This window comes from Candidatus Berkiella aquae (assembly GCF_001431295.2).
In the GTDB taxonomy this organism is placed as follows: domain Bacteria; phylum Pseudomonadota; class Gammaproteobacteria; order Berkiellales; family Berkiellaceae; genus Berkiella; species Berkiella aquae.
On record NZ_LKAJ02000002.1, the window covers coordinates 1 to 57,671 of the forward strand.

Below are 57,671 nucleotides of genomic sequence, written 5' to 3' on the forward strand. Positions count from 1 at the left end.
ATGATAAAGTGGCAAGGTTTTTTTGAAAAACCCTCTCAATTTTCTCCATTCGAGCATATATTACATGAAGAGTTGCCTTACGATGCCTATGATGAGGAACATCAGCTTTTTTATAACAAGGATACCATCAGTTTCTGTATTGAAAGTAATCCATTAACAGGAGCTAATGAAGAAGTACTTAAGTTGATTAACAATCTTTTGGTGACGGGATTTCCGGAAGGTTGTATTTTGCAGGTACATTTGTTTGCATCGCCTAAAATAGGGCCTATTTTAGATAAATGGAACCAATCTCGTCTCAATAGTAATCCTATATTTGAGTATTTGACTAAAGCCCGAATTGGGCATTTAACACAATCTGCATACAAAAGTTTGTTAACCGATGAGTCGGTATTATTGAGAGATTTCAGATTGTATTTTTCAGTGATATTTGACAAAGGGGATACCGAAAAATCTTTAAGAGAGATCCTCATCGTGCGCGAACAGCTGCTAAGCGCACTCAGAACCTTAGGTGTGCCTTACAAGATTGTGCAAGTGGAAGAATTTATTGCGTTGATGCGAGAATGGATTGCCCCAAATGATAAAATAGATGTTGAGAAAGTCATTTGGAATCCAAATGACACACTTAATGCTCAAATCAGCGGCCAACCTAAACCCATTGATATCAGATCAAATTTCTTACAAATTGGAGAGGAATTTGAGATCCGACCCTTAGTGGTCGAGCAATACCCACAACAATGGCCCTTGTGGGGAATGCAAAGCTTAATAGGCGATTTATTCCATATCAATCAAAGCTTATGCAGCCCATTTTACTTTTCATTTTCGTTATATTTTCCATCTCAAACAAGGCAAAGAGATAGGGCAACACTCAAAAGTACTCGATGGCGCAGGCTTCATGAAAGTCCAATTCGCCGGTTTTTGCCGATCACAGGGTATGTTACCCAGGAATGGGAAAATGTAAACCGAAAGGTTGCATTGGGAGAGAAATTCATTTGGGTGATGCATTCCTTGGTTTTATATTGCAAACGTGGGGAGGGTGAGCGTGCAGTCCATGCGGCTGAAAATCTATTTTCTCTAAATGGCTGGAAATTAAAACCAACACTCTATACGACTTTGCCTGTTTGGCTAGCAAGTCTTCCGATGAGCTTAAACAAAGAATGGCTTGAAGCTATGCATGGTCTTGGTTTCGCTAAAACGATGTTACATTCTTCTGCATCACAATTATTACCCATTATTGCTGAATCTAAAGGAACCCCTGATCCTAGACTTCTTCTTGTAGGCAGGAGGGGACAGCTATTTGGTTGGGATCCCTTTCATAATGAGAAAGCAGGAGGAAATTTTAATATCTGCGTCGTAGGTAAGCCAGGAAGTGGTAAATCAGTTGTGATGCAAGAGTTACAACTCTCTATTTTAGCAAGCGGTGGCCGGGTGTGGGTAATTGATATTGGGCGCTCAGCACAGAAAACATGCGAACTGGTTGGGGGGCAGTTAATTGATTTTGCCCCTAATTCCCAAATATGCATCAACCCCTTTAGCGATCTTGAATCGTTAACGGAAGATGATTTAAAAATGCTGAAACCCTTGATTACCAATATGGCTCTTAAAAAGCGTGATGCCACTGATATTGAGGATAGCTTCATCGAAGAGGCAATCACATCTGTCTGGAATGATTACGGCTCTAATACGACGATTACCCTTATAGCCCATTGGCTTGAAAGCCAAAGCGAAGATCTAGTGGCTAAGGAATTGGGTCGCATGCTTTACCCCTATACCTCACAAGGAATGTATGGCCGCTTATGGAATGGTAAAAATACTATCAACTTTGATAACCCCTATGTGTTGCTTGAGCTAGACAATCTTGAAAGTACTAAAGATTTGCAGACAGTCGTTTTATTGGCTTATTTGCATCGAGTCAGCAATGCCCTATTTTTGGGCGATAGAAACCAACGCAAGATGTGTGTCATGGATGAAGTCTGGGCGTTACTCAATGGTTGTCGAGTTACGGAGTTTATTCAAGCTTTTGCACGTCGAGCTCGCAAGCATAATGGCAGCATTATGTTGGGCACCCAAGACATTAGCGATTTTTTCAGCAGTCAAGCGGGGGAGATCTCATTTAGGATCTCAGACTGGCTGATTATGTTGCAACAAAAAGGTGAGTCTATCGATAGGTTTATCGAAAAGGGGCAGAAAAAGGTCGATGCTTACCAAGAAAAATTGATGAAGTCTTTAAGAACGGTAAACGGTCGTTATTCAGAAATGATGATCTGTGGTGATAATTGGTATGCAGTTGGTAGGTTATTTTTAGATCCTTTCTCGCAAATACTGTATTCCTCTAAAGCGCAAGAATATCAAGCCGTCCATGACTTGCGTGAAAAAGGTTATTCGTTACCAGAGGCTATTGCATTGGTCGCTAAAGAGGTGCAGCGTGGAAAAGGCAACTAAGTTAATTTGTCTTTTGTTTTTGCAATGTTTGGTTACCGTTAGCATTCTTTCTTTGTATCACTTTAAAAATATTCCGCCCACAAATGAAATCATTGTTATTGATTTTAAAAAGGTAATGAAAGAAGGATTGTCACAGATAGCTGAGCAAGAATTAAACGAAGAAGGTCAAAAACAGGCATTGAATCAATTTTCGATAAAGTTTCGCAAGGCATTGCAGTCTTTATCTAGTGACTCTGGTAAAACAATATTCATTAAAGAAGTGGTTCTAGAAGGTGCAAGGGATGAGACCGATAACGTGCTGGCTGAACTATTTAGAAACTCGGCAAATGAATAACATAGTAAAGTTTATGTCTAAATCTAAGTTTTTAATAGTATGTTTAATAGTAGGAGTTATTCTTCCTTTTAGGTTTACCATTACTGATTCAGTCACACCCAGAATATTTTATCTGTCATATTCTGGAGTTACAAAAAAGGGCGATTATATTCTCTTTAAAAGAAAGCACGACAATATAAGTAAATTCTCCTGGATTAAAGAAAGCATTAAACAAGTGACAGGGGTATCCGGAGATACGGTTGAAGAGCGAAAGGGTGAATATTTTATCAATGGTCAATCAATGGGCATGGCAAAGCCGTTTAATGGCAAAGGGCAACTATTAGTTAAGGGCGCAACGGGTGTTATTCCAAAAGGTTATCTTTATGTGCATGGAACGGGAAAGAATTCTTTGGATTCTCGATATGAAGCGATGGGTTGGATCCATGAAAACAGTGTTATTGCTCGTGCTATCCCTATTTGGTAGTCAATGTGTAATGGCTAAAGTCTTGGGTGTGCATGGTAAGACCTATCCTATTGGGGAGCAAGATCTGGTACAGGTGATTGAGGGTAAGCTGAGCACAATGCAAAAAAATGGAAAAATTAGTGAATTAGAGAAAACAGTAAAAGCGCGGGCTCAAGCCGCTACTGAAAGACCTGTGCCGGTGGCAGGTGTTTCTAAAACGGTTTCAGAGCGAAAGTTTTTCTTTAATCCTTCAATTACTGTTGCAGAGAATTTATATGACCACCAAGGCCAATTAATACATCAAAAGGGGAGTATTTTGAATCCATTAGATCAAGTAAGCCTGACAAAACCCATTTTGATGATTGATGGTGATGACAGCAGCCAAATTGAATGGGCGCTTCTTCAAGAAAAAACCATTGGTACGGCCACTTTGATTTTAATAAAGGGGCCTATTATGGCCCTAAGAAAGAAGCTTGATCGCGAAATATTCTTTGATCAACAGGGTCTTATCTGTAATCGTTTTTTGATTAAACAAGTTCCTGCAAGAATTCAGCAACAAGGGAAGCAGCTTTTGATTGAAGAGTTGCAGGTTACTATATGAAAGCTTTTATTGGATTGCTGCTCATTATTTGGCAAAGCGTCGCAGTTGCTGGAAATTTATGCCAGGGAAAATTTTTGAATCCTATCACTGATGTATGCTGGAAATGCTTTTTCCCAATTGAGCTTGGACAACTAACATTGGTTGATGCCTCACCCAAAGCTGTGCCAGAAGTTTCTAAAAAGGATTTACCTAACGCTATTTGTGCTTGTCCTGGCTTACCCCCCAAGGTAGGCATTTCATTTAGCTTTTGGGAGCCTTTGCGATTAGTAGAAGTGGCTAGGCAGCCCTTTTGCTTTTCAAGTCTAGGCGGCCTTCAGATTGCTTCTGGTTTATCGGGACAGGGTGGGGCGGTTGATGCAACTGAGTCCGGTGAGAATACCAGCTTTTACCATGTTCATTATTACGTTTACCCGCTTTTATATTGGTTAGAGATCCTTGAGGAGTCATCAGGCTGTGTTTCTAAAGAATCTTTCGACTTAGCTTATTTATCAGAAGTTGACCCTACCTGGAACGACGATGAATTATCAGCCATTTTGAACCCTGAAGTTTTGCTTTATGCCAATCCAATAGCCCAGATTGCTTGTGCTGCAGATTGTGCAAAATCATCTACCGGTTTGGGATTTGACGCTTTGTATTGGTGTAGTGGTTGCCAAGGTAGTGTTTTCCCATTAACTGGTCATGTAGGAGCTCACGTGAATGGTGTTCAAGCAAGTCTGCTCTTGACTAGTCGAGTACTTTTTAGAATGCATAGAACGGGAGCCCTTCGAGGAAGCATGGGTCAAAAAGCTCTTTGTCATACTTTCTATCAGCCAATTTGGCGCAAGGCTCAATATCGTACTCAGATGGTTTATCCCATCCCCGGTATGAGTAAAGAGCCTTTTCCTTGTAATCCCGTGGGTAGGAGCTCTGTACCATGGGAAGCTGGTCGAGAATTTCCTGTTAAAGGAGAAAATTTCACATACCTTATTTGGCGAAAAAGGAGTTGCTGCCTTGGTTAACAAGAAAATGTTGTTTTTATTACTTTTTGGCGTTCAGTCGTTAGGATTTTGTGCCAATCCTTCTCAAGTATGTACGGCTCATTCCGAGTGCACCAATGAAGAAAGTGTTGAAGAAGTTGAGAAAAAATCAGATCTTTTCATATTCGTTTCCTTGGAAATGCCAAAAGATTCGCTTTTACAATGGTCAGAGCAAGCTAACAAAGCAGGTGGAGTTTTAGTATTGCGCGGATTGAAAAATAATTCATTGCCGCAAACTTTAGCCCTTACTAACAACTTGTGGGGAGCTAAAGCCAGAAATGTCATAATTGATCCCAACGCTTTTGAGCGATTCGCTATCAAATCTGTTCCTGCTGTGCTCATAACCAATCAAGCGCTTCAACCTTGCACCAAAGAAGCTTGTCCAATTCCCGCTCATGACGTGATTTATGGTGATGTTGGGTTGGGTTACTCCTTAAACAAGATCAAGGAGCAGGGGGAGATGAACAACCTAACTCAAAATTACCTAAAACGGTTAAATAGATGAAATGGATTGTGTTCATGATAGCTAATTTACTTGCGACAACATCATTTTGTGCAGAGAAGCAACACGATCCATGGATAGATTCCTTTCAACAGGCTACTCAAGATCCTTTGTTTATGGCCAATCTGGGACAAGAAGAAATCGTAGTTGAGCTCATGCAACAAGAAGATCCTAATAATTCACTTTTTGGGCAAGCAAGGGCACAAGGATTAGTGACTAAAGCATCTGAACGACTTAATGGAGAAGCTGCAAATCAGTATTTAGATCAGGTTGGTACTTCAAATGGTCAAATAAATCAAGAGAAAAGAAGGTTAGATGCAGGTACGGAAGTAAATTTGAGTCACAGCATTGGCGAAATGTTGAAAGATGGTTTTCTGAATGGCCAAAAGATAACACTGAATCCGAATGAACCCATTTTGCTACATGCAAAAAGGCTGCAAAACGGTTTAGACGCTAATGAAGGGGAAGGTGTTCTACCCGTTGATAATTACACTTATGAAGAGTATGTTTGCCACGAAAATGTACACAATTTCACTGAAAAAGTAAAAGAAAGCTTGCAAATTGAGTTTGAGGAAGCTTATGAAAGAAAGCAGGATATATCCCTGTATGCTGCTGCCCATAATGAATTTTCGGTTACTATAACGACAAATTTACTAAGCGGAGAAATCACATCTACTGGAAATGGTCAAAATGCTCTTCATCCTGCTTCAAGAGTTGAAAAACCGCTAGGGAAGATTGCCCAAGGTTCAATTGTCGAGTTTAAAAGAAGAATTCCTTATGAATTTTGGAATGGTCAAACAGAATCGGTGCAAGTGAGTTTAGGCACTGAGCCGTCTCAAAGCAACGGGTATCAATATTCTTTTGGTTTAACCCAAACAAATTGTAACAAAAAGAACAAAGCACTGTGTCACCAATATCGGGGTATGTACCATAATTGGGAGGCCACTATTTTTATGGCTCCTATAATCACCGGGGAGCAGTGGGTTGGCTCTGAAAAGTTGCAGCCCTTTATAAATAAAGGTCTATGTAAACAAATAGAAAGTCGTTGCCTTGGCATGCCAGAAAGTCGTTCCTTTGGAAAAGGGGCGCTGGCTTTGTCTGTAAAAAGGGATTGTTGGGAAAGGGAAACAACGTATCAGTGTGTATTGGGTGGGCAACATCAATACGGCTGCGAACAATACCGAACTAGGGGATGTGAACAAACGGATGCGGTTTGCAAAGAGACTAAAAATAATATTTGTACATTGTATGAGCAACGTTATCGCTGCCCAATCAGCAATAAGTCCGTATTGATAGATGCCAAAATTGATCTTGAAGAGCTTAGCAAGGATGGCTATCAGCTTAGCTTTGAAAAAAATAATGACTTTGGAGAGGCGCTGAGTGCCTTAAGCTTAGCTACTAATTTTGCTAAAGAACAAGTGACGGAGGATGGGCTACAAGGTGCATTCTTTGGTGGCCAAGCGGGCGAATGCGAAATCCTACCCAAACAGTGTTGCGCTCAAAAAGGGGTAATTAAGAAGCTGTTTGGGTGTTCAGAAGAAGAAGAGGCGCTGGCCCCTAAAGTGCAAAATGGTGCCTGCCATTTGATTGAGGAAACCAAAAAAGGGATCTTCCATCAAAAAAAGCGGCACTATTGCTGTTTTAACACAAAGCTTGCAAGAGTGGTTCAAGTTGGAGCTAGGGCGCAATTGGGTATTGATTTTGGCAATGGTGAAGCCCCTAATTGTAGGGCTTTATCTGTCGCGGAAATTCAAAGGGTAGATTGGAGCGGGGTTGATTTTAGCGAAATTGCTCAAGATTTTGCTAAAAAAGCGCAACAAACAAAAATAACCGATGCATTCAAGTTGCAGTCTTTAAATTCAGTAAAATCTAATCATGAAGTTGCGACAAAAGGGCTTATGATTGGGATCAATTCAAAAATTGATGAAGTTAAAAAGCAAGCTCCAAATGCAAATGATTACTATCAAGAGCAACTGCAAGGTAAGCGGCATGGCTAAAGCAACCTTAAAAATAATGCTTATCTTGCTGACCTTCTATTCCACTTACATTGAAGCCTCTTGGCGGGATGATCATGAGCGAGGTTGGCACTGGTATGAAAGAGATGAGGAAGAAAATGAGAAAAAAATAGAAGAAATCCATATAAATTCTACACCTGTAATGTCTTATGCCGATAAACTTAAAAAATACCGTGAAGATGGGGAAGAATTAAGGGCAAAAGCGGTAATGGAAAGAACTCCAGAAAGTGTAAGGGCTTTAATGACTTGGGAAAAATCAATGTGGAATAATGCTGAGGCCTTTGGTTCGATGTGGCAAGCCGTATTGAGAGAGAATCCTGAATTTGATTACTCTGTTACACATCCAACCTCACAATACTCCAGACATTTATATTTAGATGAGCAAAAGAAAAAGGTTAAGCTTGCGATTGATGCTTTAAAGAAAAAATATGGTTTGGTGTTTTTTTTCAAGGAAAACTGCGCTTATTGCCATGCAATGGCACCAATCGTTGCTTCTATGGCTTCTCGCCATGGTTTTATCTTGCATGGCATTAGCCTAGATGGAAGTAAACTAAGCGAGATACCTGTTTCCTCGACAGATAATGGTTTAAGTCAGCGTTTTAATGTGACTATGGTTCCAGCCATCTATGCTGTGGATCCTAAATCAGGAGAGTATTTCCCTATTGCAACTGGCGCTATTAGTGAACAAGAGATTGAGGAAAGGATTTTTCAAATATCTGAATACCAATCAAGTTTAGGTGAACAAGGTAAAAGACATGCGCCATAAACTTATCCAGTTTTTTTTATTAATCGTAAGTCCTGCCTTGATGGCCGAAGATATTTCCAGTCACATGAATCAATTTGTTCAATCAGGGGGGGTATCAGTTAATGTCACCGAAGCCTCTGCATTTAAAGGGCAAGCAGCAGGTGGTTATACTTTAGGCTCAGTGAGCTTAAGACATCCAACACGCAGTTACACTCCTATCATGGCTCAAGCCCCTGGCATGCGCATGGGGTGCGGTGGTATTGACCTATTTACTGGTTCTTTTTCTTATATTAGCTCTGACGAATTGAAAAGAGCCTTCAGAAATATTGGTACTTCAATGGGAACTTATGGCGTGATGATTGCCTTGGAAAGTGCTTGTCCAATGTGTAAAAAGCAAGTAGATCAATTGCATAGAATGGCCAATGAAATTAATCGGTTTAATATTAACTCTTGTGAAACTGCCGCTGGTATCGTAGGGGGCTTATGGCCAAGAACCGAGACAGCGCAGCGCCATGTCTGTACTACGGCGGGTGGGCCAGGGGGACTTTTTAACGATTTTGCAGCAGCCAAGCAAAAATGTGGTTCAGGAGGCGAATCGCAACGAGTTTTTGATGAGATCAGGCAAGCTAGTCAGAAAAAGAATAATAATCAATCATTATCTGAGCGTGAACGTAAGCTAGCTTCATTTGAAGATATGCTTTTGGATAAAGGTAACTTGGCTTGGATGATTTTAACTAAGACAGGTTTTACGAAGGAACATGGGCAACCATTGACTGAAATGGTCATGTCTTTGTCAGGAAGTTTAATTTTAGATAATTCAAATGATACGAATGTATGGCGTTTATTGCCCTCTAAGGCGGGAGATGAAGCTCTCTTAAATACATTGCTGTATGGGGAAATTAAGAGTGCTAATAAATTGGATGGAAAAGCAGCAGCTCAATCATTGGATGCAAAGGTTTATCATTGCGACACTTCTGAATTGTATGGTTGTTTAAACCCAAATTTAGTTAATTTTAGGATTAATCACCCTCAATCTTGGGTGGGGCGCATTCAAGAAACACTTAGATCGATTCAAGACAAAGCAAGGTTGGATCAAGAATTAACAGCTCAAGAAAAAGATTTAATAAGTAGCGCAAAATTCCCTTTATTTCGTGCAATTAATGTTCAAAGCGCCTATTCTTTTGCTAGGGATGTTGTTAATTTAAGTGATTATGCTGAAATCTTGGCGCTTGATATTCTAGAAGAGTATTTAGAAGATTTATTAGATGTCGTAAAATTTGGGAGCCATCGTATTCAAGCCGATGCTGAAACACTGAAGGAATTTCAGGCGGGAATTGCAGAAGCTAGGGGTATGATCCGTTACTTTCGATCCAATAATCAAAAGAAAATTACTCAGGCACATGATATGGTTCGTAGGGTACAGTTTTTAGAGCAACAACTCGTTGGTGAATTCGACGCAGATATGTTAAGAACCATAGATTATACTTCAGGAAGGAGGTAAATTATGTCAACAGTTATTCATCCTGTTTTTTTCAGTTCATTGCGGATTATCCGAATGGCATCCTGGATGTTGTTCTTGCCATTCCCACTTATGTTATTCATTTTAACAAGCGCTCCTGCAGGAAATAAATTTTCTTCTGTATTTATTATTCTCAGCGCAATCTTTATTTTTATTGGTGTGATCTGGTATGTCCTATCAAAGAGAATTTATAAGGCCTCTTCTTTTGAGCTCGGAGAGGATTCAGTGGGAGAGCGTGAACAGTTCTTGGGAAACTATTTTAAAGAGATTAAATACCATGATATTAAGGAAATAGCTATAGGACAAGGCCCCTTTCAACAAAAGTACGGTCTTGGGAATATCTTTATCCGTTCTTATGCCAGCTCACCGGGAGCAAACGTTAATACAGGTATTACGCTCTTTGATATTAAGGATGCTAAAGAGATTTATGAGACCATTCAAAGGAAAAGAGCAAAAAGTTAATGCAAACTCTTGAGATCATTACTCATGGTAATGGTGCTGTTTTAGTTGATATCTTTAATGCTATTGCCAGGATCCGAAACGGTGATTTCATTAATGGTGCCTTTATTGTAATGATGACTTCGGGTTATGCACTATCTTTAATACAAAATATTGCTGTATTGAATACCCGTGATATAGCTAAATGGACTATTGCTTGGGTATTGATATTTGGTGCGGTTTATCAACCAACCACAACTGTGGTGATTACAGACAGGACGGTAGGTGGTCAAGTTCCTGTTAGTAATGTTCCCTTAGGACTGGCTGCGTTTGCAAGTATTACAAGTCAAATGGGCACCAATTTAGCAACGCTTTTTGAAGATCAACTCAATATTCCAAATGGGGTTACCCGCTATACCCATTCCGGGACGTTAATGTCCTCAAAGCTGGCTCTTGCTGCGAGTGAAATCCACATTGTAACACCTCATCTTGAGCGTAGTTTTAGAAACTTTGCCTTTCAATGCATCATGTACGATGTGCGTATTTGCGCTAAATATACTATGGATGACTTGCTATACCATAATGATATTTGGCCATTAATTAAAGATAATACTTCAGTATTAAGGATGTTTGAGTACTATGGGAAAAATGGAGATAGAGATGTTTTTACTTGCCGAGAAGGGGCGGTCAAGCTAGAGCAAGAATTAAACCAGGAAGCTTCTCGTAATGAAAGAATATTAGCATGGCGGTTTCTAGGTAGTAAGAAAGATACAAATACTGCTTTAGATGCAAGCCAGGGAGTAGGGCGTTTAAATAGATTAATCAAAGATTATTTACCAGCAAGCCATGAGCTTTTAGTACACATGTCTGGGCAATCAACTGAAATATTAAAAAAGCACATGGTGATGAATGCTGTTAGAGAATCAGCTATTAAAAATGCTCAGATGCTAGATGTTGGGGCAGGCGCTCAAGGTTATGCTATTGCGCGAGCCAAGCTACAGCAACAAAATACTTTTCAGCTATTAGGTGCCATGGCTGGTACTGGGGTGCAATATTTAATGGGGCTATTCGAGGCTTTATTTTATGGCAGTTTTTTACTTATCATTTTGATAGCTATAATGCCTGGGTGCCAAAGAGTCTTGTTAAGCTATTTAACCTCTCTTGTATGGATCCAATCCTGGCCAACCATATATACCATTATCAACTTTTTTATGACTGCCAATACTGTGGCGGCTAGTAACGCCGCTGCTAGCTTTATCGGGGCAGATGGCACTGAAGGTATCGGTTGGAACCTATTTACCTCTCCTGCGATAATACAAGCCAATTTAGACCAAGCGGCTTTAGCAGGCTTCTATTCCTTAAGTGTTCCTTTTATTGCGATTGCTATTGTAAAAGGTACAGGGTCGTTTGTGCACTTAGCAGGGCACCTAAGTTCTATTAGCCAAGGTGCTGCTAGTCAAGCAGGGGAGGAGCTTACTACCGGTAACTATGGCTTAGAAAACGTTCAATACCTCAATACTTCAGCATACAATATGAATGCAAATCATTGGGATTCAGCGCCAAGTTATCGAGCCAGAAATGCCAATTACGAGATGGATTCAGGATCTCAAATGCGTATCTCTGGTGATGGCACAACAACGTTAGATCAATCCCAGGGGATGTCACAACTTGTATCTAATTTGCATCTTGGACAAAGCTTCTCTCAAAGAAAGAGTGAAGTGCTTCAAGCTGTAGAAAGTACATACCAACAAGCTGGTATGTCATATGTAGATAGTATTGGCTCAACATTATCTTCTGCTGCACAGGCGATCAATGCCGGCGGGATAAGCACTTCAGATGGATCTCATTTCAGCCAATCAGAGCAAGCGGGCCACATGAAATCTATTCAAAAATTCGATCAATTGTCTGACAGACTTGCAACGCAAATGGGTTGGTCCAAAGATGATGCTATGAATGCCATGGTTAGTGGTACAGCCACTTTCGGGAAATCCGGCATTATAAAACTACCTAAAGCCTTAGCAGAAACAATTTTAGGTGTTGGCGTGGAAGCAAGAGTGGGAGGATCCCTCAACCACACAAGATCGGACAAGGAAACCAGAGACAAAGTCATGGACTTTATCCAATCAGAAAATGCAACAGACACAATAGACCAAGCCATTCGAGCTACTAAAGAGCTTCATTTTAATCAAGGAAGCGATAAGCAAGATAGGTATTCTCAGGAATTTGGCGCTAACTTATCGAAGATGAAGCACAATGAAAAGCAATTTCAAGTGGCTACCCAGAAATTACATAACATGCAAAACTCTGATGAATTCAGTGAGGCCAATAGTGCCAACATTGATCATAATCTAAATCAAGGTTTTGTAACGTGGGCAAAAGAAAAATTGGACCAAGACGGTGTTGAATTGGGGATCCATGGCGTTGATCAGATGTTAAAAACCCCTGATGAAGCACAGCGCTATGCAGCAAGCTACTTGGATGAACGTATTCAAGGATTAAGAGATAAATTTGATGCTGGGAATAATGAATCTATTGGAGAACGGTATCAGAAAGCATCTCATAACTTATCGAAGAAACCCAAAATTGAAGAACATGACCTTCATAACAAGAATAAAGTGTTAAGTCAGGCTAAAACACAGGGTCTTAATATCCCATCTAACATGAATTTGAATGACACACCTATGTCGGCTTTCGATACTATGAACTCTCACAATAAAGCCTCCATGACTGATGAAAAGGAGCATATACAAAAAGGCGGGAATGATATTGCGAAGAAAGTTCGCAATAAAGTTAAACTTGATACTAAAAAAGACAAAGAAAAGGCATAAATGCCCTCTAAATTTTTCTTATAATTAACTTGAATCTAAATTGCATAATCGAAATACTGAACGGAGTTAGGCTATATGGAGATGGGGAAACCCATGTTATCTCATGCAAGATTACGTGCCTGTTTCGTTAGGGAAAAGCTGGAAAAATAAATTCTTAGGATATCACCTAAAATACTTTCAAAGTAAAATGATTCTTCATGAAAAGAATATATTTGCTATCTGCAAAAATCCCTCTACATCTATTTTAAAACGCCTGAATACTGATTCATTTTGGGAAGACTTAAAATCACTATCACCCAAAAAAGAGGTCGTTGAGAAATATCATGATATCTGGAAGAAAGTAAAACCGTTAGCCCACTTAAACGCACGAAATTTATTATCTTTACTTCAAGATCAAGTGCTTCCTTTAGAAAGAACTTACCAACAAGCACTCAAGTCTTTTGAAGATGAGCGAATTAGCGTGGATGCTAGTGATTATTTACCTTCCCATTGGTTTTATCCGCAATTGAATCAAAATATTTCAAAAATAAGAGAAAATCAGACACGACTGGCTAGCTTAAAAGCAATTATTTACGAAGGGTTATTATGGCGCTCTCAAGCTCATTCATTACTAAAGGCCCCTCGAAATGTTGATGACATTGTAGGCGCAGTATGCATGAGTATTAACAGCCTTGATTTGCTCAAGTCTCCTTTTGAAATCAAAACACCGTATTCATCTACTTTAGATGACGATAAAAGATTAACTATTTATGATTACTTAGAAAAATCAACTCTCAATAAGGATAATTTACATACAACAGTTCTTGGCCCAATACCAAAACAAGGCTATACGGCCTTTAAATCAAATGAAAAAGTTCAGAATGACCTTAAGCAAATAAAGAAAATTCATAAAAAAACATTTAATAACTTAATTAACGATGGCCCAGAAGAATCTTTTTTCCCTCCATGGTTTAATCAAATGATACCCCGCTCTGTTAAAAAAGCATGGAAAAACGCAATTTTGGCAACCAAAGACATGTTTTCGGATTTAGGGTTATTATCCCCATTATTAAAGTTATGGAATTACCGATATATTGCCTTTTTAGCGTTAACCTTACTCAGTTATCACTTTTTAATTTTGGCAATACAGCCGGTTGCTTCTGTGTTGTTAGGTCCCACAATTTTTGGTTTGCTGGATAGCTCATTATTTTATTCATTTGCTTTAGCACCTCTATGGGCACTTGGATGGAATTTACTCAATACTTTCAAGCAAATTGTTATTAATTATTTTGTTAGTTGGAAAAAAGAAGAGATTTATGAATCTTTAGATACTCTAGTTTTAACACAAGAATTTATGGCTAATCATCTTAGTCAGGTTATTATTGATATTCCTCATTTCGATATAAAAGAATTAACCCAACAAGCTAATTTTCATTTTAACCAACTAGCCCGCATGAAGAAAAAATTGGATCGTTTTTATTTCGGCGAAAAATTCTTGTGTAGAGGGAATGTTAGTAAAAATATTGAGTTAATATTAGAAAAAATACAAGATCAAAAGAAACAGCTACAGTTGCATTTGAAACAAGTCACCAATCATATTGCATTACGGATTGGTGATGATATTGAGCAGCTTGAAAAATCAGCATCAAAGCATGAACTTATCCAAATCATTCCCCTCAAGCAGTTAGAAAATTTAAAGAATTTTGTTACTACCTTTGGTGATGAACTGTCTATAAACAAATTCGAGCAAAATGCCAACCCAATATATAAATGGATGAACAAAATTGAACGTTGTAGCATGGCCCAAAAGCCGGCAGATGATCCATTTGCGCAACCTTGGGGCAGTCGTGTTGTCAGAAAGGACAATTTAAGAGGTTGGGAAATTATCTTAAAAGGATACATTTCAAAAGGCCCTAAGCAAGATGCTGCCTTACAAATAAACAAATTACTTGATGGAAAAATTCATCCTTCAATGCCTCAATTGCAAGAATTGGTAAGAGAACTTGGAATAGGGGACAAGGCAGGTCTATTTTTATCAAAAGTCCAAGATCACATCTTTAAAACTCTCGATTCAGTTAATCCTCAAAATTCCAGGCTAGTATCTAAGCAACATCAGGATCTCATTTGTAGTTGGTACCAGCAACACAAAGAGGAGATACAACAAGCTGAGAGGACCGTAAAGCAACTTTTTAGCACTAAACAGGATGATCACCTAGTCGCAGCATTGAACAAGCTAGGGGACGTAGGATTATGCAACATTTATAGATTGTTGGATGGAGCAGACATTCATAGTTACCTATCTAACAATAATGAAGACGTTAATCATAGAAAAAACCTAGCCCGTCAATATTTCGAGAACTATAAGGGTGAAACTAGTCGCGCTATTCGATTTTTACGATTTATTTCCCATAACAATAGAAAAGAACTATTGCCTGAATTAGCCAAAAAAAGAGTGACTTGGCTTTTAGAGCATCTAGGACAAGGTGTAAGCCCCTCAAAACCTTTTGATGAAACTGACACTGAATTATTTCACAATTATCGCTTAATCCAAACCTCTGAAAAATTTAATTTTACCTCATTTGTCATGAAATCGAAGCAATTTAATAACCCATGGGATCAAAATGTAGAGTCCTTTCTCGATTCTTGCCGACGAAATGGTTTTGATTCAGGGAAACTTGCTAATAGTTATAAAAAAAGAAACCTGCGAGTAAAACCTTTTATCCTGCATCAACATGAACACATCAAAAATAATGCAATTTCCTGTAAGTTAGAAGCGGATAAACTTTCTTCAACATCATTTAATTTTCAGAAGGGTGGGATTGATGTTAAATGTTAAAGATTTATGCACGAGAATTGATCGAACTCTTTTAGATGTCATCGCAGAAAATCCACTTGCTGCCACATTGATGCTTGGTAATTTATATCATGCTATGGATCAAGCAACAGAAGAAAACTCTGCTCTTTTACATGCAACTTTATTGGGCGCAAAGAAAAAGTTAACATCAAACCATATCCAAGTATTGTGGAGCACAGCCAATACTATACCATATGCCAAACTTATAGTCATGGATAGCGCTCAGGTAGAAATTCTCCGCGGACTTAAGCACGAGATAATTGTGGATTTTGACTTTTTCAAACACGTTGATGCTGCGTCAATAGTAAAACTTGGGCAACAAATTGAATTTTATCGAGACTCACTTGTGGCACTGGTTCGTAAACATCTTTATGACAAGAAGTTATCTGATCCATTCTCAAAATCATCTTTTAGCTATAAACTTTTAACAAAGGGTAGCACGGAGCAAAATTCACGCTATTTTGCGCAATATGTTAAGGATTGCTCTTCTCTTCCCTTAGACAACTTAGTGCTATTAGGGACCCAATATCACGAAATCGCGACTTTAATTATGATGGATCTCCAAGCTTGTAAAGAGCGCTTTGAAATTAGTAGTCGGTTTGCACATATACATCCGAAGCTTCGCAAGGAGATAAGTAAGAATTGGAAGGATTACTTAGACACGTTTCCCCTAAACTCACACGAAGAAAAATTCATCACTACAAAATTACCAGAACTAAAGAAGCAATTCGCTGAATTTAAGGATGTTAATGCTGACAGCAGAGTAAAAAGAAATTATCAAATTGAAGAAAAACCCGAAGAAAATTGGGGATTTTTCAAATCATGTTGTTATCAAGGTTTCAAACTTGGTGTTATTATAGCTACCCCCGTCACACCCATTACGGCGCCATTTTTTATAGGTTATAGCGCATATTGTCTTTACGATATTACGAGACCCAAAAATTTAGAGGGGACTAATGCCCCTTCTCAGCCTTCCTCTCAACAACATTCTGTGAGAAAAAAAGCAGCAAGATGGTAAATAATTTAATTTCAGTTAGCTTATTTTCTATCAACTCGGGAACTATTTTATTAACTTTTATATTTTGGCCCGAGACCAGTTAAAAGCCAATTTCGCTCTAGATTTAGTAGATTGGCATATTTTTCAATTACTCGGAGTGCCATACCTCGCATCCCAGATTCATGAAGGGCATATGTAGATACTTTTAACTCCTTCTTGTCAGAAAAGATTTTGGCCGAAGCAAAACCTGCTTCAATCCTAGCCTCTTTAAGACGTTCTCGGATTATTTGTTCCAGTGATTTTGATTTATTGCTGATTCCCATCACTTCGATCCTCGCAGTGTTAATTAAAGGGTTTCTAGACCGTAATTACCTATAAGTTGGCGAATTATACATAAAATTAGCTTCACAACAACAAAACAACTCGATGTTTTGCAGAATTATAAGACTTAGATTCCATCTCAAATCAAGATGCCTGGCTTTTTCAGGGCATTTGACAATGCAAATTGTGAAGCTACCTGAATTTTATGCAGAACTGAATAAGGTTTAAATTGAATAGGTATCATATTGTTTGAAATAATGAAAATTATCAATTCGCGCTAATTGCGCATCAATAGTAGGTTTTTATGAGAACATTAGCCAATATTGAAAGTAGCTCCGTTTCTGGGGGAATTTGGTGCACTTATGATGGCAACGAGTGTTCGGGATGTGCTAATCTTATTGAGATAAGTGGAAATGATTGTTCCGTAATAACAGGGCAATTAAGCGGCCATACTGGTCATTTTGATACCGGTGGAGTCGTGATGGGCCTAGCTGCAGGATGGGTTAGTTTTGTCGTTTCATATGCTGCAGTCGCTGCTTTTGGTCTTGGGACTATAGCTACGGGTGGAATTGGCTTAGCTCTAGGAGCTGCTGTAGGTATTGGTTATGCAGCAAGTCATTGATAAGAAGGTGATGGTTTATGGATAATAAAAATCAAAGCAGATGGGTTATATCTTTTCTGTCCATTTTAATTGGATCTTTTATTTTTATCATTGCTATTCCTTTATTTTTTGGTTTCCCCATCAATTACCTTCCCATACTTATTGCTATTGGCGGTATTGTTATCGCGGTTTTATATAGAAAGTTTGTCAAAAAAGATTAAATATATTATTCACCAAGTAGACCTTCACATAATATGCCTTCTTTAAGTGCAACATTAAGGCAAGGGTGTCAGGGCGTTTAGATAAGTACGATCATGAGTCATCGTTCCAGTTTAAAATTTTTCTCATTTAAAAAGGCTCGGCTATTTGCTCGCTCACAGAAGCTAAACAGCAGAGAAGCTTGGTTGGAATATTCAAAAAGTGGAAGGAAACCAAATGGGATCCCAGCCACTCCTTATCTCGTCTATAAAAATGAAGGCTGGATATCTTGGGGCGATTGGTTAGGGACAGGTGTTATAGCATCTCAAAAAAAGGACTTTCGCACATTTAAAAAGGCATTAGTTTTTGCACGATCCCTAAAGTTAGGTGGTTTTTCGGATTGGATGCATTTTTGCAAATCCGGCAATAGGCCAAAGGATATTCCTTCATCTCCTAATCAAATCTATAAAAACAAGGGTTGGACTTCCTGGGGAGACTGGCTAGGTACTAGCAATGTTGCCCCTCAAAAAAGAACATTCCAATCATTTAAAATGGCGCGTTCTTTTGCGCAGTCTTTAAAGCTAACGGCGCAATCTGATTGGAAAAGATATTGCAAAAGTGCCTGTAGACCTTATGATATCCCTGCGGCACCTCATAAAGTTTACAATGGTAAAGGTTGGAAATCATGGGGGGATTGGTTAGGCTCTGGAAACATTGCGACTCAATCAATGAAAGCTCAGCGCTAGATCTATACCAGCTTGGGTTGATTGAAAAGATCCGGGCGTAGGGCTAGTAGGACATGAATGTTGAAAAGATACCTAGGAATAGAGGCTGGCACTCAGTTAGTTTCCCACCATTAAATACATATCCCGCCTATCACATTAATCATCAACTTCTGGTACCCTAATGTACTGATTTTTGGCTAAATATCAATTGCTGTGCATGTACAACAGAATTGTCGGGACAGTGTCCCAACAATTGATAGAAATAGGAAAAAGGGTTATCAGTGAATATACGCCCATCTGATGAAGCATCAAAAAAGCTTATACAGGACATTCGTTCTGTAGTTGATGAAGCAAAGTCATCCGTTTCCACATTCGTTAATTCTGCCTTAGTAGTCATGTACTGGCATATAGGGGCAAAAATTAACCAAGATATGATTGGGGAAGAAGAACGAGCCGATTATGGGAAGCAGGTAATCGACAATCTTGCTAAAGAACTTACCCAAGAATATGGCAGGGGCTTTACACGTGACAATCTGTTTAGGATGGTCCAATTCCATAAGGCATTCCCTGACTTTGAAATTGTCGGGACACTGTCCCGACAATTGTCATGGTCGCATTTCGTTGAAATATTAGTCTTAAAAGACCCCCTCAAAATGCAATTTTATTGTGAAATGTGCCGAATTGAACGTTGGAGTGTTCGAGCACTACATAGCAAAATTCAAGGTATGCTTTATGAAAGGACGGCCCTTTCTAAAAACACTGAAACATTCATTAAAAATGAGTTAACAAAATTAGGAAAGGAATCTAAAGTAACCCCAACTCTAGTATTTAAAGACCCATACTTGCTAGACTTCCTAGACTTACCAAAAGACTTTAGTGAAAACAGCTTAGAAAATGCAATCCTAGGAGAGCTATCGGCCTTCATTGGCGAACTTGGGAGTGATTTTTGCTTTCTAGAGCGTCAAAAGAGAATAACTATCGGCGGAGAAGATTTCTACCTTGATTTATTATTTTATCATCGAAGTCTTAAACGCTTAATTGTAATTGAATTAAAACTAGGTAAATTTACTGCAGCTAATAAAGGTCAAATGGAATTATATTTAAGATGGCTAGATAAATACGAGCGAAAAGAAGGCGAGGAACCGCCTCTCGGTATAATTTTATGTGCCGAAAAGAACCAAGAACAGGTTGAATTATTAGAAATGAAACAAAGCGGAATTCATGTTGCAGAGTATTTAACACAATTACCGTCCAAAGAATTGTTGCAAAAGAAATTACACTTAGCTATTGAAGTTGCAAGAGAAAAACTAAGCCATCAAAATATTTCACCTGCATTAGATAATGACAACAAAGAAGATGAAACATAATCTCTTATGGCCTGTAGAGCATTCGTAAAGATTTTAGATAGGTAGCCTCAGAGAGGGGCTACCTATGCATATTCTCAATCCTCATTATGTAACATAATTGTAATGACGGGCTCACCCTCATCGCCACCGCAGATAACTGATTTTAGCTTGATTAAAGTAGGTGATTTAGGGAACCTATCACGCGAGATCACATGTAGTTCAAAGTTGATGTAGGATTCGTTCTTATTCGATTGCAGGCCACATATAGCATCCATAATACATCCCTTAACCTGCTTGACTGGTCTTGGATGGTTTGCCTATCATTATCCTTGTCAGCCCATTCTATGTACTGAACCCAAACGGCACGGGTAACAGCCACTGGGATTTTAAAACCCGATCGCTTTGCCATATCTGAAACGTCTACAAGCTCACCATCCTCAATTGCTTGGGCGCGAGAATATGCGTAAATCATTTCACCGAAAAAGTCAGTTGCTGTATCCATTATTATTTCCCTTTTCTGTTCATTTAATTAAAGAGTGCAGCGCGCGCTGCGCTCCTGCCAGACTGGCGAAGTCTGGGGGTCCAAGTGTCAAATCAGGGGGAACCACCCAACCTGCACAAATAAGCGAAGCGCATGCGGAAGGTTGGGGGATGAATTGATACGCGGTGGGGGCAAAGCCCCAAGATATTTTTCTAAACAGGGAGGGTATAGCTGCACTTTTAAACTTAGCTTAATAACTACTCGTTGGTTATTTAATTTGCTTAGTCACCCATGAAAATAAATTATGAGGGTGAAATCTTTTTCCTGCATTGAATAAAAAACTTCAGATATACTTTCTTCCTCAAATAAGACAAACGAATTAGGAACAACAATGTTGCAAGAAGTAAAATATGTACAGAACATAGGTCGATTTGCTCAAGCAAAACCCGTAGCACATGCTGTTTTCGGGAAATGTACGCTGATATTCGGAGAAAACGCATGGGGTAAGTCTACCTTAGCCGATATACTTCGTTCTTTGACAACATGGAATTCAGAAATAATTATCGGTCGTAAAACTCTTGCAGGAGGCCCGGAACAAAAGGCAATTTTGCAGATTAATGGCCAAGCTGTTAGTTTTAATGGTGATTCATGGACTGGCATTAAGCCAAAGATAGCCATATATGACAGCACATTTATCAATGACAATGTATTTTCTGGTGACATTGTCACAAACGAACATTTGAAAAAGCAATATGGTTTAGTAGTTGGTAGCGAAGGCGTAAAGCTTGTTCGACAGATCGTAGATTTAGACAATGAAAATAATGATATTAATAAAATAATTAGAAACGCAGAAGATGAGTTAAAAGCTGTTAGTCGTAGCATTTTAGCACCTTATACAATATCTGTAGATGATTTTATGTCTCTTACAAAACAAGAAGGGATTGATGTAACAATAGATAAAAAGCAAATCGAAGTTCAACAAGCTCAAAAAACTAAAGAACTTAAAGCTGCTAGCGAACCAAAATTTTTTGCTGTCCCAACTGATTCAGAGCAATTCCAATCGGTACTTGAAAAAGGTATTGATGAAATTGCGGAAAGCGCACTTAAAGCAGTCCGCGAACATGTGGCCATATATAATTGCAAAGATGTAAATCATATAACGCATGAAAGTTGGCTTGAAGTAGGAACTGCTTTTGGGGAAGCAGATAATTGTCCTTATTGTGGGCAACTATTGCAAGATAGAACGCTTGTTGAAGCTTATAAGAAATTTTTCAGCGAAGATTATAAAAGGCTTTCAGAAAATGTTCGCAAAGCTAGCCAGATATTGACCAAGTACACGAATAAAGAGTTTCGTAATACAGTTAGTGAATTATTCACACAAAATCAACACACATTTAAATATTGGAAAGAAGTGGCACAACTTGAGATTCCAGATATATCAAGTCTTTCTGAAATTATTCAACAGATGGAAAATGCTGCCATGCAAATGGAGGTGCTTTTTCAGAAAAAACAAGAAAATCTAACAGATCCTCTTCCGTTTGAGCAATTTTCAGAAGTAATTAAAACTTGGGAAAATGGACGTATCAAAATTCAAAGAATTAATGAGAAAATTACTAACTATTTAGATAAGATCAAAACTCTTAAAGATGGTCTCGATCCTTCACAACTACCCAAAATTGAGGAGGAAATAAAACGCTTACAGCTAACCAAAAGGCGGTTTGATGAGGATATTGTTGAAGCCGTAAATAGATTAAAGGAGAGCAACAAGCGTAAGGAAGAAATAAGGAATCAGAAAGAAAAGTTGCGCGAGTCTTTAACTAAACACGGTCGTTCTATAACTTCTTCACTTGGCACTACAATTAATGCATATTTGAAGCGTCTTAATGCGGGGTTTCGTATAGATTATAAGGAACCAAATTATAGAGGAAAGGAACCTGCAGCGAGTTATCAAATTTTGATAAACGATGTTGCTGTTTCTCCTAATACATCACCAGATGCGGTTGATCAACCTAGTTTTCGCAACACCCTAAGTGCAGGAGATAAACAAGTTTTGGCATTAGCTTTGTTTCTAGCCAGAATTAACGCTGATCCACATTTATCGGAAACTATAGTAGTACTTGACGACCCTTTCACTAGCTTAGATAATTTTCGTCGTCAGTTCACAGCCATTGAAATTAAAAAACTATGTGGACAAGCAAAACAAACCATAGTGCTTTCACATGAAAAAGGTTTTTTAAGACTTTTGTGGGATAAGATTGACCAAAGCATCATAAAATCTATTTCACTCCAATCCGGAGCTCCTGGAATTACAACAATTTCAAGCTTTGATATAGAAGCTGCTACACAACCTAGGTATGTAACTGAGCGCATGCAAATCGAAGAATTTATCGAGGGCGAACCATATGAACTTAATTATATACGAAGTCGCCTACGAACTGTTTGTGAAGATTTTTACCGTAAAGGTGATCCGGGGCTTTTTAGTGGCGCTTCAAGCTTAGAGGAGATTATTCGTAAACTTGATACTACAGCAGATCAACACCCATATAAAGGAGCGCTTCAAGATTTGCGGGATATAAATGAATATTCTCGTGGAGATAGTCATGCAGAGGTTCAAGACAATTCTAGCGAAGAAACATCCATCGAAGAGCTAAAGGGATTCTGTCAAAAAGTATTAGATCTTACCCGAGGAATGTAAGTCGCCTACCGTGGACCAAATTATTGAAGATAAATTTCCTGATTTATTAAAAGAATTTATTGCATATATAAACTATCAAAAGATTGAGAGCGACTGGAGACATCCAACTTTTTATAATTGGTGTAACAGCCATTTTAAAAAAATGTCAAAATCTACTGTTCAGCAACTACCTGAACAAATTAATGATACAGAAACAGAGAAGAGCTTTATCGATTATGACTATTTTTAGGCACCTTTTCGGACTAGTTTATATTCTTGAGAACGAAGAAGCGAAACGTGTAAAAGTCGGAATGACTATTAATCGCGTCGAGGAGCGACTCGAGGATGTAAATAACATGTGGTTAGGCATTAAAGGGACCTGTCAGATCTGCGGTGGACGTCGATTAGTAAATCACGAAGGATTTATCCCCAAGCATATGGTCAGTGGCATTCGTTGCCTTGGAAGCTCTTTATTACCTTTTGAGAAGGATTCTTCTATAGCAATTTCCTATCTCATAGAATTAAAAAATAATCATGGTGTACTCAGAGGAAGTAGTCAAAACTCAAATTCAAAACGGATAAATGGCCTAGAAGAAAGAATTAGGCGGTTTCAAGCATTGAATAAACTCTTGGGCGTATGGAAGGTCAATACAGTTTACAAAACAAATAGTGCCGAAGACGTTGAATTGCGCTCACATGAGATTCTCTCTGATTATCTTGATAACGATGTCCCATTTGGTGAAGTCTTTATCTGTTCTGTCGCAGAGGCCACAAATGCTGTTGAACTAGTTCTTGATCAATTAGATCTGTTACAGTCAGCCAAGAAAGAAGTATTGAATACCTAGGAAGAAAAAAAGAACGGTTAATTTTTATGAATTAACAGCATTTTTTCAATTGCATAGAATATCTATTATATGCAATTTATACAATCGCAGAAATCGACCTTAGCTTTGTATCCCTATAGAGATGACCTCGGATCTAAGTACCCTCTGTAACATTCGTCACTTCATATCCAAGTGTTTTAATTATCTTCACAATCTCTGCTGTCGGATGGCGGCTTTGCACCTCTACCAGACCAGATTTAAGATCAATATGAACATTTGCTGATTGATCAAGTGAATTCACAGCATGCTTAACTTTGCTTACACAACCACCGCATGTCATACCATGTACTTTTAAACTAATCATATTCATCTCTTGTCAAAAGTTTATAACTATAAGGCGCAATTATCATTATGTTATTTTGATTTACTAACAAATCAATTAATTTCCATACCAAGACTTTTCCCAATCCTTCATTTGTTTTATTTCATTTTCTTGGCTATCAATTATTTTCTGAGCCATTTCCTTTATTTCTGGTCTTTCAGATTTTTTAAGCGCATCTTTCGCCATCATAATTCCGCCTTCATGATGGCCGATCATAAGATCCATAAAGCGCTTATCATACATAGCATCTTTTGAACCCAAAGATTCCATCATTTTGCTATCCATGGTTTTCATGTCTTTTTGCATCATCATAACTTTATGATCAGATTTATTCATATTCGGATGCTCCGCCTTTTCTGTCGCAGCAAAAGCGAGTGAATTAACCAATAAAGTTGCTATCAAAAACAAAAAATTTCTTTTTACCATTTTTAAATTCCTTTTGGAGTTAAATATTTAATTAAACATATATCAGAACATTTTAACACTTTCGCACTATGATATTTACTGCTTCCAAACGCAACTGTCTCTTAGGAATTTTGTAATTTTCTCTTCATCATATCAATTTCCTTTTGTTGACCTTCAATAATATCTTTACAGAGTTTTTGAATTTCTGGATCTTTTATTGGTGCTTGTTCACACATCAATATGGCGCCAGCATGATGAGGAATCATTGACCTTAAGAATTGTTTATCATAAATGATGGTTTGATTTCTAATAAAAAGCCAAAGAAAAATAACCAAGAGAATACTAGAAATTATAATTAATGAATTAAGTTTGCTGCTGGGATACATTGCCCGCATTAACAAAAGCTCTAGAAATACCATTGGAACAGTCATAAGTCCTGTCATATAAGCTTGATTTAAATTAAGATAAACATTCCCCATAATATTTACCATCGAATACATTAGCGCATACATAATCATGAAATGCAGCAAAGTCATTATGGCTAGGATTTTGTACTGTTTGGTATGCATTTGCTGGTTCCCTCTTCTCTTATGCTGTCAACTTGACTTTATTATCTGGTTTAACAAGCTTTATGCGTTCAATCACTGTAGGCGTGCCGTTACTATCGGAACTTGTTGCCGTGACAGTGCCATCTGTGCCGATTTCAATTTTTTGACCTGCAGGCAATGTAATGGGCCCACTTGCTCCAAGAACAGGAAGCTGGTTGGCAGTAATCCCTCTTGTGTGACTTGCATGCTGCTGGTGCGAACATAAGATTCACTACCATCTTTAGACATCACCGAAAACCAGCCTTCACCATTCACGGCAATATCCATCACATTACCTGTTGGCATGAGACCACCCGGTGAAAAGTCTGTTTTTGTCCATCCGTGGATGAATAAATACGTGAAGGCAAAGTATCGGCTTGGGCATTCATCACGCTCACAAATTGCGGATGATCGGCTTTAAACCCTGGGGTGCTGACGTTCGCAAGATTATTAGCATTCACCGTTTGCGCATGTAAGATATTAGCGCCGCTCGATGTTGCTACATAAATCATTCCATCCATGGTTTAACGCTTCCCTAATTATCGCAAATTAATAATCGTTTGTGTTACGGCATCTTCTGTTTTAATGGACTGCGCATTGGCTTGGAAGTTACGTTGCGCAACAATTAATTCAACTAATTCATCCGTTAATTGCACGTTAGAGTTTTCTAAGGCACCCGACTGAATCGAACCTAATTCAGCAGTTCCTGGTGCACCAATTAACGCCGAACCTGACGAGAAAGTTTCTACCCAGCTTGTGTTACCCTGTGGGTTTAAACCTTGTACGTTACCGAAGTTGGCCAAGGCGACTTGGCCCAATGCTAATGATTGACCGTTATTATATTTCGCGAATATCACACCGGAGGAGTCGACGTTAACACCCGCTAACAAACCGGTCGAATAACCGTTTTGGCTTAATGCTAATACGGAAAATGGAGCACCATATTGCGTTGAGTTATTGAAGTTCATGCTCATTAACTGTGGACCGAAGGCACCGCCTGTTGGTGTCCAACCTGAAATATCAATGATATCCGAACTTGACTGAACAATACCGGCTTGTGGACCTGCGGTTAAACTAGCATGTCCAGGATTTGGGCCACCCACAATAATCCCCTGATTATTGGTCGTTGATAGACTGACAGTACCACGCTGTGCTTGATTTAACGCCACGCCACCATTCAAGTTAAAGTTTGCAAATGAAGCACCGGTAGCCTGTATGCCATCCGTTACTAATTGAATATTTCTGGAATCAGCGGCAGTTAACAAAATCGCTGTGCCTGCACCGCCGGGTTGTGAACCCACAACCCCTGTGGTGGCAGTTTGGCCGTTAATTAAGCCTAACAAGTCGGTTGCGTTAGCATTCACACCAGTAATTGGCACACCGTTAATGCTAAAATCCCCTGCTGCAAGGTTTCCGAAACTAGGGATACCTAAATCAACAACGTTAGCGTTAACAGAAGCCGTTACGCCATGCTCAGCTGTGCTTTGGTTAATTGCAGCAGCTATTGCGATAGAGCTTGCTGCATTGTCGGTGGTAGATGAGCCATCTGATGAGCTACCACTTGCTGTTATTGCAACGCTATTAATGGTCAAATCATTTAAGTTCAACGTCGGTAAGGTTCCGGAGGTAACTAAACCGGAAGTGGTGCTGTTCACAGGACCTAGACCATAAAACGTAGGTGGCGTTGCAGGGTTGTTGGTAACATAGCTACCCGATTGGTTAAATACCAAAGTATAAGGTGAGGCAATTTGACCTGATGGGTATTGCACAGGTGGTACACCAACAGGAGGTGTAGCTGGTGTTGGTGTCACATCAGATCCATCGATACCCACATAAGCGCGCCAGGTATTTTCAGCATGCGCTTTAACGAAGTAGCTGGTCATAATGTGGGAATTACCTAAGCTATCGTAAACGGTTGTTGAAGTTGATGAATTGTAAGTCGTTGGATCTGGCGGTTGTGCTGGGGTAAAGCCCGCAATAAATGGAGCGGTTGGTGGCTCAGCGGTTGCGTCTAAGTTTACGTTAACGCTCACCGTACTGGTTGGTTTTGGTGCAAGCGTTGCGCTATTGATCTGTAAATCGGTTTGCGCACCCGTGATGCTACCTGAACTATCAGCTAAGAAGCCCCGTAAGTGATGGTCGGAATCGTTAACGATATAACCATTTTTATCTACCCCGAACGATCCAGCACGCGAATAAGCAATACTACCGTTGTTGCTTAACACAAAGAAACCCTTGCCCGAAACGGCTAAGTCAAGGTTATTATCGGTGAAACCGATTTGTCCTTGGCTAAATTGTTGAGTTACGGCTGAAAGTACCACGCCCGAACCAATTGCTGTTTTACCGCCACCTAAACTGGAGTTGGCGTAGATATCAGCAAATTCCGTTCGCGAACTTTTAAAACCGTTGGTGCTAACGTTCGCAATATTATTACTGATAACATTGAGCTCGCTTGAAGTTGCTTTTAAACCACTAAGTGCTGAGTTAAAACCCATTGCTATATCCCTTATTTGTTAAGCTGTATTAACTAATCGTTTTAATATCGTCCATGGAGATTTTGCCATAGCCTGATACATTCAACGTTACCGGTTGACCATTCTTATTAATTGTGATGCTGTTGACATTGGCTGATAAATACGTATTAATTTGTATTTCTTGACCTGATACATTGGCTTTAGCAATAAAACGGTAAACGCCTGATGGTTGTGCATTAACATTGTCATCTAAGCCATCCCACATTAACGCGAGTTCACCTTTATCAACGGCGTTCATTTTTACCGTTTTAATGACTTCGCCTTGTTCATTGCGTATTTCCATTTGCACATTGGTCGCATAATCTGGAACGTCGATCCTACCTTTGACGTTATTGCCTTGCATATAAAGTCCGTTGTCGATTTTGACATCGACATTTTTACCTACAAAGGAGGAAGCTTGTAAGGCCATTTCCATCCAGGGAAGTTTGCAGGGGTTTGCGCGCTCAGTTAATTCAATATCAGAAACCCCATAACCATTACCTGATAAATGCCCTTTATGTGTTGCGTACATGCCCTTTTGGTTATTGTCCATTTCTTTTAATACGCTATCAAATTCCATATCTTTGGCTTTATAGCCTGGGTTGTCGGCGTTGCTGATGTTGCTTGCAAGCACTTCCGCCCTTTTAACCCGCAGGTTCAAGGCTTGTTCATGTATGTCAAAAAGATTTTCTATGTTCATAACGTAACCTATTCCTTCACTGCTTAAGGTTTATTGCAAGTACGGTGCCAATTCTAGATTTGCTTTTAGATCAATGAGTTAAATTTTAAAGCCTGTTAGATTGCATTCTAAATCGGCAAAACATTTCCGCCTTTGCCAAACCCTTTCCGCTTTCGAAACTGGCATAGTTTATGCAAAATAAAAGCAAAGGAATTTTTACGTCAACTTTTTGACACTTTCATTGGGAAGAACTAATGAAGAAATTAATGATTGCCTTCATGCTTTTGATAATAGTTTATATTCATCTTGTGTAATAATATTTGGCCGCACTTTTATGATTTCTTAAGTTTATAATCTATTTAAAGAATAAGCTAAAGGCCGCAAAGCGAGCAACCAAAAATTGAACAAACAACGGGATTACCTCTTCTTAACATTGTTCCAAATCAATTAGCTTTAAAAAAATATGGTGTTGATTTGGCTACAGTCCAAGATGCAGTAAGCACCGCAATGAACGGCAAAGTTGCTGGGAAATTCTTCGAAGGCGACAAACGATTTAATCTTGTTGTTAAATTACCTGATTATTTTAGATCAGATTTAAATTCATTAGAACTTCTTCCAATTCCTTTACCTAATAATACTGATAATAGTCAACCAGATCGTATACCTCTTAAAGAAATTGCCGATCTTCGCATTACTTATGGCCCAAATCAAATTAGTAGAGAAAATGGCAAACGAAAAATCATTATTTCAGCAAATGTCCGAGATAGGGATTTAGGGGGATTCGTAAAAGAAGTTCAGCCATTATCTGAATCTAAAGTTGAACTAGCTACTGGCTATTGGATTGATTACGGCGGGACGTTTCAGCAACTTATTTCAGCCCAGGAAAGGCTGATGATTGTGGTGCCAATTGCGTTATTGTTAGTGTTTATTTTGTTGTTTGTTGCATTTGACTCAGCTTTAACCGCACTTATTATTTTTACTGGTGTCCCTCTGGCACTTACTGGTGGTGTGGCAGGCCTTTGGCTTAGAAACATGCCTTTTTCCATTTCAGCAGGCGTGGGGTTCATTGCACTCTCTGGCGTAGCTGTTGAATGGGCTTGTTATGGTGGCATTCATCAAAAAATTACAAGAACAAGGTAATTCGCTCGACAAAGCTATAAAAGAAGGTGCTTTTACTAGAACAAGAGCAATTTTAACTACAGCTTTAGTTGCAAGCTTAGGATTTTTACCTATGGCAATTAATATTGGCGCAGGTTCAGAAGTGCAAAAGCCCCTTGCTACCGTAGTTATAGGTGGTATTATTTCTTCTACATTGCTGACGCTACTTGTCTTGCCTGCTATTTATAAAGTCTTTAGTAATGGAAAGAAAACTGCATTGCGTGCCGCTTCAACGGATCTCATCAATTAGGGCGATGAGTTAAAAGCTTTGAGCCTGGCTTAGCCCCCAAAAATCCGCTGTTACGTGTATATCTTAATAAGAGCCAATGTGTGATTTTCAACTTTACATGGCGTTTGGGATAAATGCAGGAATTCTATACCTCGTTGCGCCCATAAGCACCTAATGGCCACAACTCCCTTGTGGCTTGCGCACTTTAAATGCAATTTTTTCTGAATGCTGCTCAGCATGCGCTCGCTGAGGCTCAGTTAAATCGCCCTTCCACTCAAAAGCAACAGTTCCTTGCGGAAAGTTATAGGGACCCGGATCTTTATAATCGCCAGGCTTTTGATCTTTTCTAATTTTCAAAACAGTAAACATGCCACCCATCTCGATCGGGCCAAATTGACCCGTGCCAGTCATCATAGGTAATGTGTTTTCAGGTAATGGCATGTGCATTTCTCCCATGCTAGCCATGCCATCTTCTCCCATCGACATATAGTCAGGTAATATTTTACTGATTTTATTACTCACGCCTTTGGTATCAACACCAATCATTGTGGGCACATCATGACCCATAGCATTCATCGTATGATGAGATTTATGGCAATGAAAAGCCCAATCCCCTAGATCCGTCGCATCAAATTCAATTGCTCGCATTTGGCCAACCGCAACATCAGTAGTAACTTCTGGCCAACGTGCCGAAGGTTGAACCCAACCGCCGTCAGTTCCCGTTACAGTAAATTCGTGTCCATGCAAATGAATCGGATGGTTAGTCATCGTTAAATTACCAACTCGGATCCGAACCTTATCGCCTTGTCTACAGACCAAGGGATCGATACCTGGAAAAACTCGACTATTAAAACTCCATAAATTAAAATCTAACATGGTATTTATTTTGGGCGTGAAGCTACCTGGGTCAATATCATATGAGCTTAAGAGAAAACAAAAGTCTCGGTCTACCTTCATAAAATTAGGATCTTTAGGGTGAGTCACCCAAAATCCCATCATACCCATGGCCATTTGCACCATTTCATCGGCATGTGGATGGTACATGAATGTACCACTTCGTTTTGCTTCAAATTCGTAAACAAATGTTTTACCTGGTTTTATCTGCGGTTGATTGAGCCCACCTACTCCGTCCATTCCATTTGGCAAACGTTGACCATGCCAATGGATTGTCGTGTGTTCAGGTAATCGATTGGTAACAAAAATACGTACTTTCTCACCTTCTACAACTTCAATAGTGGGTCCAGGTGACTGACCATTATATCCCCATAAATGCGCTTTCATTCCCGGAGCAAACTCACGTACCACGGGTTCTGCGACCAAATGGAATTCTTTCCAACCATTTTTGATACGCCAAGGCAAAGACCAACCATTTAAAGTCACAACCGGGTTATAGGGAAGCCCACTAGATGGCACCAGCGGCGGCTGGGTTTTAGTATCATTCATCACTGCGAGCTCAGGCAACGCAGCTAAGGCAAACTTGCTTACTGCACTAGCGGCAACAACGATTCCCACACCTTGAGCCGCACCTTTAATAAAATTACGCCTTGAAAACATACTAAGCCTCTTAATATTAATTAATTACTTCTTGATAATCGTAATCATGATTTTTTTAATCATGAGGCGATTTAACCATGAGCGCTGTTTGTAGATCCGTTTCGTTAATCCAAAAATCTCGAAGGTTTTCAATATACGCATTGGTGCTAGCAATATGCTCACGTGCGTCAGATAGTAACTCAAATGAACTCACCAGCATGCCATTGTACCGCAACATATTTTGATCCAAGATAAACTTGCGCAAGGGTACGATTTCATCGCGATAATGTTTTGTCATATCATAAGTGGCACGATAAGTTTGATAAGCCTCTCGAACTTCAGAACGGGCATTGATAGCTATATCGCGTAGTTGCCAAACAGATTGCATATAACTGGCCTGGGATTTTGCAATTCTTGCATCACCCCAGTCAAATATAGGAACATTTAAACTAATTTCATAGCCTCGTTGGCGTGGTATATCTTGCCCTGTATTATGCGCATAACCAAGCTCGAATACATTAATAAAACGGGTCCCCTTTGTCAGTCCTAGTGCCTTAGCTTTTGCTTCAATTTCCATTTTTTTGGCTTGTACATCTAGACGATTGATTAAGGCTTGGCATTCAAGCTGAGAGAGCTCTTTAGGTTCTTTTGGTAATTCTGCTAATTCCTTGGGTAACTTGAACTCTATTTCCTTACCCCAAAGTCCCAGCAAACGTATTAAATGTTCACGTTCCTTAAGTGCCGTGAGCTTAGCTGCAGCCAATTTTGCCATCACTTCAGCATAAAATACTTGCTCACGTGCATATTGCAGCTTGTTAAAATTCCCTACTTCTACCATACGTCGAGAAAGTTCAGCACTAGCTTGCGCGGCTTCTTTCATTTGTTCTAGGCTATCCACAGATTGTTGGGCAGCCACAGCAATATAATAGGCTTTTCGAGTATCTGCTACTAATTGCAAAATATCGATCGCAGCTTGCAGCTTTGCTTGATTAAAACGGTGACGTTCAATTGCTGTTTTCATAGGGATCGTTAAGAGACCCATCACATCAAGCAGAACCAGTCTTTCAATGTTAAATTCATCGTCAAGACGAGAAAGCCTTACATAGGAAAGAGCAGGATTTGGTGCCTTACCGGCCTGTACAAGATCTGCCTCAGCAATACCTAACTCGGTAAGCGCGGCTTGCAAGGCGGGGCTATTTATTAACGCAATCCGCACCGCATCTTCGGCCATTAAAGGAGTGGTAAGTAACGACTGTATCTTTTCTTGAGTATGTGCCTGGCTCTCCTTAAATGAGTGCAAAACCGGCGTTTGATCACTACGGTTTTGCACAGTCGAAACCACTTCTGAAAAACCAGAATCATTAGAAAATGAAACACAACCATGTAATACAGGAATACTCATGAACGCTAAAAAAAGCTTTGATTTTGTTAACTTGGTAATGGGTCTAACCATGATCTAATGCTGCATACGCGAATGATCTACCTCATTCAGCTTTTTTTCAGTTGTGCCCTCATTCATATTCATGTTTTTCATATTCCCCATGTTGTGCCCAGATTGCACAGCTTTGTCATTTACTTCACGCCAGGATTTTACTTTTAATTTTTTGAACCCTTTATAGTCAGTAAAGGGAGAATGGTAGACCGTAGCGGGTACGGATTCTGTAGGATTATCGGGGCGCATTAAATCACAGTCGTTAGCTTCAACTGCAAAACTGAAACTAACGCCAAGTATTACAGTTAAAGAGCTAATAAATTTCATGGGCAGACCATCATTTATTTATCGGATTCATTTCAAAGAGATTATCACGTTTTGGTTCCTCGCTCGTGCTTTTCTGAAGGTCTCTTAATTCAGCAGTTGATTTGACACCCACCCCATAACCATAAACTAAATGCCCGCCTTTAAAAGCCGTCATCCCTACCATAAAACCTAGAATCAGCAATGAAATCATTAAGGAATAATGATGAATTTTGTTGGCAATGTAACCTCTCAAAGCTAATAAACTGCACATAAATAGCACCACAGCGGTTCCTAATGCCCAATTTCGATGGGAAACCATTGGCAAATGAACGAGCATGTCATGACGAACAGAATTAAACTGGATGAAACCAAAAGTGACTGTAAACAAGGTGGCTATAAAAGAGAAAAGAATCATCCAAACTGCTGAAACACCCAAATCATTTTTGAGTTTGCCAACTGGGAGAATATAGGATATCAAATAAGCGCCAATCGCCGTAAAACTTAAGGCGACTGTAAAATGAACAAAGACAGGGTGTAATGGAAAGTCAAACATGATTCTTTTTTATTTTCCTGTATGATTCATTGCAACATATTTACCATCAAGTTTGAAGAAAATAAATAATTCATTATTCTTATTTATTTCAGGATTAGTAAACTTGATAACCCATTGCCCACCTTTATCTTCATCAACAATTTTTGGTTCGTCAGCTTTCGCTACTTTCCAAGAAGGTTCTAATTTTTTTTGTTCAATCGCCATGTTGATCACTTTGTTTGCATTTTCAACAATCTGGGTTTTTTCGACGGGTTCAGCATGCCCTTCATGCCCAATGGAAATCATAGAGTATTGCAAAGAAAAGATCCCAAGAATTAGAATCATTAAACGCTTACCATAGTTTGTTTTCATACTTACCCTTGTGTTGCTTAAGATGGATATTCTTAATAACATTATAACAATTTCAATCATTGTTTAAACCAAAGATTTAAAAACACACTCAATCACCAGCTATCTCTAAAATTGCTTAGCATATTAACTACATCCAGGGATTTAAAATAATTAATCAGAAGTAAATTTAAGAGAGGAATACCGCTTGAACAAAATTCTTGATGAAGAGATGATTACTTACCACCTAGCACTTACGGGTATGAGCTGCGCTAGCTGCGTATCCAGAATTGAGAAAGCGCTACTGGCCATTCCTGATGTTCAAAATGCACAAGTGAATTTGGTAAACCAAAGTGCAGCTGTCTCAACTATAAAAAATATTCCTGTTGATGTTTTAATTAAGGCTATTAAGCATGCAGGGTATGGAGCGAGTGTAATAAACAATCTTGAGGAAGAAGAAAGCACAAAGGCGCTTATAGAAAAATCATATTATCGACACCTAACCTATAAAACGATATTTGCTGCAATCGTAGGATTCCCATTATTGGTCATGGGTATGCTAGATTTTATGCCTTCATTGATCACGCCTGTGGGTCGTCAAATAAATATTGGGTTGTGTTTTCTGACATTTCTTACCTTAGTTTATTCGGGAGGACATTTTTTTATCGGTGCTTGGAAAGCATTGCGTAACCACGCTGCGAATATGGATACACTGATTGCCCTTGGCACTGGAGTCGCCTGGCTTTATTCACTATTTGCGATTTTATTTACAAAGTGGCTACCCCCATTAGCGCAGCATGTTTATTTTGAGGCGGCCATCATTATCATTGCCTTAGTTAACCTTGGCGCTCTTTTAGAGCTCCGAGCACGACGGCACACCTCTGGAGCGATTAAACGCTTAATGTCCCTACAACCTAAAACTGCACGTATTATTCGAATAAATGAAGAAATTGATATTCCTATTGAAGACTTACTCATTGCTGATCTGGTGCGGGTAAGACCTGGTGAGCAAATACCAGTTGATGGGATTGTGGTCGAGGGCCAATCTCATGTTGATGAATCTATGTTAACAGGGGAAGCCTTACCTAAAGAGAAAAAAATGAATGATAAAGTGGTAGGGGGAACCTTAAATAAATCAGGTAGTTTCATTTTCAAAACGACTCGTGTTGGTAAAGAGACCACCCTCGCACAAATTATTCAATTGGTTCAACATGCGCAGAACTCTAAACCAGCACTTGCCCGTTTAGCGGATCAAGTAGCAGGTGTATTTGTACCCGTTGTTATGATTATTGCTATATTAACAGCGCTGATTTGGTTTAACGTGGGAGCTGAACCCAGAGTTGCCTATATGTTGGTGACTTCCATGGCTGTCTTAGTCATTGCTTGCCCTTGTGCTTTAGGGCTAGCCGTGCCTATATCGGTTATGGTGGGTGTAGGGAAAGCAGCAGAACAGGGTATTTTGATCCGACAAGCAGATGCACTACAACAAGCAGGTCAAGTAACCACTATTGTGCTTGATAAAACAGGTACAATCACTTTAGGGAAGCCACAGGTTACAGGTGTTTATGCCGTACAAAAAATGGATGAGCAACAGATATTAATAATGGCGGCAAGCCTTGAAGTGGGTTCAGAACATCCACTGGCAGAAGCTATTATTAACGCAGCTAAAGATAGAGGTCATTCCTTACTTCCAGTTACCAATTTTCAAGCCATTTCAGGATATGGCGTAAATGGCACGATCCAAGAAAAACTTATCTGGTTAGGAAATGCAAAATTAATGGATTTACAAAAGATACCTATCGAAGGTGCTCTTAAAAATCAAACTGAACAATTAGCAGCATTAGGTCAAACACCTCTTTATCTAGCTGTAGATGAACAAGTCATCGGAATGATTACAATAGCTGATCCCATTAAGCCCGATTCTAAAGAAGCCATTATTCAATTACAGAAAATGGGCCTTAAAGTGATTATGCTCACTGGAGATCACCATGGCACAGCACAATCCATTGCAGCCGCGGTTAATATCTCTGATGTTCTAGCTGAAGTACTGCCTCAAGATAAAGCTAAAAAAATTGCAGAACTACAGGCTATGAAACACATCGTTGGAATGGTCGGTGATGGTATTAACGATGCCCCAGCACTAGCTCAAGCCGATGTGGGTTTTGCAATAGGGACGGGTACTGATATTGCCATTGAAAGTGCAGGGATCATTTTGATGAGTGGGTCTCTACAAGGGATTGTTAATGCTATGTTAATTTCAAGACAAACCGTTGGTAATATGAAACAAAACTTATTTGGTGCATTTATATATAATATAATTGGAATTCCTATCGCTGCGGGTATTTTATATCCTTTCACTGGATTATTGCTTAATCCAATGATTGCAGGTGCTGCCATGGCATTTTCATCGGTTACCGTTGTTGGAAATGCAAATCGTTTGAGGTTTTTTAACCCAAGGAATAATATTTCATGATAACCGCGATGGTAAATTTAATTGGAATATCCTTTATTGGACTGATTATTTGGTGGTTTTGGTTTGGTAAATCAAAGGCATCAACAAAGGTAGATGATTATATTGAAATCAAAGTAAAGGATGGCACCTATGACCCAGCTTATATTCAAGTAAAAGCAAATCACCCTATAACACTTCGCTTTATTCGTGAAGATCCTACCCCATGTGCAGAGGTGGTTGTTTTTAGTACATTAAATATTAGTGAACAGCTTCCCTTAAACAAACCAAAGGACATAGTATTGTCGATAAAAGAGGCTGGAGAATATACTTTTACTTGTCAAATGGGGATGTACCGCGGAAAAATCATTGTTATTTAAGTACAATTTTTAAAGAATGCTTTTTCCATAGGAAATAAATTGCCGGCAAAACAATTAATGCCAGCAACGTAGCCGTAAGCATTCCTCCCACCATAGGGGCAGCAATCCGCCTCATAACTTCAGAGCCTGTGCCTCCCATTAACATAATGGGAAGCAAACCTCCAATGATCGCTAAGGTAGTCATCATAATTGGCCTTAATCTTAATAAAGCACCTTCAACGATAGCCGCTCGAATGTCTTCCAAAGTAATATTGCGTTGTTCTTTCTCTACTAATAATTGGCGTTTAGATAACGCTTGATTAAGATAGACCAGCTTAACCACCATAATTTCGACCGCAATGCCCGTAAGCGCTATGAAGCCTACGCCTGCTGCAACTGATAAGTGATACCCCAGAAAATACAAAAACCAAATCCCTCCAACTAAAGCGAACGGGACAGCTGCCAAAATTACTAACACTTCAGAAAATCGACGAAAATTTAGATAAAGAAGCAATGCAATAATAATGAACGTAAACGGCGCAACAATTCCCAAACGAGTTTTTGCGCGTTCTAAATATTCATACTGACCTGACCAAGTTAGAGAGTATCCTCCTGGTAGACTCATTTTTTGTTTAATTTTTTCCTTTGCTTCACTAATGTAAGAGCCCAGATCTCTACTCGCTATATCTATATAAATCCATCCATTCAATCTCGCATTTTCACTCCTAATCATATCCGGCCCTTCGCTAATATGAAGGTGTGCCACTTCGCTTAATGGAATAACCGCTCCCATTGCTGTAATAATTGGAAGTAATTTTAGTTCTTCAAATGAATCACGAAGCTCTCGAGGGTAACGTAAATTTACCGGATAACGTTCCCGCCCCTCCACCGTTTGAGTTACATCCAAGCCCCCAATTGCAGTTTGAACGATCTCTTGAATGTCATTAATACTTAATCCATAACGCGCTGCTTTGTCTCGATCAATCTCAACATTAATATAACGACCACTTGCTACACGCTCGGCAAATGCTGATACTGTACCCGGCACCGTTTTGAGAATTTCCTCAATTTGCATACCAAGATTTTGAATCACCATCAAATCAGAGCCAGCAATTTTAATTCCTACGGGGGTCTTAATGCCGGTTGCTAACATGTCAATTCGTGTACGGATAGGCATCACCCATGCATTAGATAATCCAGGTAACTTTACTCGCTCTTCTAATTCCGATCGTAATGCCTCAAGTGTTAACCCTTCTCGCCATTCACTTTTAGGTTTAAATTGAATAGTTGTTTCAATCATCGATAGTGGTGCAGGATCGGTTGCTGTTTGTGCGCGACCAATTTTTCCAAATACTGTCTTAACTTCGGGTACACTGGCTATAAGCTTATCAGTTTGCTGCAAGATTTGTTCTGCTTTACCAATAGAAATTCCTGGAAACGTTGTGGGCATATAAAGAAGATCCCCTTCATTCATTTCAGGCATAAATTCCGTTCCTAACCGAAATAATGGAAAAAAGCCAATTATTACCAGGGTAAGAGCAATCATAACTGTGGTTTTAGGGATCTTTAATATTAATTGGAGTAAAGGGCGATATAGCATTGTTAAAACTTTATTGAGAGGATTTTGTAGTTCCGATTTAATTTTACCTTTGATTAAATATCCCATGAGTACAGGAACAAGCGTAATGGATAGTATGCTAGCTGCTGCCATTGCATAAGTTTTGGTATACGCCAAAGGAATAAATAAACGACCTTCTTGAGCCTGAAGGGCAAATATTGGCAAGAAACTAACTGTAACGATTAATAATGAAAAGAAAAGAGGAGGACCTACTTCCATGGCAGACTGCTCTATTACTTTCCAGCGGCTTTCTTTACTATCATCATGCTCGAGATGCTTATGCGCATTCTCAATCATGACAATAGCAGCATCCACCATCACTCCAATGGCAATAGCAATCCCCCCTAAAGACATAATATTGGCATTGATACCCTGCAAATGCATGATGATAAGTGCTATCAGGATCCCAATAGGTAAACTAATCACTATAATCAAGGAAGACCGTAAATGGAAAAGAAAAGCGAAACAAATCAATGATACAACAATAAATTCCTCAATTAATTTATCATATAAAGTATCGATGGAACGTTGAATAAGATTTGAGCGATCATAAGTTTCAATTATTTCAACTCCCTTTGGCAGGCTGGGTTTGAGTTCATTGATCCTTGTTTTTATTTTCGCAATGGTATCTTGCGCATTTTGGCCATAGCGCATGACAATAATGCCACCTACTACTTCGCCTTTGCCATTAAGTTCCGCTATCCCCCTGCGCATTTGAGGGCCAACTTGAACATGAGCCACATCTTTTATCAAAATAGGAATGCCATTTTTTTCTACCTTAAGGAAAACTTTTTCAATATCCTGGACTGATTTCAAATACCCACTTGAGCGCACCATATATTCCGCTTCGCCCATTTCAACAGCTGAACCACCAATCTCTTGGTTCCCTTTTTGCAATGCTTGTTTCACTTGATCTAGCGTAATTCCAAATGCTCGAAGTCGGTTTGGATCAAGAATAATCTGATATTGACGAACCATTCCACCCACTGTTGCAACTTCTGCTACGCCAGGGACTTTCTGTAATTCATATTTGAGGAACCAATCTTGAATGCTGCGAAGTTGCGATAAATCATGCTGACCAGTAGAATCAACCAGAGCATATTCATATACCCAGCCTACACCAGTGGCATCCGGCCCCAATGCTGTTTGAGCACCACTTGGAAGGCGATTCGCAATTTGACTTAAATATTCCAATACACGCGAACGTGCCCAATATAAATCTGTACCATCCTGAAAAATAATGTAGACATAGGAATCACCAAACGATGATTCGCCACGCACGGCCACTGCACCTGGCACGGCGAGCATCGCTGTTGTGAGAGGATAAGTCACTTGGTCTTCCACAACTTGTGGAGCCTGTCCTGGATAGGTTGTTCTGATGATCACCTGTACGTCAGATAAATCAGGAATGGCATCCACAGCAATGTGTTTAACTGAATAGAGCCCAACTAAAATAATTAAGACAGTCATTACTAAAATCAAAATCCGATTGTGTAACGACCAACGGATAACAGCTGCAATCATGGGGATGCCTCATCGATTGGTGATATTTTGGTGATCACGAATTGATGCATGGGATCTTTCTCTACAATAAATCGAATACGTTCGCCCACTTTAATTGTGGATAAGGAAATATTCTCATTGACAACAAAATCCATTGTCATTTCTTGCATATCTAAGGCTGCGATTGCCTCATGCTTTAACGTTATGATATGTTGTTTAACATTCATGCTTTGCACAATGCCTATCCCTTCTACAGATAACGTTGATATTGATGAATTTTCATTTTGTGAGGATATTCTTTGGGTTGAAGCTTTTAAGTTCGCCTCTGAATCAATTAAAAACTGGCCTGAAGTGACTACCTGTTCACCTTCTTTTAGTCCAGAAACAATCTCAATTCTATCGGATGTTTCAATGCCCGTTGTCACAGAGCGTGCTAGAAAACGTCCCTCTCCCAAAGCTACAATGACACGATCTCCCTTACTATGACGAATCAAGGCTTCCGTGGGGATGCTCAGCACATTTTCTTTTGGAGACACTAATAAAATAACATTCGCATACATATTTGGTTTAAGCATATGATGAGGATTATCAAAAATAAAACGCACTTTTAAAGTACGCGTTGCTGCATCGACTTCAGGATAAACATACTCTACCTTTCCTTTCCATTCTTGACTAGGAAAGGCTGGCAGCTTTGCCTTTGCTTCCTGACCTTTAGTGACCCAACCTGCTTGTTGCTCAAATATTTGCACCATGATCCAAACTGAAGTGAGATCAACGAGACTCATAATTTCAGTTTCAGGTGCAACCCACATTCCTTCACGAACATTTAATTCGGCGATAACGCCATCAATGGGAGAAAACATGTCGACGAGCTGTTCTGCTTGCTGTGATTTTCGGATCCTAGTAATTTGCTCTTCAGAAATCTTGAAGCTCTGCAATTTATGATATGCAGCCTCAATTAAACTTTTATCATCACCCCTTAGCGCTAACAAAAATTCCTTTTGTGCTCCAATCAAGATGGGAGAATAAAGCTGTACAAGTAATTGGCCCTGCTTGACGGGTTCCCCCATTGCTCTTACGACTAATTTTCTGATCCATCCCTCTGCATAAGCATGGATATGAGAAATATTATTTTCATTGGGAACAACATAACCCACTGTTTCAATTTGTCGAGTTAAAGTACCACGTTCAACCTGTGCGGTGCGTACCCCTAAATTTTCAACAATGGCAGGAGAAATACGGATTGATCCATCTTTTTCTTGCTTCCCCTCTTTTTTTTCTTCATATACTGGAACTAATTCCATCCCCATATGAGATTTCCCAGGCCCAGGATAATGTACCTGCGGTTCCATAGGATCTATCCAGTAAAGAGCTTTGACACTGGAGGTTTGGTTCGATTTGACCTTTTCGAGGGGGAGATCAATTTTAAGATAATATCCCAATACCACTCCCAATATTACGGCCACGGTAATGATGATGGCCAATAAGCCTCTCTTCATACTCAGGGCTCCTTAAACCAGGAATATACACTAAGTTGATGGTCTCTTAAATTAAGTATATGAAAAAAACATGCTTTAGGGGATAAATATAGAAATGTAACTTCCATCTAAAGGATTTAGCAAAAAAAATTTCACATTTGAGCACAACGCTTCATTATTTTACCTTTACCAATCCTTCATACAATTTCTCAATCCTGTAAATGTCACTCACCTGTAAAATGACATTCCGTTTCTTCATTTAGGCACTTTTTTCTCTAATGTTGTAAAGTTGTATGAAGGATCCCAAACTTTGAAGCTAAAAGCACACGCATGTTTGGCAATACGCTTTCACAATCTGATTTTTCTTCAATAATGACATGTGCTGTTAAACAAATTTTTGCCACTAGCTATTGTCCAAACGTGTAATTCATGAACATTTAAAACACTTCTTTTGTCACGCAAATAATAATTTTGGTTATTCTACGCATGAGATATTTAAATATGCTCATTTATTATGTTCTCGCTATAATTTTTATGACTCGAACAAATATATCTTTAATATGATATTATTTTTACCCACTTCATTATTTATCAAATTAAATCGATTACCTTTCTCTCATCGCGCTTTGCTTTGCGTTTATGATGGGTTGAAGCAAATATTCTAATACTGTTTTATGTCCCGTCAAAACGTCAACAGTTACGCTCATGCCGGAGATAATATTTAATCTTTCACCATGCTTTCCTAATAAGTAATTACGCCCTGTAGTGCGAACACGAATCACATAGAAAGGATTCTTCTTTTCATCTTTAATAGTGTCTGCACTGATATGCTCTACTGTACCCTTTAAACCACCATAAATAGAAAAATCATAAGCAGACACCTTTATAGTGGCTGGTAATCCTGGTCTTAAAAACCCAATATCAACAGGGCGAATTTTAGCTTCAATCACTAAAGTATCATTCAACGGAACTATTGTAAGCAAGTCTTGTCCAGGTTGAATAATGCCCCCCACTGTCGTCACTTTAACTTGATTGACGGTTCCTTTTACTGGCGAACGAACAACAGTTCGCGTAACTCTATCCGTGGCAGCTTTTGTAGTTTCCATTAACTTGTTATATTCTGCTTTTGCTTTATTCAGCTCCGTAAATGCTTCGGTTTTATCGGAAGCGCGCAATTCATTCATCTTACTTTTGGCGCTAGATAAGCTTGCTTCCAATTTAGGAATAGATAGTTCAGTTTGCTCCAAATCTCCTTGCAAATCATTAACCGTTCTTTCAAGTCGTAAAACCTCAACTGGCGAAACAGCTCCTGACTTTATAAGTGGTTGAGTTAATTCAAACTCTTTCTTAACAAGATCTAAACTTCTTTGTATCTGTTCCCTTTTTCCTTTTGATGCAATCAATTCCTGACTTTTCTGTTTGACTTCGTCTTGAAGAATATTCAATTTAACTTGAAGTTCTTTTTCACTTGAATGATATAAATTTCTTTCTGAAGTTACATATTGAGGATATTTATCCGCTAATTCATTAGGAAACGATAATTCACTATCATTGGCTTCTGAAGTTAAACGTGCGATTTTGGCTTTTAATGCATATATTTGGGTTTCGTTTTCTTTAAGTGATGAAACAAATCTCGTATCATCAATAATCATCAATTCTTGCTCAGGCGAAACGACATCACCAATTTTCACAAGGATATCTTTAATAATTCCGCCTTCCAAATTTTGTATAACTTGCATATTACTGGATGGAATAACTTTTCCTTGCCCGACAGTAACTACATCCAACACTGCAAAGTTTGCCCAGATCCCAGCAACTAGAAAAAACAAGAGACCACAAATCAAAATAACATGGCATTTAATAATAGGGATCATTGATATATCGGAGTTTGCATCTATACTAAAATTCACATCATGAGTTTTTATAATTTCTTTTTTACGATTTAATTTAACAATGCTTCGTAAACTATCCTTAATTTTCTCGATAATATATTTCATAATGAAAGTTTACTCTTTAAATTAATAATATTAATTGGTATTTTGCATTGCAAAATTATGTTTATTCTAAAAAATTACAAAGAACCTGCTCATTAAGACATTTTTTTCGTTCATGTTGCAAAGTCGTATGAAGAATCCCAAATTGTGATGCTAAAACAGTCCGCATAATGGGTAATACACTTTCACAATCAGATTTTTCTTCAATAATCACGTGGGCAGTTAAACAAATTTTGCCACTTGCTATTGCCCAAACGTGTAATTCATGAACATCTAAAACACCTTTAATTTCAAGTAAGGCTTGCTCTAGTTTTTTGAGATCAATGCCTTTGGGAACTCCTTCAAGCAATATGTTAATGCTCTCTTTGAGTAAAATATATGTACGAGGTAACACCCATAATGAGATCAGAATTGCAATAACGGAATCTACCCAGTTCAATTCGGTTAGCTTTATGATAATTGCGCCCACAATCACGGCCACAGAGCCAAGCATATCACTCCACACTTCTAAATAAGCGCTTTTCATGATAAGACTTTTATCTTTATGCGAAGTTAACAGTCGCATGGATATTAAATTGACTACTAACCCAATGGAAGCGACTATCAGCATACCAATCGATTGTATTTCAGGTGGATTTTGCAATCTATGATAAGCTTCATAAAATATATAAAGAGCCACCACGAAAAGCATAACGGTATTAAATGCTGCAGCTAATATTTCAAAACGATAATAACCAAAAGTACGAACCTTATCTGCTGCTCTCTGCGAAAGTTTAACGGCTACTAATGCAATAATTAGTGCCGTTATATCTGTTAACATATGCGCGGCATCAGATAGAAGTGCTAAACTTTCGGTTAAAATACCGGCCACAACTTCAGCAATAAAAAAAGAAACAGTCAGACCTAGTGCTATAATTAGAGCTCGGTTATTGTTTAATTTTGTAACTGAATGATTATGTTCCATTCATTACCATCTTATCTATCTCGATAGTCACCATTTTTGAAGAATACTCCATAGAGCACAGGTAATACCAGCAGCGTCAATGCAGTAGATGAAATGAGTCCTCCTACTACTACGGTTGCGAGAGGGCGCTGAATTTCCGCACCGATTCCGCTTGCCAGCAACATAGGGATTAAGCCAAGCGCTGTAATGAACGCAGTCATTAAAACAGGACGCAATCTTGACATGGAGCCCACAAAAATTGCTTCTGCTGTTGGCATACCGCCTTCTTTGTTTTGGTTAATCGCATTGACCAAAACAACACCATTGAGTACAGCAATACCAAATAGGGCAATAAAACCTATCGAGCCAGGTACAGAAAGATACTGCCCCGAAAAAAATAAGGCTAAAATTCCACCTATCAATGCTAGAGGAACGTTAATCATAATCAACAAAGCCTGGCTAGCTGAATTAAACGCAAAATATAAAAGCAAAAATATTAACCCTAGTGAGAGAGGAACCACAACCATTAACCGTGCTTGAGCGCGTTGTTGATTTTCAAATTGGCCGCCATAAACTACCGTATACCCTGCAGGTAGTTTTAACTTTTGAGCAATTTGTTGCTGTATTTCAGAAACAACACTGCCCATATCACGTCCTTCCACGTTGCTTTGTATCACAACACGTCGCTGGACATCGTCACGTCTAATTTGAGGTGTACCTGCTTCAATTTGTACACTTGCCACATCGCTCAAGCGTACCCATGCGCCTTTTGACGACTGTAAAATAAGGTTACTAATAGTCTCAACACTATCGCGATAAGGTTTAGCTAAACGCACATAAATATCATAACGCTCATTTCCTTGTATAACTTGACCTGCTGTTTTGCCGCCAATAGCATCCGATACAAGTGACATGACTTCACCGACAGAAATACCATAGCGCATTAGAGTCTCACGATCTGGTTTGATGACGAGTTGTGCTTCACCTGTAATCTGCTCAATTGCTACGTCACGCGTGCCTTTAACAGACTTCACAATATTTTCAATTTCTTGCCCTTTCTTCGCAAGGATGGCAAGATCTGTACCAAACAATTTAACTGAAAGTTGAGCTCTCACTCCGGAAAGCAGCTCATCCACTCGGCTCGCAATGGGCTGGGAGAAACTAAATAGCAATCCAGGAAAAACTTCCATCTTCTTTTCCATTAATTCTTGCAGTAAGTACCGATTTTTTGCTGAAGTCCATTGTTTAACTGGCTTTAAACCCACAATGATCTCAATGTTAGAAACTGGTTCCGGATCACCACCTAACTCAGGGCGGCCAATGCGGCTTGAGGCATAAATTACCTCCGGAAAGCTCATCAGCGTTTGTTCAAGTGTTTGAGCCACGGATAAAGAGGTATCTAAACTTGCTGACGGCGCTAATGTAACGCGAATATTCAAAGTACCTTCTTCAAGCTCAGGTACAAATTCTGTTCCTAAAAATGGTAAAAATAAAAGCGAGACGACAAATAATGATCCTGCAATTGTTATCACATGTTTAGGATAACTCAATGCTTTAGTTAAAGATCGTCTATAAAAGTTTGCTATTGGCATAAGCAATGGGCTATGACGATGTTTAACTCCCACCTTGAATACATAAGTTGCTAATGCAGGAATAACTACCATTGCCACAAATAAAGAGGCCAACATAGCAAGTACAATACTTATCGCCATAGGCTGAAATAGTTTTCCTTCTACCCCTTGTAAGCTAAAGAGAGGAGCGAAAACTACGATAATAATAAGTACTGCAAAAAAAACAGGTCGTGCTATCTCACGTGCGGCTTCTTGAATTCTTAATGGAATTGCATGTTCATTTTTATAATTCGCTTGATCAAAAGATTTATCTCCTTTTTCGGCATGAGTGTGTTCAGAGCCGGGCTCACTTATATGTTTGAAAATGTTTTCCATCATCACAACCGATCCATCCACCATCATTCCGATCGCAATTGATAGTCCCCCTAGCGACATTAAATTGGCTGAAATATTCCAGTAAGCCATGGCTATTAAAGACATTCCCACAGAAATTGGAACTGAAATAAGTACTAATAAAGTCGCTCGCAAATTCATGAGGAAAAGAAGTAGCACAACAAAGATTAATACAAAAGCTTCCACCAAAGCTTTTTTCACAGTATAAACAGCCTTTTGTATCAGTTCTGATTGATCATATAAGGGTATTAATTTTACGCCTTCAGGCAATGCTGCTTGCACAAGAGGAAGGCGCTCTTTTATGCCATCAATAGTGGCCTTGGTATTAGCCCCAATCCTTTTAAGAACTATGCCACTGACAACTTCGCCAACCGCACGGGGCTTTCCTTGTGCATCTCTATCAGAAAGCGTAACAGCACCTTGACGAATTTCGCTTCCATACGCAACACGAGCAACGTCCCGCACTCGAATAACCACGCCATCTTTGTCTTTAACGGAGATATTTGCAATATCTTGCAATCCTTTATCTTCACTGCGAACCCAACCTACTCCACGTATAACGAGTTGCTCTGCACCCCGATCTAGATACCATCCTCCGGCATTACGATTGTTTGATTCTATGGCATTGACCAAATCTTCAATTTTTAATTTATATGCGAGTAATCGAGAAGGATCGACTTGTACTTGGTATTGACGCACCTCACCACCAAATGAAAGCAAGTCTGTTACACCATCAACGGGCGCTAATAATAATTTAACCACCCAATCATTAAGACTACGTAAAGTCATTGTATTAAATTTTTCTTGGTTATCAGTGCGTAAAATGTATTGAAAAATTTGTCCTAATCCAGAAGTATTAGGCCCCATTTCAGGAATGCCAATCCCAGCTGGCATTTTTTCGCGTGCGACCTGTAATCGCTCAAATACTTGTTGGCGGGCAAAATAAATATCGACTGCATCTTTAAATACCACTGTAATAACCGATAAACCCACCTTTGATATAGATCGTACTTCTTCAACATTAGGCAAGGAATACATCGCAGCCTCAATGGGATAAGTAATTAATTGTTCAACTTCTTCCGCTGCAAGCCCAGGTGATTCTGCATTTATAACGACTTGAACATTAGTAACGTCAGGAAAAGCATCTAGGTTTAAACGCGGTATGATCAGAATTCCTGCAACAATAGTCACCAAAAGCGCAAGAATAACAAGAAGACGATTATTTACTGAAAAGTCGATGATCTTATCAAACATAAGAAAATTTTCCTTTCTTAGTGATTATGGGCATCAAACCCTCGCTTGTTTAATTCTGAATGTACAAAGAAAGCGCCATTTGTTACGACTCGTAGCCCTGATGAAACGCCCTCAATAATTGCTTGATTATCTGTAATTTTAATTACTTTCACTTCCACCTGTTGAAAATGATCAGGTTTAACTTCAACATAAATTGCCCAATCCCCATCAGCAGTGCGTAATACTGAACTTACCGGCAATGCCATAACAGGTGAAGATTCACTTCCTTCAATGTTACAATTGACGTATTGCCCTGGATGCAACATGTCTTGCGTGTTTGCAACTTCTATGCGCGTTGAACGAGTGCGGGTTGTTTCATCTAGCTGGTGATGTATCTGTATGATACGCCCAGGTAGAGTATGACTGTTTACAGAAATTTTTACTGCATCTCCAATTTTAACAGGCTGCTTTAAATCAGGAGGTAGCTTTGCGTCTATCCAAACTGTCGCTTCATCAACCACTTGTAATAAAACACGTCCAGGCTCTATCAACTCACCTTCATTAAAATTAACATTAAATGCTGTACCATTGCGTGGAGCAATCAAATTAAAATCGCCTTTAGCCTGAGAAGGTTTTTGACTGCCAAGTAATGTATTAATTTCAGATTCCGTTAGGCCATAAGCTGCTGCAGTGGAGTAAGCATGCTGATAAGCAACTTGCGCTTCAGTATATCGTTTACCTGAAATTGCTTCTGTTCCTAATAATTTAACTCGTTGCCATTCTTGAGCTGCCAATAACAAATCCCCTTGCACCTTTGCCATATCTACACTCGAAAGGGTTGCAAGAATTTGTCCCTCTTTAACATGTTCTCCTTCTTGAACGTGACGCTTTATTACTTGAGCTGACACACGCACAGTCACTTTATTAGTGAGCTTCTCATTAGGAATCACCTCACCAGGTACAGGAATGGAACCTTTAATTACTTGAGGATTTAATATGTCAATCTTAATACCAGCAGTCTCTTGAGCCTCTTTAGTTAAAATGACAACATTTTTTTCAGGAGAATCATTATGTTTATCCTCAGAAAATACACTGAATGAAAAAAGGAAAACAAAAACTACTAATGGAGCATTTATTGAAAAATATTTTTGATTTCGGTTCATCCTTGTCCTCGTTTATAATAACGTTAATTGTTTTTCAACCAATTTTCCACTGTGCCAGAAGCCTTTAGCCATTCTGCCCATGCTTGCCATGCTCGTCCGCGCAATTCCGCTCCAGCTATTTGGCTATCAAGACGTTGTTTGAATTGCACTAAGTAGTCAGTAGTGGTCATCTCGCCAGCTTGCCATAACCGCTCTATTAATGTTATTCCATCACCTAAAGGTTTGTTAGCAATCTTTTGCCATTCTTCAACTATCTGATAAAGCCTTTGATATCGTTCAGAGCTTCCCATCATATCAGCGCTTATTTGGCGAATCATATCGATGCGCTTTTCTTCTACTTCTAGAGTATCGAAATTCGCAGCTTCCACTTCTGCCTTATATGAATTTCGAATAAATAATGGGATACTAAATGTTGCCATAATCACGCGTTTAGTACCTTCATCGGTATTTTCTTGGCCTCCTTGCAGACCAAAGGTAGGATCTGGAAATCGTTCACGCTGTGCTAATTTAATACGCATTTGCGCACTTAGTATTTGTTCATTTAATACTTGCACTGCAGGAAGGCAATTTAATAATTCATTAAAATCAGTATTCATTTGGCTTGGTGATGGTAAGTAATTCGGGAGGTCTGGCCATTCTGAATTAGTTAATCCTGTCATTGATCGTAAAATTTGCAACGCTTGATTAAACGTCATTTCAGCATCAGCTTGTTGTGCCAATGCTTCTGACAGAGCCAATTGAGCTAGATCTGTTTCAACGCGCGCCACATCACCTGTAGCTTCTCGCTTTTCAGTTAACGTAACAAATTTTTGTAGCAAACTAGTTCGTTCTTTTGATAATTTCACTACTTGGCGAGTAGATTGGTAACGAATTAAAGCATTAATCACTTCAGTTGCTAATTGTTGTTGTAAAGATTCTAGTTGTGATTCAGCGATATGAAAATTTCTGTCTGCGACTTTTGAACGAGCTGATCGCTTGCTTACCCAGTCAACTGTTTGATTAAGTCCTGCTGTATAGGTTTTTTCATATGGCTTCTCACCTTCTAATGCTAATTCAGGATCTTTGAAGCTTTTCTGCCGTTTCTGCTCAGTCTCCGCAATGAGTTCTGGATTATAAAGTGGTTGCTCGGCTGCATGGAATCGGGCATTTGCTGCCGCAACATTCGCTTTTGCAGCTTGTATTGAGGGATGACTTTCTAAAAATTGATAAATAAATATTTTAAGTGGGAGAGAAGAGGTATCAGATTGGGTACATTGTACATTGTTATTATAATTTAATCGTTCATCTGCAAACAGACTAGAACAGCTAAGACTCAATATGATGTATATAAAGTACAAGAATTTGCTCTTGTTTATAGCTGCATTTAACCTCTCATGTGCAATCATGACTCAGCCTGCTTATTTGTAGACGCTTGAATATGGCTCTGAACTACTTGTTCTAATCCCTGCCGACATATTTCCGCCATGCTTATATTCAAATCGAAGGCCATCAATCTTGTCTGGCGGTGAAGCTCTTTCGGTAAACGCACAAGGAGTTTTTTTTCATCTGAAAAGTCCTTTTTTGAAATGGGCACTAAGATCCCTCCTATGTTTTATACAAATCAACTGCATAAATTTGAATTTTGATATCAGAATATCCCGATATCTCTCAGTATAGTTATAATCTTAGAATTTCCAATGACCTGTTATTATTTGGGTGTCAATGATAGTGATTCAGTGAAAACTACAAATAAAGTGATCTATTCAATAGTTTTTAAAGCAATATAGTTTTTTGTAAGGCACATCATACAGTTTGCTAGATTACTTGCTGGTGGGTTCTTAACAAAGCATAAAATAATAACACTTAAACTTTTCAGTCAAAGCCAATTGCATGTTTATCTGAAATAACATGCTTTTCAACTTTTAATTCTCTTGAGTTGTTTGCTTGGGCCATTGTCAGGCTGCGTTCCGGCACAGCCTGCTGCTTCGAAATTCCTTCGGTTTTTTCAAGAACAGCGTATTTATTAACCTCCCCTTTCTTATCAAGCGAAATTTTTGCCTCTTTTCCAAAATGATTTTCAAGATAAGGGTGATATGATACCAATTTCACATGATCATTCTTAGTTAAACAAAGAATTTGGCGATTATCACTTAATTGGATCACCCCTTGTAACCACCCTCTCAGGCATTCATATGCCCGAGCAAAAGAGAATTCCTTATTAGGCAATATTAATTTTAAGGCTTTAATTTCATGCCGCTCTCGTGCCAATTGCTTTTGCGAAATTTGGTTAGAGTTTAAGTTTAGATCCTGTTTGTTCTGCGGCTTAATCCATCTAGCCTGGGCATAGTCTACTGCCATGCTCTTTGAGCACTCTCGACTTAATGTTTTCATCATCATGTCTCGGTTTTTAAAATCTTTTTGATCACCAAACACCATAAGCTTGTCTTTATGCCGTGTACAAGCAACATAGGTAGAGTGGCGATCAAAATAGGTTGAAGCCAATACATAAGCATTATTGACCGTGACACCCTGGGCTTTATAAATGGTCGCAGCATAACCGTGATCAAGATGCTTATAATGCCTGATATCTAATCCTACGATCCGGCCATCATCATTAGCCTTGATCTGAAAATGATTGCCCTTAATGACTTCAATCGTACCCAACGCACCATTTTGGACCCCAAGGCGCTTGTCGTTCTTCAGAAAGTAAACAACATCCCCCTTGGCAAAGGAGCGCTGACCTTTTGCTACTGTAAACGCTCTCCCCTCTTCTATTTCACCAGCAGCAATTCGAACTTCTCTGGCAGCCTGATTTAATGATTGGACGCTATCATTGGTATAAGCCAACATTAATTGTGATTTGCCTTCCAGCCGGTCACTGGACCAGGCCTCTATCATCATTCGCCTAGCAATGGGCTCATCAGCAGCGGTCATATTGAGTGCGCCCAGTTTCTCATAACGAGTTAATGCTTTTTCTGTTTGCTGTGTCGCAAATTCGTAAGTTGCACAACACATTTCAGGGTTTTGCTGACGTACAACTTCTGTTAAAACAGCTTCCCCAAAACGCATGGCTATTGCGCGCGAAGGTGCGCCCGCTTCAATCGCTCCAAACTGCTCGGTATCGTGAACCAAGATGACTTTTGCCCCTTCATTATTGGCATGGGATAATAGTTTATTCATCTTTTCGGTGCCCAGCATCCCAGCTTCATCAATCACTAACACATCATTTTTACTTAATTGCTCTCTCCCCTGCTCCCATTGTAATAAGCATGAGTCTACGGTGGCACTTTTGATCCCCGCTTCCTTCTCTAACCCCTTGGTAGCAATACCACTGAAACAAGCGCCTCTTACGTGATAACCCGAATTCTCAAAAGCTTCTCGTGCAACTTTCATCAAAGTACTTTTGCCGGTACCGGCAAAACCGGTGACGATTTTTAAATCCCCAGTATTAATAATGTGATTAAAGGCTGTGCGCTGCCCTTCATTCAGATTTGATGAGGTAACCGCTTGGGTAGCCGCCTCTAGATTAACGGCGTGCCCTTGCTTAGTATGGAGCTCATAGGCCTGGTTGAGCATATGATGTTCCATTTCAATCATCTTGCTGGTGGTAAAAGTCGATTTACCATATTCGTTTTCGCCTAAGGCAACCAACTGCTTGGCACTTTTAATGGCAGTCAGTACTTCATTGTACTGGTCGAGATCAACGCTATATTGATTGGCCAGTTTTGCAATCGCGTATTCATCAAAGACAGATTGTTGTTGGCTAAGTTTTTCTAAGGCAATATTCGGATCACGAATAACCCTTTCGCCATTAGCACGCAAAATATCGATATGATCGATAAAGCGCATAAAGTTATCGCCTTGCCCTCGGGTCGCAGCTTGATGAGGTGCCTGCCCTAGGTGTAGACCTGGCTCTAAATCAATCCCTCTCTCTTGTAAGCTCCTGCAATCAATTCGTGTATCATGACCTGCCAGATGAAGATGGGTATTAGCAATCTCCTGCCAAGCTCGGCGTTGCTCAAATACTAATTCGCGTTTGTTCCAGTCTCGATTTTTTAAACCAAAGCCGGCTGGGGTAATTTCCCGTGTGGTCAACAAAATATGAGCGTGTGGGTTCTCTGGATTGTCTTCATGAATATTGATATCAGCTATCATGCCCTTATCAACAAATTGAGCTTGGCAATAACTTTTAATTAAGTCGACACGCTCTTCCTGCGATAATTCATTAGGCAGTGCTACTAAAACTTCTTTTGCAACTCGTGAGTCTTTACGAAGCTCTGCCGATTCAATGGCATTCCAAAGTTGTGTTCGGTCTTTGACCCATTCTGGGGCATTATCAGGCGCCATTATTTCAGAAAAGACCACACCCTTCTTATTTGAATAATCAAAAGCTACTCCAAGACGTTCATCTACAATACGCTCCCCTGCTCTATAAGCTGCAGCACCAACGGCGGAGCGACCTTGGGAGCGTGATACATTTTTAACGTCTAGATGAAATATCGCCATAAAATTAATTTCTTAATGCTGACTTGAAGATTAGCGTAATGAATGGATAAAGGTTTTGCAACAGTGACGTTCGAAGAACGTGTAGTGTGCGCCCTTTCTTCCTCCGGGCTTGTTTTGTTACTTAGCTTGATCGAATCTGCTTTATCATTTTTCTCATACTTTCTACACTTTTTCCCTTCGCTTCGCTTAGTTTCTATTTCTTTCGAATTATCTGGCCGGTCAATTACCATTGATGATTTAGATGCACAAATGTAGTTTATGCAGAACTGAATAAGGTATTTCTTGAAACACCCCGATGGGTAAGCAACAATATCAATATTGTCCTTTGACTTTGGTGAATTCATGAAAAATAACCTGACATTAGATGCCCTAGTAAAAAAAAAGGAACAGCTAGAAGCTCGGATTCAAAATATCAAAGCCAAAGAGGCTATGCAGCAACGTAAAGATGAAACTCGCCGTAAAATTTTGGTAGGCTCGTATATCTTAGACAAACATCAAAAAGCAGGCTCTCTTGAAAAGCTGTTCTTAGAATTAGATAAATTTTTATTTAAACCCTATGACAGAGAGCTCTTTGGATTTGAGCCACGCAAAGAAGAAAAGGTCCCTGCAAGCTCCCCTGAAAGCGTTGGGGGGGAATATGACTAACATTCTTAGAACAGCCGAATTTAATCCCGACATGTCAAAGTGGCTTGATTGGTTTTGTTATGAGCAGGAAATTTCCTTCTCGGTAGCTCTCAATCAAGTCTTAGCTCTAGGGCGTCAATGTATTGAAAATAACCAGCTGCCAGGGGAGCTACCCATTGCGCAAAAATTATTAATTCAAACTTCAATGGAGTCACTATTGCTTTTACAAGAAGCTGTCTCGCAGGATCAACGCAAAGTGATTCGAGAGCGTGCCAAAACCCTCATTCGAAAGACACTAGCCTTAGAAGTCGAAACTGAATGTCTGCCTTCCTAAATTTCACCCGTGGAGGCCAAGTTCAGCTTCATGGCATCCACATGTTTTGGCAAGTGCTGCTTCGATTTTTTAAAATCAGCCTAATTGTTTTTATGCTGTTCACCACCCTACTTTGGGTTTATCAAACCAAACCCTATGAGCGCTACTTATTGACTCAAGGCGTTAAAGCTTTTCTTTGCCAAGGTAATGTCTATTGCCCGAAAGTGCTTGAGCACAAAGACCCCTATGGTCATCTTCGTCGCTACACGCCTAAACAGCTGCTTTCCTCCCCTCCCATAAAACAACAACTTCGGCTTAGCAGGGGTGAATTTTGGTGGTCTCTCAAAGTTTCCGCTTTAACATCATGGATAATTGCCTTGCTTGTAGCCTGGCTGCTAACCAGATTTGGTGCGATGAGAAGTCAACAGCAAATGTTACGTGGGACAACTCTTGCCACCCCTCAAGAATATAAACGAATTGTTAAAAGAGCTCATCAAGCGTCACGTTGGACTTTAAGTGGTGTTCCTTTGCCTAAGGATGCTGAAACCCAGCATATTTTGTTATGTGGGTCACCTGGCGGGGGCAAATCTGTTTGCACACATGAATTATTGTCTCAGGTAAGACAGGCTGGCCAAAAAGCCTTGGTGTATGACATCAAGGGTGCCTTTATCCCCCATTATTATCGGGAAGGCAAAGATATCATTCTCAACCCATTAGATGAAAGAAGCCCTTCTTGGAATCTCTGGCAAGAATGCAATGCTTTAACTGATTATGATGCAATGGCATCAGCTATAGTGCCCGATGTGTCTGTGAGTTCTGAATCTTTTTGGACCAAGGCAGCAAGGACCTTGCTGGCGATTACAGCCTCTCAGTTTAAGCACCGACAAAACCCGCGGATGAAAGAATTGATCCACCATTTGTTTTGTAGTGATTTAAAGGAAGTGGAATCGTTACTTCAAGGTACCCTTGGAAGTGCCATGGTTGGCAAAGATTTAGAAAAGGGTACTCGCTCTGTGATCCTCACCTTAGTTACCTACTGCAAATCTCTTATGTACCTTAAAGATGAGCCTCAAACTCCTTCCTTTGTTATTCGTGATTGGGTTAACAATGACAAAGATGATTCTTGGCTCTTCATTTCTTCAAATCAACGCCTTGCTGATACCCTAAAGCCTCTTATCTCTTTATGGCTTGAATTAGCAGTCAATGCATTGCTAAGTCTTGAAGAAAGTCGTAACCGCAGATTATGGTTCTTCTTTGATGAGCTTGCCAGTTTGCAACGTTTACCTAGTTTAGAGCCGGTTTTGTCCCGAGGTCGTGGCTATGGTGCCTGCTTTGTAGGGGCTATACAAGATATTCATCAGCTACGCGACTTATATGGCGATAAAGCAGCAGAAGTATTGGTATCTTTATTCGGCACCTCCCTCTTCTTCTCTACCAATAACAATCATTCTGCCAAATGGGCTGCAGAGCAGCTTGGTAGGGCTGAATTTTTAGAGGCTAGAGAAGGATATTCCATGGGGGCACATCAAATGCGTGACGGCGTTACGTTAAGCCACCAGAGGCGCCAGGAATTCGTTGTAATGGACTCTGAGATTCGACATCTTAAAAAGCGAGAAGCTTTTATGGTAACTGCAGGTGGTTGGCCTGTAACCAAGCTTTTATTTGCCATCAAGAAACGACTAGAAAAGTGCCCTGCCATCATCGAAAGAAACTTAAGTTCCATAAATCATGAGGTATCCACCTTGGAACAAAAAATTGAAACCTTAACTTTGGATCCCTTAGATAGGGTTAATCAAAAAGTATCAACTACTTCCTCCGCTCCTAATGAAGCGAATAGTAACGATGTCGAAGAGCAACAAATTGATTTATTTTAAAACGATATTAATCTGCAAAGCGAACTTATCTTCTGCTCTTTGTATTTATTAAAAGTATTTTTTATATGTATAGAGATTAGATAATACAACACATTTAAGCATGACAATTAACAGGGATAAATTGTGAATAACATATTTTCTTCAAATAGATATCCACAGATAACACAACTAAATAGATTTAAAGGGAGTTAAAACTCAATTTAGGTTGATTGAAATGTTACATATAGTTTGAATGGAGTGTAAATTTGAAATGGAAATAGATCTTTGGCGTAAAAATCATTCGATGGTTCATTAAGTGATCATTCGATGATTTATTAAGTTGGGCTGGGAAGTATGCGTTGTGCTTCATGAAGTGTTAAATTAGGCATTAAGCTCATTAATTTTTTTAGTTTTTCGTTATAAATGGAAGTAGGTTGTAAAGGCTTTGGGTTTTTAGGTAATGCAAAAGCTTCGGTAACCCCTTTTATAAGACTATTTATATTGGATACTGCAATTGTTGGTTTAAACTGGGGTTGTTTTTGAGATGATAAGGATTTTAGCAACACATCCTGAAATCTTCGCTTTGAGCGAGTTCTTGCCCTTTGTAATGCAAACTCTTTAATGCCCAAATCAAATAATAGTTTAGAATTAACTCTTCTAATGGATGGTTTGTGATAATACTCTTCAGTATCGATATCATAAAAAGACTGACGGTAACCCACGATATATCCAGAACGGTATAGCCAGCTCATAGCTCTTTGTGCTCTGCGAATGTTTAAGCCGGATTTTTTGGCAATAAAATCTAAACTGAGATGTACAAAAGTGTCAGTTTCACGATGATAAACCCCAACACACATAGTGTTTAGATCGAGATACTGAAATATAACCTTCAGAATTTCACTTATTGCTTCGCGTTGCTCAAATCTCATTGTTCTTGATGATTGGCGACTTTGTTCTTGAAATCGCAATAGAACAGCAGAGCGTAGCCTTCCTAGCCATTTCCATGAAGACTCGACCCATTCCCCTACCCTGCCTGACGCTAGCGATAGAATCTGTGGTGATTTTTTGTCAATAGTATAACTATTCATTTCTTGGGATGAATCCTTTTGACGCCAAGAAACGAATAAACTAGAATCATTTTACCGGAATGATTGTTTCGTCTCTTGGCGTTACAATAAATTCAAATAAGCCCAGCTTGTCTGGGCTTATTTTTTATGTGGCGCCCTATTAATTAGTATCTTATTTATAAATCAATATTTATTGTTCCAAATGCGCTATAAGTTATTTGATCTTATAGCCAATCAAAATAAAAGCAAATTTCGAAAATAAATTAAAAACAAAAAGCCTGATATTTTTAGAAAATATAATAATCACCAGGGAAAATATTATATTTTAATTTTGAAATATAATATTTTTATTTTTTATTGTTAATGAAAATTACATACAAAGAAATACCTCCTTAAATTTCACACAATATTTCACACACAAAAAAATACTTCTGTGTTTTTAATGATGCACGATCAGAATTCAATGAGCCTAATGTCCAGTCGCTGGACGACAAAGTAAGTGACGCAAATTGAGCGGTGTCCAGTGACTGGACGCAACGAGATGTCTTTGTGGTTGCTACCCAAAGTCTGCGTGCTATTCAATTCGAAAGGGATCCCAAAGAGGAGCTGTCCAGTGACTGGACGGTAATTGATCTAATTGAG

Annotated in this window: 48 protein-coding genes and 1 pseudogene; 26 read left to right on the forward strand and 23 right to left on the reverse strand. The window is 39.2% G+C overall.

Features of this window, described 5'->3' with window-relative positions:
* The 13 genes from traC to HT99x_RS15160 all read left to right on the forward strand — a co-directional run.
* The coding region (gene traC / locus HT99x_RS15100; RefSeq protein ID WP_075067261.1) for a type IV secretion system protein TraC at positions 1 to 2,439 on the forward strand (2,439 nt) is incomplete at its 5' end.
* A complete protein-coding gene (locus HT99x_RS15105) occupies positions 2,423 to 2,773 on the forward strand; it encodes a TrbI F-type domain-containing protein (RefSeq protein WP_075067262.1) in 351 nt (116 codons plus the stop codon). The genes traC and HT99x_RS15105, both read left to right, overlap by 17 nt.
* A 13-nt stretch (positions 2,774 to 2,786) precedes the next feature.
* A complete protein-coding gene (locus HT99x_RS15110; protein ID WP_158003411.1) occupies positions 2,787 to 3,236 on the forward strand; it encodes a S26 family signal peptidase in 450 nt (149 codons plus the stop codon).
* Between the two features lie 10 nt (positions 3,237 to 3,246).
* On the forward strand, positions 3,247 to 3,816 hold the full coding sequence (gene traW, locus HT99x_RS15115; RefSeq protein ID WP_259567116.1) for a type-F conjugative transfer system protein TraW: 570 nt from the start codon (positions 3,247 to 3,249) through the stop codon (positions 3,814 to 3,816).
* The gene (traU, locus tag HT99x_RS15120; RefSeq protein WP_075067265.1) at positions 3,813 to 4,814 is read left to right on the forward strand and encodes a conjugal transfer pilus assembly protein TraU; all 1,002 of its coding nucleotides are present in this window, start codon (positions 3,813 to 3,815) and stop codon (positions 4,812 to 4,814) included. Before traW ends, traU begins: the two co-directional genes overlap by 4 nt.
* Complete coding sequence (gene trbC, locus HT99x_RS15125; protein ID WP_139016642.1) at positions 4,807 to 5,337, forward strand: type-F conjugative transfer system pilin assembly protein TrbC; 531 nt, start codon at positions 4,807 to 4,809, stop codon at positions 5,335 to 5,337. The genes traU and trbC overlap by 8 nt, the downstream gene beginning before the upstream one ends.
* A 14-nt stretch (positions 5,338 to 5,351) precedes the next feature.
* Complete coding sequence (gene traN, locus HT99x_RS15130; RefSeq protein WP_158003412.1) at positions 5,352 to 7,331, forward strand: conjugal transfer protein TraN; 1,980 nt, start codon at positions 5,352 to 5,354, stop codon at positions 7,329 to 7,331.
* Positions 7,324 to 8,115 (forward strand): conjugal transfer protein TraF, encoded by a 792-nt coding sequence (locus HT99x_RS15135; RefSeq protein ID WP_075067268.1) that lies wholly within the window; start codon positions 7,324 to 7,326, stop codon positions 8,113 to 8,115. The genes traN and HT99x_RS15135 overlap by 8 nt, the downstream gene beginning before the upstream one ends.
* On the forward strand, positions 8,105 to 9,595 hold the full coding sequence (locus HT99x_RS15140) for a conjugal transfer protein TraH (protein WP_075067269.1): 1,491 nt from the start codon (positions 8,105 to 8,107) through the stop codon (positions 9,593 to 9,595). Before HT99x_RS15135 ends, HT99x_RS15140 begins: the two co-directional genes overlap by 11 nt.
* Before the next feature lie 3 nt (positions 9,596 to 9,598).
* On the forward strand, positions 9,599 to 10,075 hold the full coding sequence (locus tag HT99x_RS15145; protein ID WP_075067270.1) for a PH domain-containing protein: 477 nt from the start codon (positions 9,599 to 9,601) through the stop codon (positions 10,073 to 10,075).
* Positions 10,075 to 12,879 (forward strand): conjugal transfer protein TraG N-terminal domain-containing protein, encoded by a 2,805-nt coding sequence (locus HT99x_RS15150; protein ID WP_075067271.1) that lies wholly within the window; start codon positions 10,075 to 10,077, stop codon positions 12,877 to 12,879. Before HT99x_RS15145 ends, HT99x_RS15150 begins: the two co-directional genes overlap by 1 nt.
* A 115-nt stretch (positions 12,880 to 12,994) precedes the next feature.
* On the forward strand, positions 12,995 to 15,694 hold the full coding sequence (locus HT99x_RS15155; RefSeq protein WP_139016644.1) for a hypothetical protein: 2,700 nt from the start codon (positions 12,995 to 12,997) through the stop codon (positions 15,692 to 15,694).
* Positions 15,681 to 16,730, forward strand: a complete 1,050-nt coding sequence (locus tag HT99x_RS15160) for a hypothetical protein (RefSeq protein WP_075067273.1) — start codon at positions 15,681 to 15,683, stop codon at positions 16,728 to 16,730. Before HT99x_RS15155 ends, HT99x_RS15160 begins: the two co-directional genes overlap by 14 nt.
* Positions 16,731 to 16,780: 50 nt before the next feature.
* Here HT99x_RS15160 and HT99x_RS15165 read toward each other — a convergent pair whose 3' ends face one another.
* A complete protein-coding gene (locus HT99x_RS15165) occupies positions 16,781 to 17,032 on the reverse strand; it encodes a hypothetical protein (protein ID WP_075067274.1) in 252 nt (83 codons plus the stop codon).
* Positions 17,033 to 17,334: 302 nt separating this feature from the next.
* Here HT99x_RS15165 and HT99x_RS15170 point away from each other — a divergent pair, with 302 nt between their 5' ends.
* The 4 genes from HT99x_RS15170 (at position 17,335) to HT99x_RS15185 (ending at position 19,921) form a co-directional block, all read left to right on the forward strand.
* Positions 17,335 to 17,652: a hypothetical protein gene (locus HT99x_RS15170; RefSeq protein WP_075067275.1), complete on the forward strand. Its 318-nt coding sequence runs from the start codon at positions 17,335 to 17,337 to the stop codon at positions 17,650 to 17,652.
* Between the two features lie 17 nt (positions 17,653 to 17,669).
* Complete coding sequence (locus tag HT99x_RS15175) at positions 17,670 to 17,852, forward strand: hypothetical protein (protein ID WP_075067276.1); 183 nt, start codon at positions 17,670 to 17,672, stop codon at positions 17,850 to 17,852.
* A 93-nt stretch (positions 17,853 to 17,945) separates the two neighbouring features.
* Positions 17,946 to 18,575, forward strand: a complete 630-nt coding sequence (locus HT99x_RS15180; RefSeq protein WP_075067277.1) for an integrase repeat-containing protein — start codon at positions 17,946 to 17,948, stop codon at positions 18,573 to 18,575.
* 260 nt (positions 18,576 to 18,835) lie between these two features.
* Entirely contained in the window at positions 18,836 to 19,921 is a 1,086-nt protein-coding gene (locus HT99x_RS15185; RefSeq protein ID WP_235528463.1) for a PDDEXK nuclease domain-containing protein, read from the forward strand.
* Between the two features lie 187 nt (positions 19,922 to 20,108).
* Here the strand turns inward: HT99x_RS15185 and HT99x_RS15190 are convergent, their stop codons facing one another.
* Positions 20,109 to 20,402, reverse strand: coding sequence for a DUF6573 family protein (locus HT99x_RS15190; RefSeq protein ID WP_200957156.1), 294 nt, complete (start codon positions 20,400 to 20,402; stop codon positions 20,109 to 20,111).
* Positions 20,403 to 20,772: 370 nt separating this feature from the next.
* On the opposite strand from HT99x_RS15190, the gene HT99x_RS15195 reads away from it, so the two are divergent.
* The 3 genes from HT99x_RS15195 (at position 20,773) to HT99x_RS15205 (ending at position 23,900) form a co-directional block, all read left to right on the forward strand.
* On the forward strand, positions 20,773 to 23,076 hold the full coding sequence (locus HT99x_RS15195; protein ID WP_075067278.1) for an AAA family ATPase: 2,304 nt from the start codon (positions 20,773 to 20,775) through the stop codon (positions 23,074 to 23,076).
* Between the two features lie 10 nt (positions 23,077 to 23,086).
* A complete protein-coding gene (locus HT99x_RS15200; protein WP_075067279.1) occupies positions 23,087 to 23,305 on the forward strand; it encodes a hypothetical protein in 219 nt (72 codons plus the stop codon).
* A 106-nt stretch (positions 23,306 to 23,411) separates the two neighbouring features.
* Complete coding sequence (locus HT99x_RS15205) at positions 23,412 to 23,900, forward strand: hypothetical protein (RefSeq protein WP_200957158.1); 489 nt, start codon at positions 23,412 to 23,414, stop codon at positions 23,898 to 23,900.
* Between the two features lie 133 nt (positions 23,901 to 24,033).
* Here HT99x_RS15205 and HT99x_RS15210 read toward each other — a convergent pair whose 3' ends face one another.
* The 7 genes from HT99x_RS15210 to flgB form a co-directional block, all read right to left on the reverse strand.
* Positions 24,034 to 24,249, reverse strand: coding sequence for a heavy-metal-associated domain-containing protein (locus tag HT99x_RS15210; RefSeq protein WP_083482965.1), 216 nt, complete (start codon positions 24,247 to 24,249; stop codon positions 24,034 to 24,036).
* A 69-nt stretch (positions 24,250 to 24,318) separates the two neighbouring features.
* On the reverse strand, positions 24,319 to 24,687 hold the full coding sequence (locus HT99x_RS15215) for a DUF305 domain-containing protein (protein WP_083482966.1): 369 nt from the start codon (positions 24,685 to 24,687) through the stop codon (positions 24,319 to 24,321).
* Between the two features lie 101 nt (positions 24,688 to 24,788).
* Positions 24,789 to 25,235, reverse strand: coding sequence for a DUF305 domain-containing protein (locus HT99x_RS15220; RefSeq protein WP_075067282.1), 447 nt, complete (start codon positions 25,233 to 25,235; stop codon positions 24,789 to 24,791).
* Positions 25,236 to 25,307: 72 nt separating this feature from the next.
* The gene (locus HT99x_RS15225) at positions 25,308 to 25,559 is read right to left on the reverse strand and encodes a hypothetical protein (protein ID WP_139016645.1); all 252 of its coding nucleotides are present in this window, start codon (positions 25,557 to 25,559) and stop codon (positions 25,308 to 25,310) included.
* The gene (locus HT99x_RS15230) at positions 25,541 to 25,774 is read right to left on the reverse strand and encodes a flagellar basal body protein (RefSeq protein WP_075067284.1); all 234 of its coding nucleotides are present in this window, start codon (positions 25,772 to 25,774) and stop codon (positions 25,541 to 25,543) included. The genes HT99x_RS15225 and HT99x_RS15230 overlap by 19 nt, the downstream gene beginning before the upstream one ends.
* Positions 25,775 to 25,792: 18 nt before the next feature.
* The gene (locus tag HT99x_RS15235; RefSeq protein WP_075067285.1) at positions 25,793 to 27,748 is read right to left on the reverse strand and encodes a flagellar hook-basal body complex protein; all 1,956 of its coding nucleotides are present in this window, start codon (positions 27,746 to 27,748) and stop codon (positions 25,793 to 25,795) included.
* Between the two features lie 28 nt (positions 27,749 to 27,776).
* A complete protein-coding gene (gene flgB / locus HT99x_RS15995; RefSeq protein ID WP_075067286.1) occupies positions 27,777 to 28,466 on the reverse strand; it encodes a flagellar basal body rod protein FlgB in 690 nt (229 codons plus the stop codon).
* A 411-nt stretch (positions 28,467 to 28,877) separates the two neighbouring features.
* Here flgB and HT99x_RS15245 point away from each other — a divergent pair.
* Positions 28,878 to 29,853 (forward strand): annotated as a pseudogene (locus tag HT99x_RS15245) (efflux RND transporter permease subunit).
* A 150-nt stretch (positions 29,854 to 30,003) separates the two neighbouring features.
* Here the strand turns inward: HT99x_RS15245 and HT99x_RS15250 are convergent.
* Genes HT99x_RS15250 through HT99x_RS15270 form a run of 5 tightly spaced genes read right to left on the reverse strand, consistent with a single transcriptional unit; the run spans position 30,004 to position 34,007 of the window.
* Positions 30,004 to 31,386 (reverse strand): multicopper oxidase domain-containing protein, encoded by a 1,383-nt coding sequence (locus HT99x_RS15250; protein ID WP_075067226.1) that lies wholly within the window; start codon positions 31,384 to 31,386, stop codon positions 30,004 to 30,006.
* 55 nt (positions 31,387 to 31,441) lie between these two features.
* Positions 31,442 to 32,818, reverse strand: a complete 1,377-nt coding sequence (locus HT99x_RS15255; RefSeq protein WP_075067227.1) for a TolC family protein — start codon at positions 32,816 to 32,818, stop codon at positions 31,442 to 31,444.
* Between the two features lie 3 nt (positions 32,819 to 32,821).
* Positions 32,822 to 33,124, reverse strand: coding sequence for a hypothetical protein (locus tag HT99x_RS15260; protein WP_075067228.1), 303 nt, complete (start codon positions 33,122 to 33,124; stop codon positions 32,822 to 32,824).
* 10 nt (positions 33,125 to 33,134) lie between these two features.
* Positions 33,135 to 33,656 carry a DUF2231 domain-containing protein gene (locus tag HT99x_RS15265; RefSeq protein ID WP_075067229.1) on the reverse strand — a complete coding sequence of 174 codons (522 nt, stop codon included), beginning with the start codon at positions 33,654 to 33,656 and terminating at the stop codon, positions 33,135 to 33,137.
* A gap of 9 nt (positions 33,657 to 33,665) precedes the next feature.
* A complete protein-coding gene (locus tag HT99x_RS15270) occupies positions 33,666 to 34,007 on the reverse strand; it encodes a DUF6488 family protein (protein ID WP_075067230.1) in 342 nt (113 codons plus the stop codon).
* Positions 34,008 to 34,215: 208 nt separating this feature from the next.
* Here HT99x_RS15270 and HT99x_RS15275 point away from each other — a divergent pair, with 208 nt between their 5' ends.
* A complete protein-coding gene (locus HT99x_RS15275; RefSeq protein ID WP_075067289.1) occupies positions 34,216 to 36,456 on the forward strand; it encodes a heavy metal translocating P-type ATPase in 2,241 nt (746 codons plus the stop codon).
* Positions 36,457 to 36,464: 8 nt separating this feature from the next.
* The gene (locus HT99x_RS15280) at positions 36,465 to 36,812 is read left to right on the forward strand and encodes a cupredoxin domain-containing protein (protein WP_200957154.1); all 348 of its coding nucleotides are present in this window, start codon (positions 36,465 to 36,467) and stop codon (positions 36,810 to 36,812) included.
* Here the strand turns inward: HT99x_RS15280 and HT99x_RS15285 are convergent.
* The 8 genes from HT99x_RS15285 to traA form a co-directional block, all read right to left on the reverse strand.
* Entirely contained in the window at positions 36,805 to 39,933 is a 3,129-nt protein-coding gene (locus tag HT99x_RS15285) for a CusA/CzcA family heavy metal efflux RND transporter (protein ID WP_075067232.1), read from the reverse strand. The two genes, HT99x_RS15280 and HT99x_RS15285, sit on opposite strands and share 8 nt — an antisense overlap.
* Positions 39,930 to 41,411 (reverse strand): efflux RND transporter periplasmic adaptor subunit, encoded by a 1,482-nt coding sequence (locus HT99x_RS15290; RefSeq protein WP_083482957.1) that lies wholly within the window; start codon positions 41,409 to 41,411, stop codon positions 39,930 to 39,932. The genes HT99x_RS15285 and HT99x_RS15290 overlap by 4 nt, the downstream gene beginning before the upstream one ends.
* Before the next feature lie 584 nt (positions 41,412 to 41,995).
* Entirely contained in the window at positions 41,996 to 43,387 is a 1,392-nt protein-coding gene (locus HT99x_RS15295) for an HlyD family type I secretion periplasmic adaptor subunit (protein ID WP_083482958.1), read from the reverse strand.
* Between the two features lie 61 nt (positions 43,388 to 43,448).
* Positions 43,449 to 44,348 (reverse strand): cation diffusion facilitator family transporter, encoded by a 900-nt coding sequence (locus HT99x_RS15300; RefSeq protein WP_075067234.1) that lies wholly within the window; start codon positions 44,346 to 44,348, stop codon positions 43,449 to 43,451.
* An 11-nt stretch (positions 44,349 to 44,359) separates the two neighbouring features.
* Complete coding sequence (locus HT99x_RS15305) at positions 44,360 to 47,545, reverse strand: CusA/CzcA family heavy metal efflux RND transporter (RefSeq protein ID WP_075067235.1); 3,186 nt, start codon at positions 47,543 to 47,545, stop codon at positions 44,360 to 44,362.
* A gap of 17 nt (positions 47,546 to 47,562) precedes the next feature.
* Complete coding sequence (locus HT99x_RS15310) at positions 47,563 to 48,687, reverse strand: efflux RND transporter periplasmic adaptor subunit (protein WP_083482959.1); 1,125 nt, start codon at positions 48,685 to 48,687, stop codon at positions 47,563 to 47,565.
* A gap of 23 nt (positions 48,688 to 48,710) precedes the next feature.
* Positions 48,711 to 50,024 carry a TolC family protein gene (locus HT99x_RS15315; protein ID WP_158003410.1) on the reverse strand — a complete coding sequence of 438 codons (1,314 nt, stop codon included), beginning with the start codon at positions 50,022 to 50,024 and terminating at the stop codon, positions 48,711 to 48,713.
* A 514-nt stretch (positions 50,025 to 50,538) separates the two neighbouring features.
* The gene (gene traA, locus HT99x_RS15320) at positions 50,539 to 53,172 is read right to left on the reverse strand and encodes a Ti-type conjugative transfer relaxase TraA (protein WP_075067238.1); all 2,634 of its coding nucleotides are present in this window, start codon (positions 53,170 to 53,172) and stop codon (positions 50,539 to 50,541) included.
* Positions 53,173 to 53,514: 342 nt separating this feature from the next.
* Here traA and HT99x_RS15325 point away from each other — a divergent pair, with 342 nt between their 5' ends.
* Genes HT99x_RS15325 through HT99x_RS15335 form a run of 3 tightly spaced genes read left to right on the forward strand, consistent with a single transcriptional unit; the run spans position 53,515 to position 55,983 of the window.
* Entirely contained in the window at positions 53,515 to 53,817 is a 303-nt protein-coding gene (locus HT99x_RS15325) for a hypothetical protein (RefSeq protein WP_075067240.1), read from the forward strand.
* Positions 53,810 to 54,130: a hypothetical protein gene (locus HT99x_RS15330; protein WP_075067241.1), complete on the forward strand. Its 321-nt coding sequence runs from the start codon at positions 53,810 to 53,812 to the stop codon at positions 54,128 to 54,130. The genes HT99x_RS15325 and HT99x_RS15330 overlap by 8 nt, the downstream gene beginning before the upstream one ends.
* Positions 54,115 to 55,983, forward strand: a complete 1,869-nt coding sequence (locus HT99x_RS15335; RefSeq protein ID WP_083482960.1) for a type IV secretion system DNA-binding domain-containing protein — start codon at positions 54,115 to 54,117, stop codon at positions 55,981 to 55,983. The genes HT99x_RS15330 and HT99x_RS15335 overlap by 16 nt, the downstream gene beginning before the upstream one ends.
* Positions 55,984 to 56,297: 314 nt before the next feature.
* Here the strand turns inward: HT99x_RS15335 and HT99x_RS15340 are convergent, their stop codons facing one another.
* Positions 56,298 to 56,891, reverse strand: coding sequence for a hypothetical protein (locus tag HT99x_RS15340; protein WP_139016639.1), 594 nt, complete (start codon positions 56,889 to 56,891; stop codon positions 56,298 to 56,300).
* Positions 56,892 to 57,671 lie beyond the last annotated feature (780 nt).

Excerpts from the sequence above, each read along its gene's own strand:
- HT99x_RS15110 (WP_158003411.1), top strand. The coding sequence starts at position 2,787 with ATGTCTAAATCTAAGTTTTTAATAGTATGTTTAATAGTAGGAGTTATT.
- traW (WP_259567116.1), top strand. The coding sequence starts at position 3,247 with ATGGCTAAAGTCTTGGGTGTGCATGGTAAGACCTATCCTATTGGGGAG.
- traU (WP_075067265.1), top strand. The coding sequence starts at position 3,813 with ATGAAAGCTTTTATTGGATTGCTGCTCATTATTTGGCAAAGCGTCGCA.
- traN (WP_158003412.1), top strand. The coding sequence starts at position 5,352 with ATGATAGCTAATTTACTTGCGACAACATCATTTTGTGCAGAGAAGCAA.
- HT99x_RS15135 (WP_075067268.1), top strand. The coding sequence starts at position 7,324 with ATGGCTAAAGCAACCTTAAAAATAATGCTTATCTTGCTGACCTTCTAT.
- HT99x_RS15140 (WP_075067269.1), top strand. The coding sequence starts at position 8,105 with ATGCGCCATAAACTTATCCAGTTTTTTTTATTAATCGTAAGTCCTGCC.
- HT99x_RS15145 (WP_075067270.1), top strand. The coding sequence starts at position 9,599 with ATGTCAACAGTTATTCATCCTGTTTTTTTCAGTTCATTGCGGATTATC.
- HT99x_RS15150 (WP_075067271.1), top strand. The coding sequence starts at position 10,075 with ATGCAAACTCTTGAGATCATTACTCATGGTAATGGTGCTGTTTTAGTT.
- HT99x_RS15160 (WP_075067273.1), top strand. The coding sequence starts at position 15,681 with ATGTTAAATGTTAAAGATTTATGCACGAGAATTGATCGAACTCTTTTA.
- HT99x_RS15165 (WP_075067274.1), bottom strand. The coding sequence starts at position 17,032 with ATGGGAATCAGCAATAAATCAAAATCACTGGAACAAATAATCCGAGAA.
- HT99x_RS15170 (WP_075067275.1), top strand. The coding sequence starts at position 17,335 with ATGAGAACATTAGCCAATATTGAAAGTAGCTCCGTTTCTGGGGGAATT.
- HT99x_RS15175 (WP_075067276.1), top strand. The coding sequence starts at position 17,670 with ATGGATAATAAAAATCAAAGCAGATGGGTTATATCTTTTCTGTCCATT.
- HT99x_RS15180 (WP_075067277.1), top strand. The coding sequence starts at position 17,946 with ATGAGTCATCGTTCCAGTTTAAAATTTTTCTCATTTAAAAAGGCTCGG.
- HT99x_RS15190 (WP_200957156.1), bottom strand. The coding sequence starts at position 20,402 with ATGGATACAGCAACTGACTTTTTCGGTGAAATGATTTACGCATATTCT.
- HT99x_RS15195 (WP_075067278.1), top strand. The coding sequence starts at position 20,773 with ATGTTGCAAGAAGTAAAATATGTACAGAACATAGGTCGATTTGCTCAA.
- HT99x_RS15205 (WP_200957158.1), top strand. The coding sequence starts at position 23,412 with ATGTGGTTAGGCATTAAAGGGACCTGTCAGATCTGCGGTGGACGTCGA.
- HT99x_RS15210 (WP_083482965.1), bottom strand. The coding sequence starts at position 24,249 with ATGAATATGATTAGTTTAAAAGTACATGGTATGACATGCGGTGGTTGT.
- HT99x_RS15215 (WP_083482966.1), bottom strand. The coding sequence starts at position 24,687 with ATGGTAAAAAGAAATTTTTTGTTTTTGATAGCAACTTTATTGGTTAAT.
- HT99x_RS15220 (WP_075067282.1), bottom strand. The coding sequence starts at position 25,235 with ATGCATACCAAACAGTACAAAATCCTAGCCATAATGACTTTGCTGCAT.
- HT99x_RS15225 (WP_139016645.1), bottom strand. The coding sequence starts at position 25,559 with ATGCCAACAGGTAATGTGATGGATATTGCCGTGAATGGTGAAGGCTGG.
- HT99x_RS15230 (WP_075067284.1), bottom strand. The coding sequence starts at position 25,774 with ATGGATGGAATGATTTATGTAGCAACATCGAGCGGCGCTAATATCTTA.
- HT99x_RS15235 (WP_075067285.1), bottom strand. The coding sequence starts at position 27,748 with ATGGGTTTTAACTCAGCACTTAGTGGTTTAAAAGCAACTTCAAGCGAG.
- flgB (WP_075067286.1), bottom strand. The coding sequence starts at position 28,466 with ATGAACATAGAAAATCTTTTTGACATACATGAACAAGCCTTGAACCTG.
- HT99x_RS15250 (WP_075067226.1), bottom strand. The coding sequence starts at position 31,386 with ATGTTTTCAAGGCGTAATTTTATTAAAGGTGCGGCTCAAGGTGTGGGA.
- HT99x_RS15255 (WP_075067227.1), bottom strand. The coding sequence starts at position 32,818 with ATGGTTAGACCCATTACCAAGTTAACAAAATCAAAGCTTTTTTTAGCG.
- HT99x_RS15260 (WP_075067228.1), bottom strand. The coding sequence starts at position 33,124 with ATGAAATTTATTAGCTCTTTAACTGTAATACTTGGCGTTAGTTTCAGT.
- HT99x_RS15265 (WP_075067229.1), bottom strand. The coding sequence starts at position 33,656 with ATGTTTGACTTTCCATTACACCCTGTCTTTGTTCATTTTACAGTCGCC.
- HT99x_RS15270 (WP_075067230.1), bottom strand. The coding sequence starts at position 34,007 with ATGAAAACAAACTATGGTAAGCGTTTAATGATTCTAATTCTTGGGATC.
- HT99x_RS15275 (WP_075067289.1), top strand. The coding sequence starts at position 34,216 with ATGATTACTTACCACCTAGCACTTACGGGTATGAGCTGCGCTAGCTGC.
- HT99x_RS15280 (WP_200957154.1), top strand. The coding sequence starts at position 36,465 with ATGGTAAATTTAATTGGAATATCCTTTATTGGACTGATTATTTGGTGG.
- HT99x_RS15285 (WP_075067232.1), bottom strand. The coding sequence starts at position 39,933 with ATGATTGCAGCTGTTATCCGTTGGTCGTTACACAATCGGATTTTGATT.
- HT99x_RS15290 (WP_083482957.1), bottom strand. The coding sequence starts at position 41,411 with ATGAAGAGAGGCTTATTGGCCATCATCATTACCGTGGCCGTAATATTG.
- HT99x_RS15295 (WP_083482958.1), bottom strand. The coding sequence starts at position 43,387 with ATGAAATATATTATCGAGAAAATTAAGGATAGTTTACGAAGCATTGTT.
- HT99x_RS15300 (WP_075067234.1), bottom strand. The coding sequence starts at position 44,348 with ATGGAACATAATCATTCAGTTACAAAATTAAACAATAACCGAGCTCTA.
- HT99x_RS15305 (WP_075067235.1), bottom strand. The coding sequence starts at position 47,545 with ATGTTTGATAAGATCATCGACTTTTCAGTAAATAATCGTCTTCTTGTT.
- HT99x_RS15310 (WP_083482959.1), bottom strand. The coding sequence starts at position 48,687 with ATGAACCGAAATCAAAAATATTTTTCAATAAATGCTCCATTAGTAGTT.
- traA (WP_075067238.1), bottom strand. The coding sequence starts at position 53,172 with ATGGCGATATTTCATCTAGACGTTAAAAATGTATCACGCTCCCAAGGT.
- HT99x_RS15325 (WP_075067240.1), top strand. The coding sequence starts at position 53,515 with ATGAAAAATAACCTGACATTAGATGCCCTAGTAAAAAAAAAGGAACAG.
- HT99x_RS15330 (WP_075067241.1), top strand. The coding sequence starts at position 53,810 with ATGACTAACATTCTTAGAACAGCCGAATTTAATCCCGACATGTCAAAG.
- HT99x_RS15335 (WP_083482960.1), top strand. The coding sequence starts at position 54,115 with ATGTCTGCCTTCCTAAATTTCACCCGTGGAGGCCAAGTTCAGCTTCAT.
- HT99x_RS15340 (WP_139016639.1), bottom strand. The coding sequence starts at position 56,891 with ATGAGATTTGAGCAACGCGAAGCAATAAGTGAAATTCTGAAGGTTATA.